General features: G+C 52.9%; 54 protein-coding genes and 4 pseudogenes (2 of these 58 running past the window's edge). 21 read left to right on the forward strand and 37 right to left on the reverse strand.

All coding sequences use genetic code 11. The features are described 5' to 3' along the window. Positions 1–664, forward strand: the 3' portion of a protein-coding gene (gene xylH, locus MFP24_RS18200; protein WP_249231793.1) for a xylose ABC transporter permease XylH. It extends 512 nt beyond the left edge of the window; only the last 664 of its 1,176 coding nucleotides appear in the window; the start codon falls outside the window, past its left edge; its stop codon occupies positions 662–664. Positions 665–781: 117 nt separating this feature from the next. Beyond that, the gene (gene xylR / locus MFP24_RS18205) at positions 782–1,972 is read left to right on the forward strand and encodes a D-xylose utilization transcriptional activator XylR (protein WP_249231696.1); all 1,191 of its coding nucleotides are present in this window, start codon (positions 782–784) and stop codon (positions 1,970–1,972) included. A 41-nt stretch (positions 1,973–2,013) separates the two neighbouring features. Here xylR and MFP24_RS18210 read toward each other — a convergent pair whose 3' ends face one another. From MFP24_RS18210 to dcuC, 3 genes are all read right to left on the reverse strand, one after another. Further along, positions 2,014–2,589 carry a DJ-1/PfpI family protein gene (locus MFP24_RS18210; protein WP_249231697.1) on the reverse strand — a complete coding sequence of 192 codons (576 nt, stop codon included), beginning with the start codon at positions 2,587–2,589 and terminating at the stop codon, positions 2,014–2,016. Positions 2,590–2,804: 215 nt separating this feature from the next. Then, positions 2,805–4,073, reverse strand: a complete 1,269-nt coding sequence (locus tag MFP24_RS18215) for an amidohydrolase (RefSeq protein WP_249231698.1) — start codon at positions 4,071–4,073, stop codon at positions 2,805–2,807. Positions 4,074–4,102: 29 nt separating this feature from the next. Next, positions 4,103–5,383, reverse strand: coding sequence for a C4-dicarboxylate transporter DcuC (gene dcuC / locus MFP24_RS18220; protein ID WP_249231699.1), 1,281 nt, complete (start codon positions 5,381–5,383; stop codon positions 4,103–4,105). A 122-nt stretch (positions 5,384–5,505) separates the two neighbouring features. Between dcuC and MFP24_RS18225 the strand changes: the two genes are divergently transcribed. From MFP24_RS18225 to MFP24_RS18235, 3 genes and pseudogenes are all read left to right on the forward strand, one after another. After that, the gene (locus MFP24_RS18225; protein ID WP_249231700.1) at positions 5,506–6,438 is read left to right on the forward strand and encodes a LysR substrate-binding domain-containing protein; all 933 of its coding nucleotides are present in this window, start codon (positions 5,506–5,508) and stop codon (positions 6,436–6,438) included. A 241-nt stretch (positions 6,439–6,679) separates the two neighbouring features. After that, on the forward strand, positions 6,680–8,026 hold the full coding sequence (gene argG / locus MFP24_RS18230) for an argininosuccinate synthase (RefSeq protein ID WP_249231701.1): 1,347 nt from the start codon (positions 6,680–6,682) through the stop codon (positions 8,024–8,026). A gap of 310 nt (positions 8,027–8,336) precedes the next feature. Next, positions 8,337–9,256 (forward strand): annotated as a pseudogene (locus MFP24_RS18235) (Rpn family recombination-promoting nuclease/putative transposase). Here MFP24_RS18235 and MFP24_RS18240 read toward each other — a convergent pair. The 5 genes from MFP24_RS18240 to MFP24_RS18260 form a co-directional block, all read right to left on the reverse strand. Further along, a complete protein-coding gene (locus MFP24_RS18240) occupies positions 9,246–10,823 on the reverse strand; it encodes an amidase (RefSeq protein ID WP_249231702.1) in 1,578 nt (525 codons plus the stop codon). The pseudogene MFP24_RS18235 and the gene MFP24_RS18240 overlap by 11 nt on opposite strands. A 75-nt stretch (positions 10,824–10,898) precedes the next feature. After that, complete coding sequence (locus MFP24_RS18245; protein ID WP_249231703.1) at positions 10,899–12,536, reverse strand: dipeptide ABC transporter ATP-binding protein; 1,638 nt, start codon at positions 12,534–12,536, stop codon at positions 10,899–10,901. Between the two features lie 10 nt (positions 12,537–12,546). Continuing rightward, positions 12,547–13,419 carry an ABC transporter permease gene (locus tag MFP24_RS18250; RefSeq protein WP_249231704.1) on the reverse strand — a complete coding sequence of 291 codons (873 nt, stop codon included), beginning with the start codon at positions 13,417–13,419 and terminating at the stop codon, positions 12,547–12,549. Further along, positions 13,419–14,363, reverse strand: coding sequence for an ABC transporter permease (locus tag MFP24_RS18255; protein ID WP_249231705.1), 945 nt, complete (start codon positions 14,361–14,363; stop codon positions 13,419–13,421). Before MFP24_RS18255 ends, MFP24_RS18250 begins: the two co-directional genes overlap by 1 nt. Before the next feature lie 65 nt (positions 14,364–14,428). Then, entirely contained in the window at positions 14,429–16,051 is a 1,623-nt protein-coding gene (locus MFP24_RS18260) for an ABC transporter substrate-binding protein (RefSeq protein WP_249246721.1), read from the reverse strand. Between the two features lie 703 nt (positions 16,052–16,754). On the opposite strand from MFP24_RS18260, the gene MFP24_RS18265 reads away from it, so the two are divergent. Both MFP24_RS18265 and MFP24_RS18270 read left to right on the forward strand, forming a co-directional pair. Next, complete coding sequence (locus tag MFP24_RS18265) at positions 16,755–17,654, forward strand: LysR family transcriptional regulator (RefSeq protein WP_249231707.1); 900 nt, start codon at positions 16,755–16,757, stop codon at positions 17,652–17,654. 367 nt (positions 17,655–18,021) lie between these two features. Next, a complete protein-coding gene (locus MFP24_RS18270) occupies positions 18,022–18,621 on the forward strand; it encodes a hypothetical protein (protein ID WP_249231708.1) in 600 nt (199 codons plus the stop codon). Positions 18,622–18,773: 152 nt separating this feature from the next. Here the strand turns inward: MFP24_RS18270 and MFP24_RS18275 are convergent, their stop codons facing one another. Further along, on the reverse strand, positions 18,774–19,700 hold the full coding sequence (locus MFP24_RS18275) for an AEC family transporter (protein WP_249231709.1): 927 nt from the start codon (positions 19,698–19,700) through the stop codon (positions 18,774–18,776). Positions 19,701–19,724: 24 nt separating this feature from the next. Between MFP24_RS18275 and MFP24_RS18280 the strand changes: the two genes are divergently transcribed. The 3 genes and pseudogenes from MFP24_RS18280 to MFP24_RS18290 form a co-directional block, all read left to right on the forward strand. Next, positions 19,725–19,952 (forward strand): hypothetical protein, encoded by a 228-nt coding sequence (locus MFP24_RS18280; protein ID WP_249231710.1) that lies wholly within the window; start codon positions 19,725–19,727, stop codon positions 19,950–19,952. Between the two features lie 251 nt (positions 19,953–20,203). Continuing rightward, positions 20,204–20,644 carry a Crp/Fnr family transcriptional regulator gene (locus tag MFP24_RS18285; protein WP_249231711.1) on the forward strand — a complete coding sequence of 147 codons (441 nt, stop codon included), beginning with the start codon at positions 20,204–20,206 and terminating at the stop codon, positions 20,642–20,644. A 51-nt stretch (positions 20,645–20,695) separates the two neighbouring features. Then, positions 20,696–20,831: pseudogene (locus MFP24_RS18290) on the forward strand (adenine phosphoribosyltransferase); the annotation flags it as partial. 3 nt (positions 20,832–20,834) lie between these two features. Here the strand turns inward: MFP24_RS18290 and MFP24_RS18295 are convergent. The 8 genes and pseudogenes from MFP24_RS18295 to MFP24_RS18325 form a co-directional block, all read right to left on the reverse strand. Beyond that, positions 20,835–22,898 (reverse strand): alpha-amylase, encoded by a 2,064-nt coding sequence (locus tag MFP24_RS18295; protein WP_249231712.1) that lies wholly within the window; start codon positions 22,896–22,898, stop codon positions 20,835–20,837. Positions 22,899–23,206: 308 nt separating this feature from the next. After that, entirely contained in the window at positions 23,207–24,160 is a 954-nt protein-coding gene (locus MFP24_RS18300; protein ID WP_249231713.1) for an aldo/keto reductase, read from the reverse strand. A 495-nt stretch (positions 24,161–24,655) separates the two neighbouring features. Continuing rightward, complete coding sequence (locus MFP24_RS18305) at positions 24,656–24,952, reverse strand: DUF1493 family protein (protein WP_249231794.1); 297 nt, start codon at positions 24,950–24,952, stop codon at positions 24,656–24,658. Next, positions 24,946–25,265, reverse strand: a pseudogene (locus MFP24_RS24280) (STM2901 family protein); the annotation flags it as partial. The pseudogene MFP24_RS24280 and the gene MFP24_RS18305, both read right to left, overlap by 7 nt. A 248-nt stretch (positions 25,266–25,513) precedes the next feature. After that, a complete protein-coding gene (locus tag MFP24_RS18310) occupies positions 25,514–25,915 on the reverse strand; it encodes a hypothetical protein (protein ID WP_249231714.1) in 402 nt (133 codons plus the stop codon). Beyond that, positions 25,912–26,605: pseudogene (locus tag MFP24_RS18315) on the reverse strand (hypothetical protein). Before MFP24_RS18315 ends, MFP24_RS18310 begins: the two are co-directional and overlap by 4 nt. Positions 26,606–26,765: 160 nt before the next feature. Continuing rightward, a complete protein-coding gene (locus MFP24_RS18320) occupies positions 26,766–27,629 on the reverse strand; it encodes a YicC/YloC family endoribonuclease (RefSeq protein ID WP_249231715.1) in 864 nt (287 codons plus the stop codon). A gap of 101 nt (positions 27,630–27,730) precedes the next feature. Continuing rightward, on the reverse strand, positions 27,731–28,684 hold the full coding sequence (locus MFP24_RS18325; RefSeq protein WP_249231716.1) for an isoaspartyl peptidase/L-asparaginase family protein: 954 nt from the start codon (positions 28,682–28,684) through the stop codon (positions 27,731–27,733). 221 nt (positions 28,685–28,905) lie between these two features. Here MFP24_RS18325 and MFP24_RS18330 point away from each other — a divergent pair, with 221 nt between their 5' ends. The 3 genes from MFP24_RS18330 to pyrE all read left to right on the forward strand — a co-directional run bounded on the left by MFP24_RS18330 (position 28,906) and on the right by pyrE (position 31,060). Next, positions 28,906–29,334 carry a DUF3574 domain-containing protein gene (locus tag MFP24_RS18330; protein ID WP_249231717.1) on the forward strand — a complete coding sequence of 143 codons (429 nt, stop codon included), beginning with the start codon at positions 28,906–28,908 and terminating at the stop codon, positions 29,332–29,334. A gap of 131 nt (positions 29,335–29,465) precedes the next feature. Next, positions 29,466–30,182 (forward strand): ribonuclease PH, encoded by a 717-nt coding sequence (gene rph, locus MFP24_RS18335; RefSeq protein ID WP_249231718.1) that lies wholly within the window; start codon positions 29,466–29,468, stop codon positions 30,180–30,182. 236 nt (positions 30,183–30,418) lie between these two features. Continuing rightward, the gene (gene pyrE / locus MFP24_RS18340; RefSeq protein WP_249231719.1) at positions 30,419–31,060 is read left to right on the forward strand and encodes an orotate phosphoribosyltransferase; all 642 of its coding nucleotides are present in this window, start codon (positions 30,419–30,421) and stop codon (positions 31,058–31,060) included. Between the two features lie 58 nt (positions 31,061–31,118). Here the strand turns inward: pyrE and slmA are convergent, their stop codons facing one another. From slmA to coaBC, 3 genes are all read right to left on the reverse strand, one after another. Beyond that, the gene (gene slmA, locus MFP24_RS18345; protein ID WP_249231720.1) at positions 31,119–31,715 is read right to left on the reverse strand and encodes a nucleoid occlusion factor SlmA; all 597 of its coding nucleotides are present in this window, start codon (positions 31,713–31,715) and stop codon (positions 31,119–31,121) included. A 113-nt stretch (positions 31,716–31,828) separates the two neighbouring features. After that, positions 31,829–32,287 carry a dUTP diphosphatase gene (gene dut / locus MFP24_RS18350; RefSeq protein WP_249231721.1) on the reverse strand — a complete coding sequence of 153 codons (459 nt, stop codon included), beginning with the start codon at positions 32,285–32,287 and terminating at the stop codon, positions 31,829–31,831. Next, positions 32,256–33,512 carry a bifunctional phosphopantothenoylcysteine decarboxylase/phosphopantothenate--cysteine ligase CoaBC gene (gene coaBC / locus MFP24_RS18355; RefSeq protein ID WP_249231722.1) on the reverse strand — a complete coding sequence of 419 codons (1,257 nt, stop codon included), beginning with the start codon at positions 33,510–33,512 and terminating at the stop codon, positions 32,256–32,258. The genes dut and coaBC overlap by 32 nt, the downstream gene beginning before the upstream one ends. Positions 33,513–33,699: 187 nt before the next feature. Here coaBC and radC point away from each other — a divergent pair, with 187 nt between their 5' ends. The 5 genes from radC to MFP24_RS18380 all read left to right on the forward strand — a co-directional run bounded on the left by radC (position 33,700) and on the right by MFP24_RS18380 (position 37,086). Next, positions 33,700–34,365: a RadC family protein gene (gene radC, locus MFP24_RS18360; RefSeq protein WP_249231723.1), complete on the forward strand. Its 666-nt coding sequence runs from the start codon at positions 33,700–33,702 to the stop codon at positions 34,363–34,365. 237 nt (positions 34,366–34,602) lie between these two features. Continuing rightward, positions 34,603–34,839 (forward strand): 50S ribosomal protein L28, encoded by a 237-nt coding sequence (rpmB, locus tag MFP24_RS18365; protein WP_249231724.1) that lies wholly within the window; start codon positions 34,603–34,605, stop codon positions 34,837–34,839. Positions 34,840–34,850: 11 nt separating this feature from the next. Beyond that, positions 34,851–35,018 carry a 50S ribosomal protein L33 gene (gene rpmG / locus MFP24_RS18370; protein WP_004392084.1) on the forward strand — a complete coding sequence of 56 codons (168 nt, stop codon included), beginning with the start codon at positions 34,851–34,853 and terminating at the stop codon, positions 35,016–35,018. 126 nt (positions 35,019–35,144) lie between these two features. Then, positions 35,145–35,954 (forward strand): bifunctional DNA-formamidopyrimidine glycosylase/DNA-(apurinic or apyrimidinic site) lyase, encoded by an 810-nt coding sequence (gene mutM / locus MFP24_RS18375; protein ID WP_249231725.1) that lies wholly within the window; start codon positions 35,145–35,147, stop codon positions 35,952–35,954. 145 nt (positions 35,955–36,099) lie between these two features. Beyond that, positions 36,100–37,086: a glycosyltransferase family 9 protein gene (locus MFP24_RS18380; RefSeq protein ID WP_249231795.1), complete on the forward strand. Its 987-nt coding sequence runs from the start codon at positions 36,100–36,102 to the stop codon at positions 37,084–37,086. 26 nt (positions 37,087–37,112) lie between these two features. Here the strand turns inward: MFP24_RS18380 and coaD are convergent, their stop codons facing one another. Further along, positions 37,113–37,592: a pantetheine-phosphate adenylyltransferase gene (gene coaD / locus MFP24_RS18385; RefSeq protein ID WP_249231726.1), complete on the reverse strand. Its 480-nt coding sequence runs from the start codon at positions 37,590–37,592 to the stop codon at positions 37,113–37,115. Between the two features lie 35 nt (positions 37,593–37,627). Next, positions 37,628–38,905 carry a lipid IV(A) 3-deoxy-D-manno-octulosonic acid transferase gene (waaA, locus tag MFP24_RS18390; RefSeq protein ID WP_249231727.1) on the reverse strand — a complete coding sequence of 426 codons (1,278 nt, stop codon included), beginning with the start codon at positions 38,903–38,905 and terminating at the stop codon, positions 37,628–37,630. A gap of 260 nt (positions 38,906–39,165) precedes the next feature. Between waaA and MFP24_RS18395 the strand changes: the two genes are divergently transcribed. Both MFP24_RS18395 and MFP24_RS18400 read left to right on the forward strand, forming a co-directional pair. After that, positions 39,166–39,477 carry a helix-turn-helix domain-containing protein gene (locus tag MFP24_RS18395; RefSeq protein ID WP_249231728.1) on the forward strand — a complete coding sequence of 104 codons (312 nt, stop codon included), beginning with the start codon at positions 39,166–39,168 and terminating at the stop codon, positions 39,475–39,477. 615 nt (positions 39,478–40,092) lie between these two features. Further along, positions 40,093–41,232 carry a hypothetical protein gene (locus tag MFP24_RS18400; RefSeq protein ID WP_249231729.1) on the forward strand — a complete coding sequence of 380 codons (1,140 nt, stop codon included), beginning with the start codon at positions 40,093–40,095 and terminating at the stop codon, positions 41,230–41,232. A 68-nt stretch (positions 41,233–41,300) separates the two neighbouring features. On the opposite strand, the gene MFP24_RS18405 is transcribed toward MFP24_RS18400, so the two are convergent. The 4 genes from MFP24_RS18405 to aldA form a co-directional block, all read right to left on the reverse strand. After that, positions 41,301–41,759, reverse strand: a complete 459-nt coding sequence (locus MFP24_RS18405) for a helix-turn-helix domain-containing protein (RefSeq protein ID WP_249231730.1) — start codon at positions 41,757–41,759, stop codon at positions 41,301–41,303. After that, positions 41,756–42,067 carry a type II toxin-antitoxin system HigB family toxin gene (locus MFP24_RS18410; protein ID WP_249231731.1) on the reverse strand — a complete coding sequence of 104 codons (312 nt, stop codon included), beginning with the start codon at positions 42,065–42,067 and terminating at the stop codon, positions 41,756–41,758. The genes MFP24_RS18405 and MFP24_RS18410 overlap by 4 nt, the downstream gene beginning before the upstream one ends. 183 nt (positions 42,068–42,250) lie before the next feature. Continuing rightward, positions 42,251–43,405, reverse strand: a complete 1,155-nt coding sequence (lldD, locus tag MFP24_RS18415) for an FMN-dependent L-lactate dehydrogenase LldD (protein WP_249231732.1) — start codon at positions 43,403–43,405, stop codon at positions 42,251–42,253. Between the two features lie 43 nt (positions 43,406–43,448). Next, positions 43,449–44,888 carry an aldehyde dehydrogenase gene (gene aldA, locus MFP24_RS18420; protein ID WP_249231733.1) on the reverse strand — a complete coding sequence of 480 codons (1,440 nt, stop codon included), beginning with the start codon at positions 44,886–44,888 and terminating at the stop codon, positions 43,449–43,451. Between the two features lie 371 nt (positions 44,889–45,259). On the opposite strand from aldA, the gene MFP24_RS18425 reads away from it, so the two are divergent. Continuing rightward, positions 45,260–45,613, forward strand: coding sequence for a type II toxin-antitoxin system PrlF family antitoxin (locus tag MFP24_RS18425; RefSeq protein ID WP_136164760.1), 354 nt, complete (start codon positions 45,260–45,262; stop codon positions 45,611–45,613). A gap of 148 nt (positions 45,614–45,761) precedes the next feature. Here the strand turns inward: MFP24_RS18425 and MFP24_RS18430 are convergent, their stop codons facing one another. The 11 genes from MFP24_RS18430 to rfaF form a co-directional block, all read right to left on the reverse strand. Next, entirely contained in the window at positions 45,762–46,682 is a 921-nt protein-coding gene (locus MFP24_RS18430) for a glycosyltransferase family protein (RefSeq protein ID WP_249231734.1), read from the reverse strand. A gap of 115 nt (positions 46,683–46,797) precedes the next feature. Beyond that, entirely contained in the window at positions 46,798–47,733 is a 936-nt protein-coding gene (locus MFP24_RS18435) for a hypothetical protein (RefSeq protein WP_249231735.1), read from the reverse strand. Positions 47,734–47,773: 40 nt separating this feature from the next. Continuing rightward, entirely contained in the window at positions 47,774–48,760 is a 987-nt protein-coding gene (locus tag MFP24_RS18440) for a glycosyltransferase family 8 protein (RefSeq protein WP_249231736.1), read from the reverse strand. Between the two features lie 16 nt (positions 48,761–48,776). Then, positions 48,777–49,799 (reverse strand): lipopolysaccharide 3-alpha-galactosyltransferase, encoded by a 1,023-nt coding sequence (gene waaO, locus MFP24_RS18445; protein ID WP_249231737.1) that lies wholly within the window; start codon positions 49,797–49,799, stop codon positions 48,777–48,779. An 18-nt stretch (positions 49,800–49,817) separates the two neighbouring features. Beyond that, on the reverse strand, positions 49,818–50,912 hold the full coding sequence (gene waaB / locus MFP24_RS18450) for a lipopolysaccharide 1,6-galactosyltransferase (protein ID WP_249231738.1): 1,095 nt from the start codon (positions 50,910–50,912) through the stop codon (positions 49,818–49,820). A 24-nt stretch (positions 50,913–50,936) separates the two neighbouring features. Continuing rightward, positions 50,937–51,734 carry a lipopolysaccharide core heptose(I) kinase RfaP gene (rfaP, locus tag MFP24_RS18455; protein ID WP_249231739.1) on the reverse strand — a complete coding sequence of 266 codons (798 nt, stop codon included), beginning with the start codon at positions 51,732–51,734 and terminating at the stop codon, positions 50,937–50,939. Positions 51,735–51,743: 9 nt separating this feature from the next. Continuing rightward, on the reverse strand, positions 51,744–52,865 hold the full coding sequence (locus MFP24_RS18460) for a glycosyltransferase family 4 protein (protein WP_249231740.1): 1,122 nt from the start codon (positions 52,863–52,865) through the stop codon (positions 51,744–51,746). Then, positions 52,862–53,944 carry a lipopolysaccharide core heptosyltransferase RfaQ gene (gene rfaQ, locus MFP24_RS18465; protein ID WP_249231741.1) on the reverse strand — a complete coding sequence of 361 codons (1,083 nt, stop codon included), beginning with the start codon at positions 53,942–53,944 and terminating at the stop codon, positions 52,862–52,864. The genes MFP24_RS18460 and rfaQ overlap by 4 nt, the downstream gene beginning before the upstream one ends. A 220-nt stretch (positions 53,945–54,164) precedes the next feature. After that, positions 54,165–55,418 carry an O-antigen ligase family protein gene (locus MFP24_RS18470; RefSeq protein ID WP_249231742.1) on the reverse strand — a complete coding sequence of 418 codons (1,254 nt, stop codon included), beginning with the start codon at positions 55,416–55,418 and terminating at the stop codon, positions 54,165–54,167. Positions 55,419–55,446: 28 nt separating this feature from the next. Then, complete coding sequence (rfaC, locus tag MFP24_RS18475; protein WP_249231743.1) at positions 55,447–56,430, reverse strand: lipopolysaccharide heptosyltransferase RfaC; 984 nt, start codon at positions 56,428–56,430, stop codon at positions 55,447–55,449. Then, a protein-coding gene (gene rfaF / locus MFP24_RS18480; protein ID WP_249231744.1) for an ADP-heptose--LPS heptosyltransferase RfaF crosses the window boundary here: on the reverse strand, positions 56,427–56,683 show its final stretch. It continues 796 nt past the right edge of the window; the window shows 257 of its 1,053 coding nt (coding positions 797–1,053); its start codon lies off the right edge, out of view; the stop codon is at positions 56,427–56,429. The genes rfaC and rfaF overlap by 4 nt, the downstream gene beginning before the upstream one ends.

Genomic DNA, 56,683 nt, shown 5'->3' on the forward strand with positions numbered 1-56,683 from the left:
TCAAAGCTACCTGCCTTCCGGCGTGGGTTTTATCTGCGGGGCGCTGGGGCTGATGGCGTTTATCCTGTGGCAATGGCGGCGACGCGGCAACCGGGCCCGGCTGGGGCTGCCCGTCAGCCCGCCGGCCGGCGATATCGGCCGTCAGGCGTTTACCGCGGTGATCGTGCTTGGCGCGATCTATCTGCTGAATGACTATCGCGGCGTACCGACGCCGGTGCTGGTTCTTACGCTGTTGATGCTGGGCGGTATTTTCCTGGCGACGCGCACGGCGTTTGGCCGCCGTATCTATGCCGTTGGCGGCAATATCGAGGCGGCCCGCCTGTCGGGGGTCAATGTGGAACGCACCAAGCTTATCGTTTTTGCGATGAACGGGCTGATGGTGGCGGTGGCGGGGCTGATCCTCAGTTCGCGCCTGGGCGCGGGCTCGCCGTCAGCGGGGAACATTGCCGAGCTGGATGCGATAGCGGCCTGCGTGATCGGCGGCACCAGCCTGGCCGGGGGCATCGGCAGCGTAGCCGGCGCGGTGATGGGGGCATTTATTATGGCCTCGCTGGATAACGGCATGAGTATGTTGGATGTGCCGACATTTTGGCAGTATGTCGTCAAGGGCGGCATTTTACTGCTGGCGGTGTGGATGGATACCGCAACCAAGCGAAGGGTATGACAGGGTACTGAGCAAGGGGCGGAAACCGGTGGTGGTTCGCAATAATAGGGAAATTATTTTGGCCTCCTGAATGGTTATGCTATTCAAAGGTATCGCCACGAACGGACGCTCATCGCCATGTTTGAAAAACGCTATCGCATTACGTTGCTGTTCAATGCCAACAAAGTGTATGACCGGCAGGTTGTCGAGGGCGTCGGCGAGTACCTGCAGGCCTCGCAGTGTGACTGGGATATTTTCATTGAAGAGGATTTTCGCTGCCGCATCGATAACATCAGAGACTGGCTGGGGGATGGCGTTATCGCCGATTTTGACGATCAGGAAATCATGCGGCTATTGCAGGACGTCGATGTTCCGCTGGTCGGCGTGGGCGGGTCTTACCATAATCCGGCTGATTATCCCCCCGTGCATTATATCGCCACCGATAACCATGCGCTGGTGGAGAGCGCGTTTATGCACCTTAAAAACAAGGGGCTGCATAGCTTTGCGTTTTATGGTCTGCCGGCGTCGGGGGGGAAAGGCTGGGCGCAGGAACGCGAACATGAATTTCGTCAGCTGGTCGCCGCGGGGCAATATCAGGGCGTGGTGTATCAGGGAATGGAAACGTCGCCGGATAACTGGCAGGACGCGCAAAATCGCCTGGCTGACTGGGTACGGGCATTACCGCCGCAGACCGGCATTATTGCCGTAACCGACTCCCGGGCGCGCCATCTGCTGCAGGTATGCGAACATTTGAACATCCCTGTGCCGGAAAAGCTGTGCGTTATCGGTATCGATAATGAAGAGTTGATCCGCTATCTTTCACGGGTGGCGCTGTCGTCCGTGGCGCAGGGAACCCGCCAGATGGGATATCGCGCCGCGAAACTGCTGCATCGGCTATTGCTGAACCGCGGCGATTTGCCCCTGCAGCGTATTCTGGTGCCGCCTATCCGGGTGGTGGAACGCCGTTCGACCGACTACCGCTCGGTGCACGATCCGGCGGTCATCCAGGCGATGCACTTTATCCGTTACCACGCCTGCAAGGGCATTAAAGTCGAACAGGTGCTGGATGCGGTAGGGATGTCGCGCTCAAATCTGGAAAAGCGCTTCAAAGATGAAATGGGACAGACCATCCACGGGGTTATTCACGCGGAGAAACTCGATCGCGCCCGCAATCTGCTGATTTCCACCTCGCTTTCGATCGGCGAAATTTCACTGATGTGCGGTTATCCCTCGCTGCCTTATTTTTATGCCGTATTTAAAAAGGGTTATGACATTACGCCCAAAGAGTATCGCGAGCGCTACGGTGAGGCGGGTTTTCTGAGGGGATGAGCCGTCAAGCGCGGCGGACGACGCCGCGCTGAAGACGTGGCTTACGCCGGTACGCGCCAGTAATCGTAATCGATATGTTCAACCTGAAAATTCGCGTCTTCCTTATCGCCCGTCAGGCGGCAGGCGATGGTAAAGGCGAAATCAAACGCCACGCCCAGTCCTTTACCGCTGATCAGGTTGCCGTCTTCGACCACTTTCTCGTTGACGTAGACGCCGTCGGTAACGTTGCGCCACAGCTCACCGGAGCAGACATAACGGCGGCCTTTCAGCAGGTTATTGCCGCCCAGCACGCGCGCGGCGGCGGAACAAAGCGGACAAATCAGCCTGTTGGCATCATCATGGCGGCGAATAAATTCAACAACCAACGGATTCGCCGCCAGATTGACCGTTCCCTGCGGCCCGCCGGGAACGATCACGGCATCAAACAGCTCATCCATGTTTTTTTCCAGTAAGGCATCGGCAAACATACGAATATTGTGATAACTGCTTAGCTCCAGCCTGTCGTGACACGACAGCATGGTGACATCTATTTTCATGCGGTGCAGTACGTCGATCACCATAATCGCTTCCGCTTCTTCAAACCCGGGGGCCAGCAGAATGGCGACTTTTTTAGACATAGCATCTCCAGCAACATGCAGAGGGGGTATGAAAGCATAGCAAAGAATATATATTAAAATGAAACGATGTTTTATTATTGTTACTGGCGTCGCGTAACCCGTTTTTAGCGCTTAGCGCGAGGGGGAAATCGCGTTATACTCGTACGCTTGGGCCGGAGAATGATCCGGCTAATTTGATTTCGGTATGACGTCGGGGCGTCGCCGGCAACATCGGGTTAAGCCTGGCATAAGCGTTGGATGCATCCGGCGAACAGTTCGACGCCGGTCAGCAGCGATTGCTCGTCAAAATCGAAGTCGGATTGGTGGTGCCCGGCGGCAAGATCCGCTCCCAGAATAAAATAGAGCGCCTTACCGCCGTGATCCTGCACTCGTCTGGCAAGGATTGTGGCGTCTTCGCTGCCGCCAAAGTGGCGTGATACCACCGTCAGCGATGGATGCTCGGCAATTACCTGCTTTAATACCTCAATTAATTCCGGGTCGTTATGTAAATCGACCGCCTCCCCGGTGATTTCTGTTTCCAGTCGTAAATCAAAACCATGTGCCGCACCTTCGGCAATGCGTATGGCCCGATCGGTCATGTAATCGTTGATTTCTTTGGTCGCGCCCCTGACTTCCACCAGCAACTCACCCTTGGCAGGGATCACATTGCGGCCTTCACCGGCGCGGATTACCCCAACGTTTACCTGTGACATACCGTCGCCATGTCGGGCTATTCCCAGCAGCTGGACGGCGCAATGGCAGGCCCCCGCCAAGGCGTTATGTCCTTTTTGCGGATCGGCGCCGGCGTGGGCGGGTACGCCATGGAAACGAAAATCAAGCTTGGTGGTGCAAAGAAAACCCTGCGGATCCACCAGAATTTCATTGCTTTTGGCCACCGTACCCAGATGCAGCGCCAGAAAATAATCCACATCGTCGACAATGCCGCTTTCAGCGATAGGCCTGGCCCCGCGCACGCCCTCTTCCGCCGGTTGAAAAATCAGTTTGAAGCGGCCAGGCAGGGTGTTTTTTTGTTGTATCAGCCATTGCGCGAGACCCAAACCGATGGCGGTATGTCCATCGTGACCGCAGGCATGCATCATCCCCGGGTTGGTTGACGCAAAATGCTCCTGATTGGGAACATGGTCGGCGGAAGAGGTTTCTTGCACCAGTACGCAGTCAATATCAAAGCGCAAGGCAATGGTCGGGCCGGGGCGAGCGGTATCCAACAGGGCCACGCACCCCGTCAACGCCTCCATTTCCTCCAGTAGCGCACTATCAATACCTTGCGTCCGGGCGGCGGCGAGTCCTTTTTTCACCACGTCAGCTTTTCTGCCCCGAACGAACGCTTCGTTGATGATTTTTTTACCAGCCAGCACCTCGAATCCCATTGCGCGCAGGCGGGTAATTATTTTGGCTGTGGTAACAAACTCCGTCCAGCCTTCCTCCGGAAACTGGTGAAACTCTCTGCGCCAGTGGATTAACTGTTGTAACGTGATGTTTTTCATGGCTGCTCCTTTGTGGCGGGAAAAGCGGATTACAGGAAGAAAAGCGCCACGGCGATGACCGCGATGATCATCCCCGGGGCGGTTCTTTTTACCATTTCTACCGGGTTAATACCGGCTAACCCCGCGCAGACGATAGCCGCGCCGGCCAGCGGGGACATATTGCGGCCGAGACAGGCCGCCAGCATGACGCCGACGCCCAGGTTGGGAATTTCATAGCCAAAAGCGTTGGCATGCGGGGTGACCGCCTCATTAAATGCAAAGGCCGTGGCGTCGCCGGTACCGGTGATCAATCCCATCATAAACGGGCCAAGGGTGCCGCCCCAGCGGGCAAACTCAGGGTATTGCGTTAACAGAGTGATGAAACTGCTGATAATTCCACAGGCTTGTAAGCCTTCAATAAATACGGCGGCGGCGATGATAATGCCGAGAATATTTGCATAGGCGGAACCCATACCGTTGAAAAACTCCCTGGTTAACTCGCTGGCGCTGGAACGGGTAATGAATAAGGCATAAATCGAGCCGATCAGCATTGCCGCAGGGACGTTCATCGCGGTTTTACCCAACCACCCCGCGCTTGAAGCAACCAATAATAGCACCGGAATAAAAGGCGCTATCGCATGGAGATAATGAGGTTTTTCAGCGGGTGTGTTTTCAGTATCGCGGGGTGTGGTTTTTGCCGACGGCCCTGGCTCTGCCTGATAATTCAACTCCTTGCGAACCATCGCGACGGTCATCAGACTTACCGCGCAAATTATCCCGCAGGCGATACTGATGGGTGCATGGTAGAACACCAGATCCATGACTTTCATGTTGGCTATATTGGCGATAAAGGCATTATGCGCGACTCCGGGATTGAGTACCGCGCCCAGCGTACCGGATAAAACGGCTCCGCCGGCAATCGCCGGGTGCACCTTGGCGGCAATCAGCAATGGGATCAGCGTTGCCCCTACGGCGGCAGAAACCCCAGCCGCCGAGGGGATGGCAATACTGATGATAAAGGTGACCATGACGGCCACTGGCACCAGGAAGATCCCCAGTCGGCTGAGTCCCTTGGTTAAAATCCGCACCAGGCTGACATCACATCGGGTATATTTCATGACATAGGCAAACCCCATGCTGGCACAGATTGCCTCAATCAAACCGGCGGTTGTCATCCTTTTACTGAACGCGGCAAAGGCATCCATTGGCGAAAATGAAACCAGGCAAAGCAGCAGGCCGGATCCGATGAGTACGGTGCGCGTGTCATGGCGTTTTATTAGCAGCCAGAGTGTCGCGAGCAAAATCAGGATACCTAAAATGAGCTGTAGCATGGAGTAAGCACCATCGTAACGAGTCAAAATGACAGGATGAAATACTATCTAACATAACCATGCCGGCTGTGTGGAGATGATGATAAGTTGCAGGTGATGCCAAAAGTTGATAGAGGGAATAGATGAAGTATTTACCCAAATTGCAGCAGCTCAGAATTTTTCACGAGGTCATTCGCTGCGGCAGTATTCGTGCGGCGGCGCGGGCGCTGAATCAATCGCAACCCGCACTGACCCGCGCATTGCGGGAGTTAGAGCAAACGCTGGGGGCGACCCTGCTGGTAAGAAGTAACAATGGTATTACGCTGACGGAATCAGGCCGGGCTTTCGCGGTACGAATGCGTTTGATTTTGGAGGAGTTAGGGCGGGCAGCCAATGAAATTGAACAGATTAATCAGAGCTCTCAGGGGAGCGTGGCGTTTGGGATTTCATCACTGTTGGCCGTGACGATATTATCCTCGGTTCTTAATGACTTTAAAAAAGATCTTCCTCAAGCCGGCATCGCGATAAAAGAGGCTCAGCTGTCAACGCTATTGTCGGCATTACGCGAAGGGCAGCTTGATTTTGCGATAGGAACAATTGCGCCGACGGTGCCAGTCGCCGAGTTTGTCATCGAACCCCTGTTTGTGGCGCCATTCGGTGTGGTCGCCCGTATCGGGCATCCCTTGGCGCATTGTCGTTCGCTGGTTCAGTTGAAAGAGGCCCGCTGGTTTATGCCGGAGACGGATATGGGATACTATCAGCAGATAGAACAGCAGATTTTGTGTGGCGTTTCTGATATGTCCCAGGCGCCGGTGCGCTCGGACTCCTGTATTTGCGGGTTACAGCTGGTGCTACATGAAGACTACCTGACGGTGCTGTCGCTGGCACGGGTGGCATCGGACGATTTTAATCAGCGATTAGGGATTATTCCGGTGCAGGATAGGTTGCCGGATGCGGTTTATAGCTTGATTTACGCGCGCTCGCGCCCATTGACCCATACGGCACAAAAAATGGCTGATTTGGTATGTCATCATGTGCAGCGTTATAATTGGCATCCGGCGCCCCGTTACTGTTGAGGGCGAATTTTTTTGCATAAAATACCACTCTACTCTTCCCGTCCCAGTAAAAAGATGTTTAAATTATCACTCACTTATTTTGCATAAATATGCATTTATTGAGAGTGTCGGTTTTGACGATAAACCCCGTCCGGGCCATCCCCTATCCGGCGAAGGCATCACCTCTCATCAATGTATGGCGTAACATAATGGCGTAGCTGCTAAGCTGCTACCCATCGATCTTCGAGCAGGGATTTTATTTATGACAACGATTCTCAAACACCTTCCGGTCGGCCAGCGTATTGGTATTGCCTTTTCCGGTGGTCTGGATACCAGCGCCGCGCTGCTTTGGATGCGTCAAAAAGGCGCGGTTCCTTATGCCTACACCGCGAATCTTGGTCAGCCGGATGAGGATGATTACGATGAGATCCCCCGCCGCGCGCTGGAATACGGCGCTGAAAATGCCCGCCTGATCGATTGCCGTAAGCAACTGGTGGCGGAAGGTATTGCGGCGATCCAGTGCGGCGCTTTCCATAACACCACCGCCGGCGTCACCTATTTTAATACCACTCCGCTGGGGCGGGCGGTAACCGGCACCATGCTGGTGGCGGCGATGAAGGAAGACGGCGTCAATATCTGGGGTGACGGCAGTACCTATAAAGGTAACGATATCGAGCGTTTTTATCGTTACGGTTTGCTGACCAATGCCGAACTGAAAATCTATAAACCTTGGCTGGATACCGACTTTATCGATGAGTTGGGCGGCCGTCAGGAGATGTCCGAGTTTATGGCGCAGGCGGGTTTCGGCTACAAGATGTCCGCAGAGAAAGCCTATTCCACCGACTCCAACATTCTGGGTGCGACCCATGAAGCCAAAGATCTGGAATATCTGAACTCCAGCATCAAAATCGTTAACCCGATTATGGGCGTCAAGTTCTGGGATGAAAACGTCAAAGTCGCGGCGGAGGAAGTCACCATCCGTTTTGATCGCGGCTACCCGGTGGCGCTGAACGGCCAAACCTTCTCGGACGACGTGGAACTGATGCTGGAAGCCAACCGTATCGGCGGACGCCACGGTCTGGGCATGAGCGATCAGATCGAGAACCGCATCATTGAAGCGAAAAGCCGCGGTATCTACGAAGCGCCGGGAATGGCGTTGCTGCATATTGCTTATGAACGTCTGCTGACCGGCATCCATAACGAAGATACCATCGAACAGTATCATGCCAACGGCCGTCAGCTGGGGCGCTTCCTGTATCAGGGACGCTGGTTCGACTCGCAGGCGCTGATGCTGCGCGACTCCTCCCAGCGTTGGATCGCCAGCGCCATCACCGGCGAAGTCACGCTGGAGCTGCGCCGTGGCAACGACTATTCCATCATGAATACCGTTTCCGATAATCTGACCTACAAGCCGGAGCGCCTGACGATGGAAAAAGGCGATTCCGTATTCTCGCCGGACGACCGTATCGGTCAGCTGACCATGCGTAACCTGGATATCACCGACACCCGTGAAAAATTGTTCAACTATGTTGAAACCGGGCTGCTGTCCTCGTCCGCCAACGCCGGGCTGCCGCAGGTAGAGCAGTTACAGGATAAAACCAAAAAGTAATTCACAGCGACTCGACGGTTAGCTGGTATGGAAGCCCGGCGGCGTTTTCGTCGCCGGGTTTTTTATGGCGGGCAGGGATTGCCCGCCCCCCTCCGGGCCGTCGCAAGGCGACGTTAAAAATTTCTCCCGGAAATTTTTTATGGCGGGCTGTCCCTGCCCGCCATCCTTCGGGTCGTCGCAGGCGACGTTAAAAATTGCTCCTGGCAATTTTTTCTTGCGAGCGTGTTTGCAGGGTGGGGCGTATTATCTTTACCCGCAAGCGGCAGGCGTTATCGTGAGTTCTTAGGGAACGCCATTCGCCAGGGACGACATGCAATCACATGATAAGGTATTCAAACTTTTTCTCAGCGATATTGATGTGGCGCGGGATTTTCTGTCCATCCATCTGCCGCCGGATATTGGTGAACGCTGCGATTTCAACACGCTGCAACTGGAGTCGGCCTCGTTCGTAGATGAAGCGCTGCGCGCCCGGCTATCGATATGCTCTATTCGCTGCAAACCACCGCCGGAACCGGCTATATCTATTGTTTGATTGAGCATCAGAGCAAACCGGAAAACATGATGGCATTCCGCATGATTCGTTACTGTCTGGCGGCGATGCAGCAACATCTTGAACAGGGCCATAAGCAGTTGCCGCTGGTGGTGCCGTTGCTGTTCTATCAGGGAGAACGCAGCCCGTATCCGTACAGCCTGCGCTGGCTGGATGCCTTTGATGACCCCGAATTGGCGGCGAAAATTTACGGCAATGCTTTTACGCTGATCGACCTTACCGTTATTCCCGATGAAGAGATTAAAACCCATCGGCGGGCGGCGTTGCTGGAGCTGGTGCAAAAGCATATCCGTACGCGGGATATGCTGGAACTGGCGCGAGATATCGGGTTATTATTTGAACGCTGGCAGGTGCCGCTGAGGCAGAAACGGGCATTGCTGTATTACATCGCGCAAACCGGCAATACATCCAGACCAGCCGATTTTATCGAAATGGTGGCGGAGCCGTTGTCAACGGATCGGGAGGAGATAATGACGATTGCACAGCAGCTGAAACAAATTGGATTTGAAGAGGGGTTGCAGGCCGGAGTAATACAGGGAAGAGAGCAAGGCATGAAAACCAGCGCGCGGCAGATTGCGCGCCAGTTACTGCTGACCGGCATGGCGCGCGAGCAGGTCCAGCAAATTACCCGGCTTTCCGACGAGGAGATGGCGCAGTTGGCGCTCTCCGCTAACATTTAAGATGATTTATCATTATTTTCTGGGATTCCCCAGGCTCCCGGCGATTTTTTATGGCGGGCAATCCCTGCCCGGCGATTTTTGCTGCCAGCGGCGCGTGGGTCACATGTACGCCGGGCCTTCTGCCGCCGTTCCACTTACCGTCGATGGCGCGTTCAATCTGCGCGGCAAGCTGTAGCAGCAGGCCGTCGTCGCCCTGGCGCGTTTGCGCCTGAATGCCGAACGGCAGCCCGTTCTCCTGCGCGGCCAGCGGCAGGGAGATCGCCGGAATGCCGCACAGATTGGATAACGGCGTATAGGCGAAATTTTCCCATAAGTGAGCGAACCAGTCCGTCACCGATGGGTTATCGCTCAGCGTCAGGTACTTCATGGTGCCGATCTTCGGCGTCGGCAGCGCGGTGATGGGGGTGAGGATAATATCCCAGGACTGGAAGAAAGCGCCAAAGGCGCGCGATGTGTTGTTGAATACGGTCTGCATCGCCGCGCGTTCGCTGAAGGAAATATCTTTGCCGGCCTGCCAGATGCGAATATTGATGGGTTCGATCCGATCCGACGGCGGCGCGTCCAGCCGCAGATTTTTGAGCATGGCGGAAATCGTCTGCGCAAAGTTGCTGATATAACAGGTGGTTTGCGCCGCAAAGGCGGCGCGAAAATCCACCTGCGGCGTCACCCATTCCACATGGTGGCCCAGATCGGCCAGAAAACGGCCTGTTTTCTCCAATTCGGCGACAAAATGCGGCGTGGCCCGATAGTCGCCCCATTCGTGGGAAAGCGCGATGCGCAGCGGCGCGGGGTCGCGCGCAATCAGCTCGCGGTAGCTTTCCGCCGCCGTCCAGTAGGGCATGAACTCTCCCGGCGCGCCGCCGCGACAGTGGTCGACAAAGGCGGCGGTGTCGCGCACCGTGCGGGTATGACACCCTTGAATCGACACCAGACCGGTAAGATCGGAGGCGTAAGGCGCGATGGAGAACACCCCGCGCGAGGGTTTCAGGCCGATATTGCCGTTAAATCCGGCGGGAATGCGGATCGAGCCGCCGCCGTCGGTCGCATGGGACATCGGTACGATGCCGGCCGCCACCGAGGCCGCAGTACCGGCGGAGGAACCGCAGGTGGTGTAGTCCGGATCCCAGGGGTTTCGGGTGATATAGAGCGCCGGATTTTCCGCCGAACTGCATACGCCGAATTCCGGCGTGGTGGTGCGGCCGATGAGATTCAGCCCGGCCTGACGCATTTTGCCGACCAGAAAGCTGTCGCTCTGCGAGCGGTTGCCCTGCATCAGCAGCGATCCCATCTCTTGCAAACGGCCTTTCAGGGTCGGCCCCAGATCTTTCATCAGAAAAGGCACGCCGGCGAAGGCGCCCTGCGGGTTCATGCCGTCTTTCAGCGGATCGGCGACCACATCGTCGAATACCTCAACCACCGCGCTTAACGTGGGATTCAGCAGGGCAATGGCCTGCGCGGCCTGTGCGGCCAGCTCTGCCGCGCTGACGTCGCCCTTACGTATCAATTCCGCCAGTCCCACCGCGTCATAGGCCGACCATTCATCCCAGTCCATCACTTGTGACTTCATATACCACTCCAGGTTGCAACATTAAGGGCAGCGTCCGCTATGAAAATGACGTGATATGCCCGAAAAATAAGCCGGTTATTTCATCAACGCCAAACGCGGCGCCGCAGCCAGCAGACGACGCGTGTAATCATGCCGGGGCTGGCCGAATAGCTGGGCGGTGATGCCTCGTTCAACCACTTCTCCCTGATGCATCACGATGACGCGATCGCAAAGCTGGGCCGCGACGCGCAGATCGTGGGTGATGAACAGCAGCCCCAGCCCCAAATCCCGCTGTAATTCGCGCAGTAGATCGAGGATTTGCGCCTGCACCGACACATCCAGCGCGGAGACGGCTTCATCCGCCACCAGCACCTGAGGATCGCAGGCGATGGCGCGGGCGATGGCCAGCCGTTGCCGTTGCCCGCCGGAAAACTGATGCGGATAGCGATCGAGCGACGCGCGCGGCAGGTTGATGCGATCCATCAACGCTTCGGCGGTGTGGCGGGCCTGCTGCCGGCTCTGACCAAAATTCATCGCGCCTTCCATGATCGAGGATCCGATGGTGCGGCGCGGATTCAGCGATCGGTTCGGATCCTGAAAAACCACCTGAACGCGCGAACGCAATGTCCGCACCTGGGATTCGGGCAAGGTTTGTACTTCGCGGTCTCCCCACAGGATCTTGCCCGAACTGGGCGCGATCATGCGGATCATGCAGCGTGCGAAGGTGGATTTCCCCGAGCCGGATTCCCCCACGATGCCGACGGTTTCGCCGCGGTGAACCGCGACGCTGGCCTGCCGCAGGGCGTCGAAGCGTTTGCTGCGCCCCAGCCAGTCGCGGCTGACATAGGTTTTGCCGACCGACTGGCCCACCAGCAGCGGCGGGAGGCGATTGCCGGGCGGCTGGCGCGGCGGCGGCGGCGTAATATCGGGCACCGCCGCCAGCAGTGAGCGGGTATAGTCGGTGGCGGGATGTCGCAGCACCTGTTCGCAGGCGCCCTGTTCCACCGTCTCGCCGCGATACATCACCAGGATGTGGTCGGCGATTTCCGAGACCACGCCCATATCGTGGGTAATGAAAAGCACCGCGCTGCCCTGTTCCGCCTGGAGTTCGCGGATCAGCTTAAGGATTTCCGCCTGTGTGGTGACGTCCAGCGCGGTGGTGGGTTCATCGCAAATCAGCAACTGAGGTTTGAGGACGATCGCCATCGCGATAACGATGCGCTGGCGCTGGCCGCCCGAGAGCTGGTGCGGATAGCTTTTGTAGATACGCGCCGGGTCGGGCAGACGCACCCGCTCGAACATCTCCAATATTCTGGCCTTGCGTTCGGCGGCGGACCAGTGGGTATGCGCGCGCAGCAGCTCGTCAACCTGTTCTCCGCAGCTATGAACCGGATTCAACGCGGTCATCGGCTCCTGAAAAACCATCCCCATACTGGTGGCGCGCAGCTGGCGCATCCGCCGATTGCTGGCGTAATGGCCTGAATCCAGCAGCGTATTGCCCGCCAGCCTGATCGTGCCGCTGTTGATGCGCAGCTCTTTGGCCATCAATCCCATGATGGTGGTGGCCAGAACCGATTTTCCCGAACCTGATTCGCCGACTACGCACAGCGTTTTTCCTGCCTCGATCGCCAGATCGAGCCGTTGAATGGCGTACGGACGGTCGGCATCCGCCGGCAGAGCGACCTGTAGGTCGACGATTTGCAACACCGGGGCGTTATGTTCAAGCTTGTTCATCAGATTTCCCCTACAGCCGTTTTGAGAATTTGGGATCGAGGACATCACGCAGGCCATCGCCGAGCAGATTGATGGCCAGCACCGAGGGAACCAGGAATAGCGCGGGGAACAGCACATCCCCCGGACGTTGCGAGAACATCACGCGGCCTTCGGCCATGATGTTGCCCCAGGTGGGAATGTCGGCGGGGAGCCCTAAGCCGAGAAAGCTGAGGATCGCTTCCGTCAGCACCGCCGACGCCGCGACAAAGGTGCCTTGTACAATCAGGGGCGCCATGGCGTTGGGTAAAATATCGCGCCACAGGATCATCATATTGCTGGTCGCCAGCGCGCGCGCCGCTTCAACAAAGGCTTCCTGGCGCAGACTGAGCACCAGCGAGCGCACCAGCCGCGTGACCCGCGGCACTTCGGGTACTGCGATGGCGATGATGACCGTGGTCAGATTGCCGCCGAATATGGCGACCAGCGTTATGGCCACCAGTACCGAGGGGATCGCCATCAGGCCGTCCATCACGCGCATCAGCAGCATATCCAGCGTGCGGAAATAGCCCGCCAGCATGCCGAGCAGGCAGCCGGCCAGAATGGCGGTCAGCGCGGTCATCAGGCCGACGGTCAGCGAGATGCGCGCGCCATAAAGCACGCGGCTCCAGATATCGCGTCCCAGACTGTCGCTGCCCATCCAGAAGGTATGCGGGATTTGCGTGCCGTCCAGCAGGGTTACCAGGCCGTGGGTGCCGGCGTTGACGGAAATGAAATTCATGTCCATCACGCCGGGGTCGAAAGTCCCGAGCCAGGGCGCGCCGATCCCCATCATGGCTAACGCCGTCAGGGTCAGCACGCCGATTTTTACCGAAGTATTACGCCAGAGTCGTTTAGCTGTATTCATTATTCATCCCGGATGCGCGGATCCAGCCACAGATAGCTCAGATCTATCAGGAAATTCAGCAGGATATAGGTCACGGCGAAGAACAGAACCACGCCTTGCAAGACCGGAAAATCCCGGTTGAGTACGGCGTCCACCGTGAGCTGTCCCAGGCCGGGAATGGCAAACACCGTTTCCGTCACCACCACGCCGCCAAGCAGCAGGGCGGCGCTGACGCCGATTACCGTCGCCACCGGCACCGCCGCCACCCTGAGCGCGTGATGCCTGAGCACCTGTAGTTCGGTGATGCCTTTGGCGCGCGCGGTGCGAATGAAATCTTCGGTCAAGGCTTCGCTGACCGCCGCGCGCGTTACCCTGGCGAGCAGCGCCACATAGGTCACCGACAGCGTGAGACAGGGGAGAATCAGGTTGTTCAACCAGGGGAGAAAGCCCTTTGACAGCGGGTTATAGCCCTGCACCGGCAGCCATTGCAGCTTGAGCGCCAGCACATAGATCAGCAGGTAGCCAATCACAAACACCGGTATGGAGAAGCCGACCACGGAACAGGACATCACGCAGCGATCCAGCCAGCCGCCCATGCGCCAGGCCGCCAGCGCGCCCAGCGGCAGCGCGATCAGCACGGTGAACAGCAGCGTGCCGAACGTCAGCGACAGGGTGGGTTCCATGCGCTGCATCAGCAGCGAGGTCACCGGCTGATTCATGAAAAATGAGTAGCCGAAATCGCCGTGCAGCACGCCCTGCGCCCAGATGACGAACTGCTTCCACAGCGGCAGGGTCAGGCCCAGTTGCTCGCGGATGCGGTCGATATCCTCGTTGGTGGCGCTGTTGCCGCCGATAACCGCGGCGGGATCGCCGGGAATCAGCCGGACGATCATAAAAATGGCGACCGCCACCACCAGCAGAACAGGGAGTGTCGCCAGCAGGCGTTTGCCGGTAAATGTCAACATGCTCGTTCCTCGTTCCTCGTTGCGACTAGCCAACTGGTCGACAGGCGCCTGCGCGCCCGTCGGGATCACTGCTTGCGGATATTCCAGTACACCTGAGCGCCGGAAGACACCAGCCCGGTTACGTTGGACCGGACGGCCGCCCGCAGTTCGTACTGGCCCAGCGGCACATGGGTGACGGTTTCAAAGGCGCGTAGCTGAATTTGCGTGGCGAGTTTTTTCTTCTCTCCTTCGTCCATGGTGCGGGCGAAGCGGGCTTTCAGCGCTTCCAGTTCAGGATCGTCCTGCCAACCGAACCAGCCTTTTTCGCCGCGCGCGTTCATCATCGCCATGGTTAGCGGGTTGAGGACGTCCTCCGCCGCCCAGGCGGTCATAAACGCATTCCAGCCGCCGGCTGAAGGCGCGTCTTTTTTGGCGCGCCGGGCCACCAGGGTCTGCCAGTCCATATTCTGCAAATCGACCTTGAAGCCGGCTTGCTCAAGCTGCTGTTTGGCGACCAGCGGCAGTTTGGCGATGGTCGGGGAGTCGGTGGGGCGCATCAACACAACCGGCTGGCCCTGGTAGCCGGCCTCTTGCAGCAGCGCCTTGGCTTTTTGCGGATTGGCTACGCCGGTGAACTCGCCGGTCTCGTCCGAGGCGAAAGTAGTGCCGCAGGGATACATGCTTTTACAGAATTTTTGCAGTTCCGGCACGCCGATTTGCACGCGCAGCATTTGCTGTTCGCCCAGAGCCAGCATGGCGGCGCGACGAATACGCGCATCGTTGAACGGCGGTTGCAGGAAATTAAAGCGGATGATTTGCAACATGCCGATCGGCTGCGCCTTGACCAGATTGATATTGGGGGTTTTACCTAATGCGGGGATTTGTTCGAACGCCGGCTGTTCCAGAATATCGGCTTCACCGTTGATCAACGCGTTAAACTGCGTTTGCGGATCGCGGATGATCAGCCACTCCACGCGGTCAATGTAGACTTTTTTCCCGCCCGTGGTGCCGGAAGGCGGCTCATCGCGCGGCACGTAGTAAGGGTTTTTCACGTAGACCACCCGTTCGCCGGATTTGAACTCGTCGCTCTTGAACATATAGGGGCCGGAACCGAGGGTGCTGCGGATCTGCACGTCGCCGGATGTCTGGGCGACCGCCTTCGGCATGATAAACGGCACGTTGGAAGAGGGTTTGCCCAACGCCTCCAGCATCATGCCGAAGGGCTCTTTCAGGGTGAGGGTAAAGGTTTTCGCATCCACCGCCTGATAGCGCTCGACGAACGACGCCAGTACGCTGCCAAAGCTGTCGCGCGTGGACCAGCGTTGCAGGGAAGGGATCACGTCATCGCTGGTCACCGGCGTACCGTCGCTGAATTTCAGCCCGTCGCGCAGGACGAATGTCCAGGTCAGGTTATCATCAGATACCTTCCAGCTCTCTACCATCTGCGGCTTGATGTTGCCGTCGATATCGGTGCCGAACAGTGTGTCGTAAATCATATAGCCATGATTACGGGTCACGTTGGCGGTCGTCCATATGGGATCGAGCGAGACCAGGTTGCTGCTGGGGATGATTTTCAATACGTCGGCAGGGGTTTCGGCAAAAGACGACAGGCTGAAAAACGTTGTCAGCAGGCCGCAAATAATTCGATGCGAGGTTATTTTTGTGGCTATTTTATCGATAAATGCATTTTTAACCGTTATTAATTTCATAATATCCCCGATGATATCAATACCCGTCATGTTTTAAGTCGCCTGCGGCCGTTCTGTTACTTAAAATTTATTGGGTATAACAGGTTAAGTGGAATGGAAAGCAAAAAGCATTACTGGCATGGCGCGCCGCTAATAAAATAAAACGATCTCCTCCTGCTGCTAAAAACACTACAAAAGTCTGATTCACGAGACTATCACAACATCAGCGACTCAGTGTTGATAAAAAGTAGACGCCTGGCTGCGTTCATCAAACAGGGAATTAAAATCATTATCTTTATTTATCAGTTTATTATTGTTTTTGTCTGCGATTCTGTGCAGGCAAAAGGTAGCCAATAAGACGCATAATGGCGGCGGTGCCGCATCGTAGTGCAGTGTGAAAAGAGATATTATTATTAGTTATGAATAGGAATTTCATAGTAAATGGATGTTTTTAATTAATAATTGATAAACGCAGGCGCCGTCGTTCATTGTTTTATTCTTTATCCTGGCGTGATGCACTGATTTCCTATGCTAAGTTGCACTGACATAGTGCAATTTGGCTGTTTTTTTAGCCATAAGAAAATAGACTGTATTAAATGGGGTTTCGTTTTTTTACCTAAAGCGAGCAATGAAAAGGTCTGAGCCGGAATAAAACAAGATAAACGGAGAATGGCATATTTATTGCTGAAGCAGTGGAATAGAACCGTTATTTGCAGGAGTCGTCATGCAACTCAGGGCATTACGATATTTTAATGAAGTGGCGCAATGCGTGTCGTTACGTAAAGCGGCCACCCGACTCTATGTGACGCCCAGTGCGGTAAGCCGCCAGATTGAACAACTGGAGCATTTTTATGGCGCTTCGCTGATTGAACGGAATCCGCGCGGCATCCGTTTAACACGAGAAGGCGAGTTTCTTGCGCAGGCGGTCAGCGCCACGTTGCGCGAACTGGATCATGTGAAGGAACATATTGCCAACAGTCAGGGGGTGGTGGCGGGCACTATTCGGATGTTCGTCAGCGAGAGTTTAATCGCCAGCATGCTGGCGCCGGTGCTGGCGAAATTTTCCCAACGGTACCCCAAAGTGCAGTTTCAAATCGAAACCGGCAGCGCGCCCCGTATTGCGGATGCGTTTCGCGCCGGAGAAGCGGATATCGGGCTGACCTTCTACATGCCGCCCTGCGCCGAAATTGAAGTGACCCACCATTGCGATGTATGGCATCGGGTTCTGGTGCCGAAAGGACATGCGTTCACCGAACGCCACTCCATCACCATACGGGATCTTGCCGGCCAGCCGCTGGCGATACCCAATTCCACCTTCTCCACCCGGCAAATCATCGAAGCCGCGGCACGAAAAGAGGGCGTTCAGCTTAATGTCGCCTACACCACCAGTTCGGTGGAAGTACAAAAATCCCTGGCTCGGGCCGGTATCGCCTTGCTGGTGCTGCCGCAGGCCGCGCGCCAGAATCGGGATCTGGGGGATGGCCTGGTCGCCGTCCCGTTGCTGGATCCGCTGATTGAGCGCGTACGGGTCGATTTGTGTCTGCCCCGGCAGAGGACGTCATCCATCGCCATCAAAACCTGCCAGAGTATGCTGGCGCAAATTATGGCGGATTGCTCGATTTAATCGGATCACGGGGAGCGACGACGTCTTGTTCCGGGACATTAATCGTTAATTGATGAGGTTGGGGTTTTAAAACAATCGCTTATCGCCGAAATCGTCGCCTGAACGCGCCGCGCCGACCAGACGTCCGGATTGACCGCCAGCTGGATGTCGGCAGATTTTTTTATGCGCGGACTATTCATTGGAGTCCAGTTATCGCCCTATCCTTATTCTTTTTTGATATTAATGAAAAAATAAAATTGCCGATAATTTTTACTGAACAGTCTCTTTTTAATGCTGGCATCAACTGTCTTTATCATGTGGTGGAACTCGCAATATTATATCTTATAGAACAGAATCTGGTATTACATGAAATATAAAAAGGAGCGGCATGGTGGATATAGCAGGTATCGAAATACAGAGTCAAAATATAAAGCCTTTTTATCCTGTTGTATCCATTAGCACCCAGGGTAATACAGATTCATCAACGGCTGGTACGGAAAGTGATTCGCTGGAGAAGAATAGTCTGCCGGGCGTCAGTACTCAGGTCACGCTATCGACGGATGGAAAAAGGCAATCCGGTATAGCGCAGTCCGGCGACAGCCAGACGGATATTGAAAAGCGGCAGGCCGCCCGCGAAGCGCAGCAGGCTAAAGAGGAACGGGAGCAGCGGCAGACGGCGTCTGCGGAACGTTCTCTGCAAATGATCAACGGTATTCCTCTGTACGGCGGCACGCTGGTATCCATGATTAATTACCCAGACGGCAGTTGGGAAGCCTTTGATGCATTTTCCGGTAAGCCGGTGACGGCCGAAGAGAGCATACGGATAGGGCGGGAGACTGACGGCGATAATACGGATGCGTTCAGCTTTTATAGCAAGGGAATATATAACGGTCTGTCCGCGGCTGAAATTTACGAAAAGATACAGCAGATGATGGGGATAGAATCGGCCGATCTGGATTGGCAGGTGATTGGCACCAACGATATTTGAACGCCGAAAAACTAATGCCGACGCTATTATAAACTTGCCGCGAATAATAGAATGGTGGAGAAATAGGGATTCGTTATTTTCGCCATTATTATATTCGCCAATTACCCTACGTTCCCGATACAAATAGCTATACAAAACGGATAAGACGTGTCTCAGCCTGAATATAACTGGGTGAGCATCAGCATCAAAGGAATGGTGATGGCGGCAAGCAGGGTCTGGATGGTGATAATGCCGGCGGATAATTGATGGTCGCCGCCAAGCAGTTTCGCCATGATGTAAGCGGAAGGAGTGCAGGGGAGCGCGTTGAATAGAACCACCGTCGCCAGTACGGGTCCCGATATGCCGAGAAAGGTCCCGATAAGTAATGTTATGCCGGGAACCAGCAGCAGTTTGACGAAAGAGGATTGCAGGACCGTCCATTGCGCCGAGCGGGCAGCCTGAATATTCAGGCCGGCGCCAACGGCAAGCAGCCCCAACGGCAGGGAAGCGCCGCCAAGAATCTTCAATATATTGTCGGCCGTTTGCGGCAACGGCAATCCACTGTAGTTAAACAGTAATCCCGCCAGTATGGACACAATCACCGGATTTTTAACCAGCGCTTTGACAATCGGCAACCATCCGGGCCTGCTGCCTTGCCCGTAATGCATCAGAATAACGATGGAAGCGACATTCAGCAGCGGTATGGCGACCGCAATACTGATGGAGGTCACGGTTAATCCGGTATGTCCGTAGGTTGCCGCCGCCGTGGCCACCCCGATATAGGTATTGGGACGCAAAGCGCCCTGGATCACGGAAGAGAAGGTCGGACCGGGCTGTTTTAACCACAGTCGCCACAGCCAGAGTATTCCCCCGCCGATAAAAACGGCGCCAAGAATAGACCATGCGATAGGTTGAACCGCGAACTGGCTGAGATCGGCTTTGCCGACCTGGGCGAACATCAGGGCGGGGAAAAGGTAAAAATAGTTCAGTTTTTCACAAGGCAACCAAAAGCCGACGTCAATCAGGTTCCTGCTGCGTAGCAGGAGGCCCATGGCGATAAGGAACATTATCGGCAGCAGCGACAACAGCGTGGTTATCATAAGACTCTGGCAGGTACGGCATTGATGGCCGCCGTGACGCGTTTTTTCACCATTTTCAACAACATCAATGAATTAGGTTTTTTTATTAATGACATTTTGATGACAAGGAGGGAAATGCGTTTAGTGGCAAAGCAAAGGAAAAAAAATCATAAGAGAGTGTGGGCGGTGCGGCGACGATTTGAAAAACGCGGAACGCTTATTGGCGTGGTTAAAAACAAGTGGTTTGTTCTATTAATGGAGCATAACTTCTAATTATGCCCCATTAATAGAACGGTCATATGGGAGAAACAACCCTTAGCGATGCTGTTCAGCCCCGCTTTTTACCCGCGCCGGAATCTGCGGTTTGCCCGCAGGCGGCGGGATGGAAATCTGAATCTGTTGTTCCCGTACTGCTAAATTACCCATTGGGGTATGCCGGGCGTCATGATTGAAACCGAATGTGGTCTGGTGGGCTATGGATATACCGGAACACACGCCGACATTACGATAAAGGCGAAATCGGCATGATCGATAAGTCGGTGCGCACCCATGACGCCAGGGTTATCAGCAAAACGCTGCTGCTTACCCTGGCGCCCAGAGACGTGGAGTACCTGCTGAAGACCTATCCGATTTTTTATCAGTTTCTCGCCATCCTGCTGTGCAAAGTGATCCGCAACGCTTTCACGATGTTGCACGACAGTACGCTGCTGTCGGTGTCCGCGCGGCTGGTCAAACGGCTGATTAGCCTTGCGGAGGGGTACGGCGAACCCCATGGAAAAGGCGTTCTGATCAATTTGTATTTAACACAGGACGATCTGGCCACAATTATCAACACCACCCGACAGACCATTAACAAACGGCTGGTCGCCTGGGAAAAATTGGGATGGATCGACGCCAAATACGGGAAAATCCTGATCGTTAATACGGCGGCGTTGAAACAGCTGTATGAGGATGGGGATGAGTAAGAACCAAAATCCGCGCGACCTCGCTAAAACGGTATCTTTTGTCCGCCGCCAAAAGTGGTCGGCGCCAAAACACGCGGTTTCCTGTTTGGCACACCGGTTGCGTTGATTCCGGGCGTGTGTTTGTTCCGCGCGCAAACCAGGCAAATTACCACGTAAAACCATCAGCGAAACCTACGATGTGGAATTTCTTCTATTTCCCTGATTCTCCTGCCCAGACTACCATCACTTTATCGTCGCCTTTCTGACGGCTAAATGCATAATACTCCTGTGTGTGCTGCGTTGTCTGAATTCCTGCACCCACTGCAACATGTTGCTCTCTGAATTTTCCCAACTTTTGCCAGTGTGCCAGCAAAAATTGCTTCGCACCGGTCAGCTCATTCCAGTTCATGTCCGAGCGTGTTCCTTGTAAAGGATCCGAGCCCGTCGGGCCAAACTGACGTCCACTTTCATCGCCGTAGTATATCTGTACCGCACCTGGCGCCAGCAGTAACAAATCTGCCGCCCGCTGTTGCAAAGGCAGCGCGCCTTTGGCGTCAACGTCGAAAAACAGTCGCGTATCGTGCGAAGAGAGATAACTCAGTACGTTGAAATCCTGCATTTTCTCCGCCATTTGCTGATAAGTCGCATCGATATTGGCAAAACAGCTCAGTGCGGCGGCGGCCTGATCCTGAAAATCAAAGTTGATCATCGCATCGAAACCGTTCTGGTAATAATCGCTTTTCATCACGCCGTGGCCCCATGCTTCGCCGGTCATCCAGAACAGTGCATTGTCCAGAGCCTGCGAAGGATTAGCCGCTTTCCACTGTTTCAACGCGTCGACAGCGCGCGTTTTCAGCAGCGCCAGCGTCGTTTTTTCAACGTGCTTGGCGGTATCCACGCGGAAACCATCAATGCCGTAATCCCGAACCCACTGGCTGAGCCAGGTCACCAGATATTCACGCGGTGTCGCACCGGGGAGTTCTTTGGCGGCCGTGTCAGGTTTATACCGGTAAAAAACCGGCAAACCACTGGCTTCTGTCGATTCGGTTTTGATGTCTGGCAGGAATGCCAGCGACAGGGTCAGATCGTCATAACCGGGTGAATCGTAATCGCTGATATCGGTGCGGATCCATTTTTTACCCCACCATGTGCTCCAGCCGTCTTTGTCGCCGAAATTAATATAATCATTAAAACTGTGCCAGTTCTGGCCAGGACCTGGTTTCCAGTCGGTCCAGTTATTACCGAACGTTTTTTCGATTTCATCGCCTTTAAGATATAACGATCCAAAATGGAAAGTCTGCATATCGGCCAGCGTTGCGTAGCCGGTGTGATTGACCACCACGTCAAACAGAATACGGATCCCACGCCTGTGCGCCTCACTGACCAGTTTATGTAAGTCCTCACCGGTGCCCATATTGGCGTCAAGTTTTGTCCAGTCGAGCGTATAATAGCCATGATAAGCATAATGCGGGAAATCGCCCTTGGTACCGCCGCCGACCCAGCCGTGGATCTGCTCTAGCGGCGAGCTGATCCACAGCGCGTTAACTCCCAGCCGTTGCAGATAATCCAGCTTCTCCGTCAGTCCGATTAGATCGCCACCGTGGAAAGTGCCGATTTCCTGCATCCCGTCGCTGCGACGGCCATAGCCGTGATCGTTGGAAGGATTACCATTCTTGAAGCGATCGGTGAGCACGAAATATACCGTGGCGTTTTGCCAGCTAAAAGCGGCGGGTATTTTAAGATCGGCAGATTCAAGTAACAGTAATCCGCCACTGAAAGGATCGGGCATTATCTTAACGTGTCCCTCTGTTACCGTGGCGGTCTGGCCGGAATAAAAGTCGTGGATTTTTTCACCCTCGGCAAATGTCCCGGTTACATCTACCGAAAGCGGTTTGCCATTCCAGCGCGGGCAGGTTTTCGATGCAGCGGCGACGGCTTCCTGTTGCATTTTCAGACTGAGCTGAAGGGTCGGTGTCCCGCTGCGGGTGTCGATCCGCACCTGGTAATCCCCTGCGCGAAACTGGCGCCAGTTAACCGGCGCTTTGTTTTCACAGGGGCGCAACGACAGCATGACGTTAAGCTTTACGTCGCCAGCCGGTTGCCAGCATTGGTGATCCTGATAAAGTTCCAGCGTGCGCTGGCCTTTTGGCAAAGTGGCGCTGCTGGTCAGTATTCCGCTGGAATGCTCAGAAAAGTCGGGAAAACCTTGCAGCGTCCAGTTGGCCTGTGCGGCAGGTGAAGCTAACAATAACAGAGGCAGTGTCAGACGTTTCATGGCTCTCCTTACGCGAGGCAGGAAGCATTATTTTGGCTGGGATGAATGTAGTGTAATCAGCGCGAAAAATATCCCCTCATCCTTGCGGACTAAATCTCAGGAGGAGGACTAAGGAGGAGGTATTACAATTTATCCGCTGTGGAGGATTTTATGAATATAACGTCCTCCTGTAAGTCGCTGCCTTTACGCCCGACCCCGATATATTGGAGGCGGGCAGGGTATCGCTAAATCATTCGGGTTACAGGAAAGCCAGCGCGCCTGCAACCCGAAGTATGACGGTATATATTACCTTGGAGTTTCCCGTCAGTTCAGGCGCTTGCCGCATCAAGCTCCGCAATATCCGCGTGGGAAAGCGTCAGCGAGACCGCTCTGGCAAAACTTTCGACCTGGGCCGTGCTTGTGGCGCTGGCGATAGGCGCGGTAACGCCTTCGCGCTGTATCAGCCATGCCAGCGCCACTTCCGCCGGACGGACGTTCTGACGGGCGGATACCGTATCAAGCGTATCAAGGATCGCGCTCCCCCGTTCAGTCAGGTATTTTGCCACGCTCTCGCCGCGCTGGGACTGCGGCAAATCGTCCTTCGAGCGATACTTACCGGAAAGAAAACCCGAGGCCAGACTGTAGTAGGTGACCACGCCAAGTCCTTCTTTGATGCACAGGTCGCGCAACGCGCCGTCATAGGCGCCGCGATCGTAAAGATTATATTCAGGCTGAAGCACCTGATAGCTGGGCAGCCCCGCGTTTCTGGCCGCCTGGAGCGCATCGGACAACTGGCTGGCATTGAGGTTGGACGCGCCGATCGCTTTCACCTTTCCGGCTTTCAATAGTTTTTCATACGCTCCCAGCGTTTCCTCATAAGGCGTTTCCGCGTCGGGCCAGTGCGAGAAATAGAGGTCAATGGCGTCAATGCCCAGCCGTTTCAGGGAGTCTTCAACGGCCTGGGCGATCCAGCGTGCCGACAGCCCCTTCTGATCGGGTTGTCCTAAATCGGCGCCCACTTTGGTAAATAGCGTCACCTTTTCGCGCGCGCCCGGTCTTGCTTTCAGCCATTTGCCAATAATGGTTTCCGACTCTCCGCCTTTGTTGCCTGGCACCCAGGCTGAATAGACATCGGCGGTATCAATCGCGTTAAAACCGTGATCGACGAAAGCGTCCAGCACGTCAAAGCTGGTCTTTTCATCGATTGTCCACCCAAACACATTACCGCCGAATACCAGTGGTGCGATGGTGAGACCGGTATTACCCAGTTTTCGTTTTTCCATTCGAATTCCCCTTTATGAAATGGTATCAGGCAACGGGCCAGGATAAATCGCCGCTGCCCATTTTTGATCGCAGAACAGAACGCTTTCATTCACTTCTAGGTATAGCAGCCCGGCGGCCTGGCCGTACGCCCTCCTGTGGCGGAGCGAACGTTATTTCCTGACGCGGGAGTTCTCCTCGGCATAAGCCTTATAGGCCTTATTCCTGGTATCATCAGGCCAGCCCTTACGCCACAGCGCTTTCCGGCGCGACCTGTCATCTGCCGCATATTTTCTGCGCCAATTCTTATCAACACCTCAACTGCTGCCGCTCCGGGGCGCAGGTATTGTTCAGTGCGGCATGGTTCCCCGAGCCGTAAATCGCCGTGCGCCGGAGAACAGAGGTTACTGAAGTGGGGGATAACATATATCACGCTTAAGCCGGGGAATGCTGACACTTGCTCGCCAGGCCGACGGCAGTGATAAAACGTTTCACGATCAATTCGGACGTTTACTCTTTCAGTATAGCCAATGACCGGCTCGCGCTGATTCGATCAACATGCTGATTGTTAGAGGTTGATGCGGTGTGCTCAGATTGGGTGGAAAAAACTTATCGAAATTAATTTCTTTTGGATTGATAGAGAATTTTTCGGCATAGTTTTCCAGTAGTTCGGCAGCATCTTCCGGCGCCATCCTGAAATCCGCATTCAGATCGGTTTCCTTTTTCAGTGGGTAGCGTTTACGTAACCAAAACCAGTAGCCGTTATACTCTTCGACAAGGTCAAAGACGGCTTTTTCAATATCATTGCTCACCAGATTTTGTCCTCCTTGCTGGCTATCAGGTTATAACGATTTGTCACTTTCCATGTAATCTGCGATATATCAGCAACACCATCCAGCCGACAATCGGTATTGTGCGGCCAACAAACGTTCCCAGTTTGTGCGTCATGATGACTTTCATCTTGAAAGGGTTACCAATGATCGTTGGTAACGGAAATGGTAACTTATATTTTTGCAATCGCTGCCGGGCCAATTTTGATGCCCAAGATGTCCCGGGCGTGGCTATGGCAAACTTCCCGGATACCGCAATACTGTTCCTTCCCGCGTAGATTGCTGCTGCGGCCAAGTAGGTAGCAGTGTCAAAAAAGTGATATGCCTCCTGTGCGCGGTATCGGAAAGGCGATATTTCATACAAACATGGTAAAAACAGGACAAAGAACACCTATCCAACTGCCATCTTCGATTTTGCGAACTCTTAAAAACCCATGACCTAACAGGATTTGCTCAATTACATCGTCGCTATTGCCTTCAAATGCTGCTCTTATTGAAGTGGAATGACAGTACTCCACTGACACATAGGTAATCAATACAAAAAAATTAATCTGTGAAGGTCAGTTTCACCGCGTTTTCAGTTTTGGTTATGTATGCGCTTTTGTTTGAGTCTTCTTTCGCCCACCGCATACCAAACACAGGATCCTCAACCTGGCTGTACCCTAAAGAATTGAGGTAATCGGCCAACATAGTCTCATCTGTGTCTTTGCTGTACTCGATCTCATCAATCTGAGGCGCATTTCCATCAGTCGCTCTGAAATGGATGATTGTATCGTCAGTTAAAAGCGGGGCACCCTTAATCTCGTCTGGGGCGATCAGTTTATACGTTAACCAGTCAGAACGTGAGTAATCTGCGCTGTCGGTAAGAGCGATGGATGCAGTTTTGTAAGAACCGAATATCAGTGCAGCAATGACTACAACTGAAGCAATTTTAACAATTTTAGTCATCGGTAATCCTTCATTGGTTCCACAGCAATATTCATATGGATGCCTTCGTTGGTGATGACATTAACCGTACCGTCACTAAAGTTGTTATACGGTGTAATAGCTTTCATGAACTGAGGTAGTTCTCCGTATGTCGGTCTTGCCGATTTATTTTTTTCCGGATCTGGGAAGAGCATCGGGCGGAATAATTTGTTTTTGTAATTACCGATCGGGCCGTAGTGATCCCAGCGCTTTAGAGCGTTTTGTTTGCTGATTAAACGGAGTTGTGCGAAATAGTTCATTGGACGGACTACACGATAAAAACCTAAGAGGTCAGACACTAAATCTTCTGAGCTAAAACCGCTATCTGTAGTCCAGCTAAACGGAATAGATGCCTGTAGATTCTCAAATCGTAGTGCCGTGCGCATCATCATAGCGAGAGCTATGCTATGCCTAGTTGCTAGATCTCTGCCTTTCTTCACATTCCAACGTGCGTGAACACCTATGCCCAAATTTGTACATTGATTGTGAATACACGATTTTGTAGTAGGATTCAGATCGCTTTTCGCCAGCATCCATTTGGTCGAGAATAATGCGGATGTCATTGCCGGCTGCATGGCCAAGGTCGATCCATCCTAAAATTTCAGAGTAAACAAGCCCGTATGTAGCCGTCAATACATCTGAAAGCTCTATCAAATCCCCTCTTTTGCTCATTAATCTTCCCTCTGCATAATCTAAAATCGCGTCATTGTACGATTGAATAGTGCTGATGAAAAGATAGGCGATTTCGCGGGAACCCTAGAATAATCCAAAGGTTAAGGCACCTTCCGGTGCCTTTGAGACTGGGTGAGACAATGCGAGATCGTGTGAAACGTTACTCGATATTCTGGATCTGCTCCCGCATCTGCTCAATCAGTACCTTGAGTTCGATGGCGGATGCGGTGACGTCGGCGTTAATGGATTTAGACGCCAGCGTGTTGGATTCGCGGTTGAACTCCTGCATCATAAAGTCCAGACGGCGGCCTACGGCTTCTTCTTTCTTCAGGATTTTATAGGTTTCCGCCACGTGAGCTTCCAGACGATCGAGTTCTTCCGCGACGTCGACGCGCTGCGCCATGATGACCAGCTCTTGCTCCAGCCGGTTATTTTCCAACTGTACCTGCGCGTCTTCCAGTTTGCTGAGCAGCCGTTCACGCTGCCATTGCAGAATATTCGGCATCTGCGCGCGCACTTTGGCGACTTCGCCGCTGACGCCCGCCAGACGCTGTTCTATCAGTCCTTTTAGGGCATTGCCTTCGCTTTCCCGCGCGCTGATAAAGTCATCCAGCGTGCGGTCCAACGCCTGCAGCAGCTCGGCGCTGATGGCGTCCAGATCCTGCTCTTCCGCGGCCATTACGCCGGGCCAGCGCAGAATATCGACCGGGTTGATTTCCCCTTCGTCGCTCTGCATTTTTACCCAGTTGGCGGCGCTGACCAGCTGTTTTGCCAGATTTTCATTCAGAATCAGCGAGCTTTGCGCGCGCGGGTCGAGATCAAAACGCAGGTTGCATTCAATTTTACCGCGGGTCAGACGGGAGCGGATGCGATCGCGAATAACAGGCTCCAGACTGCGGAACTGTTCCGGTAAACGGATGTAGGTTTCCAGATAGCGCTGGTTAACGGAACGCAGTTCCCAGGCTGCGCTGCCCCAGTCGCCCTTGACTTCCTGCCGGGCGTAAGCGGTCATACTGCGAATCATCGGTGCATACCTGTAAAGCAAATGATGCAGGGATTATAGCGTCGTGTCTGCGGGCAGGGTAGGACAAAATCGTCCGGCTGTTCCGGCGGTTTATAAACCCGTTAGCGGTAAATCCTCGTCTGCGGGGCCTCTTCGACATAACCGTAACCGCGATACATCCCTTCGCTGTTAAACGGCAGCGCGATATTGCCGTGGCGATCGACGGCGATCAGCCCGCCGCTGCCCTCCAGGCGCGCCAGCTTTTCCATCACCACCCGATCCGTGGCCTGCTGTAGGGAAAGCCCGGCATATTCCATCAGCGCGGAGACATCATAGGCGGCAACGGTGCGCATAAAGATTTCGCCAGTGCCGGTGCAGGAAACCGCCACGCTATGGTTATTGGCGTAGCAGCCCGCGCCAACGATCGGGCTGTCGCCGACCCGACCGGCCTGTTTATTGGTCATGCCGCCGGTGGAGGTGGCCGCGGCAAGGTTTCCGGCGCTGTCCAGCGCTACCGCGCCAACGGTGCCGAACTTACGGTCGGGGTCAATGGGGCCGCCGTCATCCTGACCGTCATGATCCAGCACAACTTTTCCTTCCCTGGCCTGTGCATTATGCAGTTGTCGGCGACGTTCCTCGGTAGAGAAAAACGCCGGTTCGACCATTTCAAGGCCGTGCAGGCGGGCGAAGGCTTCCGCGCCTTCAGCGGTAAACATCACATGCTGGCTCTGTTCCAGTATGCTCCTGGCCGCCAGCACCGGGTTACGGATATGGCTGACGCAACTGACGGCGCCCGCATTCAGCGTGCGCCCATCCATAATGCTGGCATCCAGTTCGTGGGTTTCATCATGGGTAAACACCGAACCCCGTCCGGCATTAAACAGCGGGCACTCTTCCAGCAGCCGGACGGCTTCGGTCACGGTGTCCAGCGCGCTGCCGTGGCGCGCCAGAATCTGCTGCCCGCAGGCGATAACGTCGGCCAGCGCGGCCAGATAGCGCTGCTCTTTTTCGCTACTCATGGCGGATCGGGTCAGGGCGCCGGCCCCGCCGTGGATCACGATCACGGGTTTTGTCATGGAATAAATTCTCTTCTCGATAATCGGCACGCCGGAACGCTGAACTAATATGATAAGCAGCCTGAATGCGTGATGCGACGCTTTTATGCGATGCGTCAAGCGCTCGTCGACGTTAAGCGCTGAAATATCATCACTATGGCACTGCCTGAGGTTATGCCCCGGCGCGGCATAAATTTTGTTATTTTACGTTCTGAATATGATGATTAAGGCAAGGAATGACAATGAAAACAGGCAGCAGACTTTCCGCGTTGGCATTGGCTTTGGTACTGGCGGGTTGCGTTTCGCCGGGTAAACCCGCGGAGTCGGCCGCGGCCCGGTGCGTAACCGGCGAGAGCATGACGCAAACCACCCTCTATTTCGGCCTCAACCGTCCCGACGGCCCGGCGATTAGCGCCAGCGAATGGCAATCCTTCCTCGATCGTGAGGTGACGCCGCGCTTTCAAGAGGGGTTATCGGTATTTGACGCCAAAGGGCAATGGCTGGGCGACGATGGCGTGCTGGCGCGGGAAAACAGCAAGGCGTTGCTGTTGATCCACGCGGCGGATGCGGCGAACGAAACGAAAATCGAGGCGCTGCGTTCAGGGTATAAACAGCGCTTTAAGCAGGATTCGGTGATGCGGGTTGATGCGCCGGTCTGCGTCGCGTTTTGATTATCGCTCCGGCGCAGATGTTTTACGTTCGAACCAGGCGGGAAAATATAAGCCGCCGCCGGCCGGTAGGCATTGCGCCGCTAAGGCCGTATAATGCGCGCCAGTTAACATTTTCCCGCCGGAGATAAGTCATGCGCCCTACAGGCCGAAGTGCACAGCAAGTACGCCCCCTGAAATTAACCCGTCATTACACAAAACATGCCGAAGGGTCCGTTTTGGTTGAGTTCGGCGATACCAAGGTTTTATGTAATGCCACGGTTGAAGAGGGCGTGCCGCGCTTTCTGAAAGGGCAGGGCCAGGGCTGGGTCACCGCCGAATATGGCATGTTGCCGCGCGCCACGCACAGCCGTAACGCGCGTGAAGCGGCAAAAGGCAAGCAGGGCGGGCGCACGCTGGAGATTCAGCGTCTGATCGCCCGTTCGCTGCGGGCGGCCATCGACCTTAAAGCGCTGGGCGAGTACACCATTACGCTGGATTGCGACGTATTGCAGGCGGACGGCGGCACGCGTACCGCGTCGATTACCGGTGCCTGCGTGGCGCTGGCCGATGCGTTGAACAGCTTGGTCGCCAAGGGGAAGTTGAAGAAAAATCCGCTGAAAGGCATGGTGGCGGCGGTTTCCGTCGGCATCGTCAACGGCGAGGCGGTGTGCGACCTGGAATATGTGGAGGATTCCGCCGCGGAAACCGATATGAACGTGGTGATGACCGAAGACGGCCGCATGATTGAAGTGCAGGGCACGGCGGAAGGCGAGCCCTTCACCCATGAAGAACTGCTGTCGCTGCTGGCATTGGCGCGCGCGGGGATTGAGAATATTATCCGCGCGCAGAAGGCCGCGCTGGAGGATTGATTTTTTAAAGCTACAGTCCTACTTTTTCCATCGTCATTCCCGCACAAAAAAACAGGAATGTTTTTGAACGTCGTTTGCGGCGGCCCGCAGGGCGAGCCCCTGGGATGGGGCGAGTCACCGGGAATCTTATAAGAACGAATCGCCGGCAGGTGCCGGTCCCTGCCTACGCAGGGACGACGGAGAGTATGTGCAGACCTGCCGCGATCAATTCACCCACGAGCTCAGGAGACGCAGTAATGAAGGCCTATCAGCGCCAGTTTATTGAGTTTGCGCTTAGCAAACAGGTATTGAAGTTCGGTGAATTCACGCTGAAATCAGGACGTGTCAGCCCTTATTTCTTTAACGCCGGATTATTTAATACCGGGCGAGACCTGGCGTTGCTGGGGCGTTTTTATGCCGAAGCGCTGGTGGATTCAGGCATTGAATTCGATCTGCTGTTCGGTCCGGCTTACAAGGGCATTCCCATTGCCACCACCACGGCGGTGGCGCTGGCGGAACATCACCAACGCGACCTCCCTTACTGTTTTAACCGTAAGGAAGCCAAAGATCACGGCGAAGGCGGCAGCCTGGTGGGAAGTCCGCTCCAGGGACGGGTCATGCTGGTTGACGACGTTATCACCGCCGGTACGGCGATCCGCGAATCAATGGAAATCATTGCGGCTCACGGCGCCACCTTGGCCGGGATCATGATTGCGCTGGATCGTCAGGAGCGCGGGCGCGGCGAGATTTCGGCGATTCAGGAAGTAGAACGTGATTATCAGTGTAAGGTGATTTCCATCATTACGCTGCGGGATCTGGTCGCCTATCTGGCGGAAAAACCGGAAATGGCCGCATACCTGACGGCGGTGCAGGAATATCGTCGGCAATACGGTATTTAAGCCATCGCCCGCTCCCGCCGGAAAGGCGTCTGGCGGGAGAGGACGATGGGAAGGAACGTCAGTGCAACTGTGCGGCCAGCAGAGGCCAGCGGGTATCAAATTCCTGCGTGGGGCGATAGCGGAATTCCGAACGGATAAAGCGCGAGAGCATGCCTTCGCAAAATGCCAGCAGCTGGCTGGCGAGCAGCGTTTCATCGTGCTGAAAACCTTTGCCGTCACGTAATTTCTGCTCGCGCAATACCTGACGCAGCTGCGATTCGATACGTTCAAATAACTGATTGATACGGCCCTGCAAACGGTCCTGTTCAAACATCAGCGCATGCCCGGTGAGGATGCGGGTCAAACCTGCGTTACGTTCCGCAAACCCCAGAATAAGCAATAAAATCAGGCGCAGACGGTTAAACGTCTCTTTTTCATCCTGCAGAATCAGATTAATGCGGGTAGTCAGACTATCCTCGATAAACTCGATCAGGCTGTCGAACATCTTTGTTTTGCTGGGGAAGTGCCGATAAAGCGCGGCTTCAGATACCCCAACGTTCGCGGCCAGTTTTGCTGTGGTAATGCGTTGGCTGCCGTCGCTGGATTCCAGCATTTGCGCCAGCGCCTGCAAAATTTCCTCGCGACGATTCCGTTTCGTATTTCCTTTTTCTGCCATGTCTGAAAAGACCCTTGCTAAAAATTTGACCGACAAGCACCCGGCAGCGCCACAGTCACTATAAGTTGCTGTGGCTTATATGAATTTTGATAATACCGGATGGCAGGGGCGTGTTAGTTACGGCCCGAATGGCCGAAACCGCCTTCTCCACGTTCGCTGCTGACGAAATCTTCGACCAGATTAAACTCGGCCTGAACGACGGGAACGAAAATCATCTGGGCGATGCGCTCGCCCGGTTCAATGGTGAATGTCTGCCGACCGCGATTCCAGACGGAAACCATTAATTGCCCCTGATAGTCGGAGTCGATCAGCCCGACCAGATTACCTAACACCACGCCGTGCTTGTGGCCCAGTCCGGAACGCGGCAGAACCATGGCCGCCAGGCCGGTATCGGCGATATGAATCGCCAGCCCCGTCGGTATCAGCGTGGTTTCCCCGGCTTGCAGTTCCACCGCCTGATCCAGGCAGGCGCGCAGATCCAGCCCGGCGGAACCCGGCGTGGCGTAGGTGGGTAATGGGAATTGTTGACCAATACGCGGGTCAACAATCTTTACGTCGATTTTTTTCATCATAACGGCTGACAATCTCGTCGATTAAATGTTGGCCAAGAAGACGTTTGTCGCATTGCGGCAACTGCTTGTCCCCGTGGTGCCAGAAAAGATGTAATGCATTGGTTTCACTGTTAAAACCATGCCCGGAAAGGGAGACGTCGTTAGCGCAGATTAAATCCAGATTTTTACGCGCCAGCTTTTGCCGCGCGTATTCTTCCACATTCTGGGTTTCGGCGGCAAATCCGACGACATAAGGCCGGTTTTCACCCATGGCGGCGACATCCGCGATGATATCCGGATTTTTGATCAGGGTGACAGTCATTTCATCGCCGCGCTTTTTGATTTTTTCATCTGCGACCAGCTTGGCGCGGTAGTCGGCAACCGCGGCGCAGCCGATAACAATATGCTGCCGCGCGGCTTCGGCCATCACCGCCTGCCGCATATCCAGCGCGCTGTTGACGTCGATACGCTTAACGTCAGGCGGCGTCGCCAGGGCTACCGGCCCGGTAATCAGCGTAACGTTCGCGCCTCTGGCGGCGGCGGCCTGAGCAATGGCGAAGCCCATTTTCCCCGAACTGTGATTGCTGATGAAGCGCACCGGGTCAAGCGCTTCGCGCGTCGGGCCGGCGGTAATCATGATATTCAGATGTTGCAGGTCGCGAGTCTGCGTGAAGTGGCGCTGCGCCAGTTCGACAATCTCCAGCGGGTCAATCATCCGGCCGGGGCCGATATCGCCGCACGCCTGGCTGCCGCTGTCCGGCCCCCATAGCAGCAAACCGCGGGCCGCCAGGGTACGCAGGTTGTCCTGCGTCGGCGCCGCGCGGTACATCTGCTGGTTCATGGCGGGAACAACGGCGATGGGGGCGGGCGTCGCCAGACACAAGGTGGTCAGCAGATCGTTGGCCATCCCGGCGGCCAGACGCGCGATCAGATCGGCGGTGGCCGGCGCCAGAATCACCAAATCCGCCCATTTCCCCAGCTCGATATGGCCCATCGAGGCTTCGGCCGCCGGGTCGAGCAGGTCGTCCGACACCGGATGGCCGGACACGGCCTGCAAGGTCAGCGGAGTGATAAAGGCTTTGGCGGCCGATGTCATGACAACCCGGACTTCCGCACCGCTGTCGCGCAGTCGCCTTACCAGCTCAGGGCATTTGTAAGCGGCGATGCCCCCGCTGATACCGAGCACGATGCGTTTGCCAGCAATACGTTTAGCGGAAAGCCCGTTCAGGCTGGAAAGTTCCGTCATCATCATTGTCCGACTAAAAACTGAAAGAGGCGTTATTTTACCATAACCTTGAGTTGAGAGAGGAGTGTTAAGCCTGCATACCGATTGGCGGACGAAAATTGCGAAGCGCTTCGCAGCCTGTTGCGGCTGACGTCGTCCCGTTGTCCTGGCCGTGTAATGATGACGTTCAGTCAGTGGAGGAGGTTCGATGGGCTGGGGAAATGAGCAGACGCCGCGGGAGAAATTAGTGAGTTTAGGCGCAGAGGCGCTGACGGATGCCGAACTGCTGGCGATTTTTTTACGCACCGGGTCGCCCGGTATGCATGTTATGCAACTGGCGGAGAGTTTGCTGCTGGAGTTTGGCTCGCTGTATCAATTGATGTCCGCCGACCGGGACGCGTTTTGTCAGACGAAAGGCGTCGGCATTTCAAAATACGCGCAGCTAAAAGCGGTGGCGGAATTGTCCCGTCGGCTGTTTTCGTCCCGCCTGGCGAAGGAAAATGCGATGCTGAGCCCGGAGATCACCGGGCAGTATCTGCAATTATTGCTGTCCCGCCAGGAACGGGAGGTGTTTTTAGTCATGTTTCTGGATAATCAGCATCGGGTGATTCGTCATCAGGAGATGTTTGCTGGTACCATTGACTGCGTCGAAGTACACCCGAGGGAAATTGTGCGCGAAGCGTTGAAAAGCAACGCCGCCGCGCTGATTCTGGCGCACAATCACCCGTCGGGGAAAGCGGAGCCCAGTCAGGCCGACCGTGCGATAACCGAACAAATCATCAAAGCTTGCCTGCTGTTGGAGATTCGCGTGCTTGATCACCTGGTTATCGGACACGGCGAGTACGTCTCTTTTGCCGAGCGCGGGTGGATTTAACCGATTTTTCCGCGATCCTGAGGGATCTTTAGCTGTTCGGGACTTGAGCGCTCACGCTTCAGAGCGTATACTACGCCACCTTTGAGAATCTTGGGTGTGGCGTTAAGAGCCTATCTCAGCAGGTTTACCCTGATGACGGAGTCTTTTCAGTGAAGTTGCTGAGATGGGCTCTAGAGCCTGACGAGGCGGCGACACCCTATACGAAGCTCGAGCTGATTTGATTTTTGGAGAATAGACATGTCCCGAGTCTGCCAAGTTACTGGCAAGCGTCCGGTGACCGGTAATAACCGTTCCCACGCACTGAATGCGACCAAACGCCGTTTTCTGCCGAACCTGCACGCACACCGTTTCTGGGTTGAAGGTGAAAAGCGCTTTGTAACGCTGCGCGTATCTGCTAAAGGTATGCGTGTTATTGATAAGAAGGGTATTGAGACGGTTCTGGCCGATCTGCGTGCCCGTGGTGAAAAGTATTAAGGAACTGAATCATGGCTAAGGGTGTTCGCGAGAAGATCAAGCTGGTTTCTTCTGCTGGTACTGGTCACTTCTATACCACCACGAAGAACAAGCGCACGAAGCCGGAAAAACTGGAACTGAAGAAATTCGATCCGGTTGTCCGTCAACACGTGATCTACAAAGAAGCTAAAATTAAATAATTTTAGTGGATTATTGAAAAACCCGGCCTTGGCCGGGTTTTTTTACGTTGGTCTGTTCAGCCCTGTCTTGGGGGCCGCTGGCGGTGCGCTTTTATACCAGGCACCAGAATTTCCAGGAGATAACGCATGCCTGAATTGCCTGAGGTTGAAACCAGTCGGCGGGGAATTTCGCCCTATCTGGTGGGCCATACGATCCTTTATGCCGAAGTGCGCAACGCCCGTTTGCGCTGGCCGGTTTCCAGCGAGATTTTATCCCTTAGCGATCGGGTCGTTCTGGGGGTGCATCGGCGCGCCAAATATCTGCTGATTGAATTAACCGGCGGGTGGATCATTGTTCATCTGGGCATGTCCGGCAGCCTGCGTATCCTGCCCGAGTACATCGAACCGGGTAAACACGATCACGTTGATTTGGTGATGGATAGCGGCAAGGTGCTGCGCTATACCGATCCCCGCCGTTTCGGCGCCTGGCTATGGACAAACACCCTGCAGGAGAGCACGGTGCTGGCTCATTTGGGGCCGGAGCCGCTGAGTGATGATTTTTCCCCTGACTATCTGTACCAGAAATCACGCGGCAGGAAGACGCGGGTTAAGTTGTGGATTATGGATAATAAAGTGGTGGTTGGCGTGGGGAACATCTATGCCAGCGAATCCCTGTTCGCGGCGGGCATCGACCCGGACCGAGCGGCCGGCTCCCTAAGCGAGGCCGAGACGGCGCGACTGGCGGAAACCATCAAGCAGGTGCTGCAGCGCTCCATTGAGCAGGGCGGGACAACGCTGCGTGATTTTCTGCAATCAGACGGCAAGCCGGGATATTTTGCCCAGGAGCTGCAGGTTTACGGCCGTACCGGCGAGCCTTGCCGGGTTTGCGGCGCGCCGATACAAATAGCCAAACACGGTCAGCGCAGCACGTTTTTTTGCCGGGTCTGTCAGCGATGATTGACGTTGTACCGTCATATTTCAGGCTGCGGAGATGCCGGTATTTTTCACGCTATTGCGTATAGATTAATTAAGTATTTTATTTATTATTGCCAGCTTAGGGATTGATATGTTTTTTTTCAAAAAGGTAAGACATAAAAAAGAGATTAATCGCATATTAGTTATTCGTATAGATTTTCTTGGTGATATGGTATGTACAACATCGTTATTGCGTGACTTGAAAAAACGCTGGCCCGATTCGGAACTCCATGTACTGGCTAACAAATATAATGCGCCCATTCTGGATGATAATCCGGACGTCGCTAAGATACATTATTATGTCTATTCAAAAAAGTATGAAAAAAATATCAATCCCGGATTTTTAAATGCCATGCTTGATAAGGTAAAGTTGATTTTTACCTTAAGAAAAATAAATTTTGATTTGCTGGTTATTCCCAATGGCGGAGTGAATAAAAACTCAGTTCAGTTCGCCAATTTACTGAATGTCAGAGATGCGCGCTGGCATAATGAAAAAACCGGATTTGACGATCGGAATCAGTCGCATATTGCCACCAGGCCGATGAAGCACGAGGTGCTTTCAGGCTATGAACTCGTGCCAGAGCTGGGTAAAGTCGATATTGATCAGCTGAATTTATATGTTTATCCGAATGAACTGCTTATCAAAAAGTGGGGAGAGCGGTTAGGCGACAAGATTAGCCCGCGAATCGGATTCTTTATTTCCAATAAAAGTCCGGCGCGAAAACTCTCATGGGATAAGTGGAGTGAGCTGATTGGGAAATTAGGGAATGATACGGAAATTATTATTTTCCATGCTCCTAACGACCGGCCCGCGCAGGAACAGCTGTCCGGTAAGCGCGCTCGCTGCGTATCAACTGATACGGTAGCCGATTTAGTCTCGGTGATGAGCTATCTGGATATCGTTGTCTCGGCTGATAGCGCTCCGGTGCATCTTGCCTCTGCATTGAAAATACCCGTTGTGGCGTTATTTGAGTCCCGGCCTGAGAAGTATTTACGCTGGTATCCCATCGGCGTGGATAATATCCTTCTTCATGAAGGAAAAATTGTCGATGATATTTCCGTTGCCTCGATAGAACGGGCGATAGTTACGCTGTTAAATAAATCGCAGCAATAAAACGTACCGGTATGCGAACTGTTTCGCTACCGCAGTTTATCGTTTAATGCGTCGGCAATCGGCCCGGGCAGGAAAGGGGAAACATCGCCGCCGTGACGGGCCACTTCCTTGACCAGAGAAGAGGAAATAAACGACCACTCTTCGGAAGGCATCAGGAATACGCTTTCCAGCGTCGGCATCAGGTGGTGATTCATTTTCGCCAGCTGAAGTTCGTACTCGAAATCGGCAACGGCGCGCAATCCCCGCACCAGAATGGTGGCTTGTTGGCTTTGCGCGAAATGCGCCATCAGCTCGCTAAAGCCGACGACTTCCACGTTCGGCAGGTGCCGGGTGACTTCCTGCGCCAGCGCCACGCGCTCGTCAAGGGTAAATAAGGTCTTTTTGCTCGGGCTGGCGGCCACCGCCAGCACCAGATGGTCGAACAGGCGCGATGCGCGGGTCAGTAAATCCAGGTGACCGTTGGTTAGCGGATCGAAAGTGCCGGGGTAAATCGCTTTGGTCGTCATGCTTCCTTCGCTCCTGTGCTCAAAACCGCTGCCAGTTAGTGGATGCGGGGTGGCAGATAAGGCGCCAGCAACGAGAGCAACTTCTGCAGGGCTCCCTGATTCTGATGCAACACCTCGACGGCATGCCTGCCATAATAGCGGCGGTAGTCCTCATCGGCGAGCAGATTCCCCACTTCCTTGGTCAGCGAGGCCGTATCGGTAACGGTAATCAGACCATCCGCCTGCTCAAGTTTGTTGCAGATATCTTTAAAGTTGAAGGTATGCGGCCCCATCAGAACGGGGATGGCATGCGCCGCGGCTTCGAGCGGGTTGTGTCCGCCTCGTTCAACCAGGCTGCCGCCGACAAATGCCAGATCGGCAATGCCGTATAGCAACATCAATTCGCCCATGGTATCGCCGATAACAACCTGCGTCTTGGCCGAGGGTTGCTCGCCGCTGCTGCGCAGGGTGTAGGTGAAACCTGAACTTTGCGTCAGCGCCTGGGTGGCCGCGAATCGTTCCGGGTGCCGGGGCACCAGGATAAGCAGCAAATCCGGGTAGGTCGCCAATAGCTGCCGATGCGCGGCTAACACGATGGCTTCCTCGCCTTCGTGGGTGCTGGTGGCGATCCATACCGGGCGGTGCGGCGCCCACTGACGCCGCAGCGTCACCGCGCGGGCCGCCAGCTCCGGGGTAACGGAAATATCGAACTTGAGGCTGCCGGTAACCGTCAGACTCGATCGTTTCAAGCCGAGATCGATAAAACGTTCCCCGTCTTCCTGATTTTGCGCGGCAACCAGGGTGATGCGCTGTAGAATGCGGCGCGTCAGACTGCCTATTTTTTTATAGCCGGCCGCTGAGCGCGCGGAGAGGCGCGCGTTGGCGATCACCAGGGGAATGTTGCGTTTATGCAGCTCGGCGATCAGGTTGGGCCACAGTTCGGTTTCCATGATGATCACCACTTTGGGACGCACCTGATTAAAAAAACGTCGCAGAGCAAAGGGCAAATCGTAAGGCAGATAGACGTGGTAGACCGAATCGCCGAAAGCGGAACGCACGCGCTCCGAACCGGTTGGCGTCATGGTGGTGACGGTTATCGGCAGATTAGGGTAACGATGACGCAGCGCCCTGACCAGCGGAATGGCCGCCAGCGTTTCTCCCACAGACACGGAATGCAGCATGATGCCATCCGGCCGCACTTTCTCGGCGCAAAATCCATAGCGCTCGCTCCAGCGCCTGCGGTAAGCCGGCGCTTTGCGACCGCGAATCCACAGTCGGATCCATATCAGTGGCTGGATAAGGTACAGAAGAACGGTGTAAAGGGCTTGTAACATTGGTCTTGGCTATTATTGGTTATCGCTGGAGGGGGATTTTATCGGGTTAAGCAGGATAAGGCTAATTGTAAAACAGAGGACCGGTATTTCTCGCGCTGATGCCGGGTATTCAATATCTTCCTTAAGAGGTGAAAACTACAATATGGCACTTATGGTTACCATAATGGCGTTAAAATGATAAATACAGGTTTCATATTGATTGTTTACAGAAAAATAGGTGAGCACTATACTTATCAAAATACGCCAATTTGGTAACAATAATGACCACAGAAAAAAACCATCAAAAGCGCAGTGCAGTCGTCTTTCCCAAGAATCAAAAAATTCTTTCTCAACTGGGAGAAAACATAAAGCTCGCCTGTAAACGACGGAAATATACGCAAGTCATGATCTCGGAAAGGACGGGTCTCAGCCGTCTTACCATTCGCAAAATCGAGCAGGGTGATCCAAAGGTGTCAATGGGTCACTATGTTGCTGTACTCAGCGTACTAGGGTTGGTGGAGGATTTGACCAGAGTGGCCAGTGACGATGAGTTGGGTCGTAAGCTTCAAGACATTGAACTTCTGAATAAATAGAAAGGAAAACAACAATGAATACCGAAGTCTATGTTTTTGCTGACTGGCAGGATTTTACCGAACCTATGCGGATAGGCAAACTGCGATCGGACATGATAAAAGGCAGAGAGCATTTTAGCTTCAGCTATGATGTCGTATGGCTCCATTCCCCCTTATGTACAAAAAATTGATCCGGACTTGGAGTTATATACCGGGGACCAACATAGCCAAGCTTTGGGCGCGGTAGAGTTAGCGTCAACGGTTCCCTACGTCGGCTATTTCGTGTGGCCTAAAACGATTCCTTTATCCTGTTTATGCAACTTTAACGTTGCCATGTTTATAAAAACAATGAATGAGTTGTACTATGATTTTTTACAACTATTATGTTGTTTGTGAATAAAAAAACAATGAATATATTATTTAAGGTGCGGGATGAAAAAGGCGAGAACGCTATGGCCCGAGCAATTAACGACTCTGCCCATGTTAGACGAACATAAAATCGCACTGCAAATACATTGGCAACATCTGCATAACGATTTCCGTATTAAATGTTGAGACATCAAGTGAAAGCACATGCCAAAGGTATACAAGGCTTCTCTCATCAATAAAAACCAAATGGATGATGACGAGTGAATAATGGGTGAATATCAATACTATCGATTTGAGCGTCAGGATGGCGTTTTGTCTCCCGAGCAACGACGTCAGCTACGGACTTTCTCAAGCCGAGCCGAGATCGACTCGAGCGCCTTTACGGTTTATTACCATTATGGCGACTTAAAAGCAGACCCCGGTAAACTGATGATGAAGTATTTTGATATCGGTTTTTATTACGCCAATTGGGGGCAGGTGATTGCCTATCTGAAATTACCCTTTGGCACGCTGCCACAGGAATTTATGGCGATAGACGATGACGTCATGGTTTCCATTACAGAAGATAAAGACTATCAGCTACTCACGTTTTCTCTGGATGAAGATGAACGCTATCGACAGGATGAAGACGCGGAGGCATTTCTTTCACATTTAAGTGCATTGCGCGCCGAATTGCTGGCGGGGGATTATCGCGTCTTATATTTACCTTGGTTGAGTCGAGCTTATGACGGTGAGGATCTGGATAAACTACCGTTAATCGCGTTCGACTTTAACAAATTAACCGAGGCGCAATTGGCATTCGCTGAACTTTTCAATATCCCGTTAGAAGCGGTCAGAGCCTTGAGCATGCTGTTGAAATCCTCACCGCTGATCGTTGTTGATACGAAAGCGCTTTCCCCTGAACAGCAGGTGGCAGAGCTATCTCCCGCCGATAAAGACCGATTGTTGTGTCTGCTTTTTGAACAAGGTCGGTTAGCACTGCCCCAGGTACGCGCTTTGCTCCGAAACCCACGGGAAAAGCAGGATTACCAATATTGGCTGAATACCTTATCGTTACAGGAATATTGGCAGTTAGCCAGTGATGAAATAAATCAGGAACAGCTCGCGGCTGAAGAAAAACGCCAGGCTCAAGAGCAGCTTGAAAGACGTATACGGCTGAATGCGGTTTTTGCGGCACGGACAGCATACTGGGACGATGTGATAACGCATACGCAGCAAGGATATGCCAGTGGGTATGACCAGGCTGCTTCTATTCTGCGAGAGTTATTTGATGCTTATCAGATTAATGAAGCCTTGGCGGAATTTATTTCCCCCTACCTAAGTTTTATCGAGCAGCATAAAAAACGAAAGGCGTTGCTCAGACGGCTGGAGTCGCTGAGTCAAAAAGTTGTGGCGGGCAAGCTTTAACCCTGAGCTTATTCCTGGTTCGATATAACGCCATTAACAAATGGATATTGAAAGCATAATAAAAAGAATTAAATAAACGCATCCGCCGGCACGTTAAAACGCAAAGAGAGAGCTTTGATGTGCTGAACGGTTAATGCGCGGCGCCCGCTGAGAATATTGCTCACGTTGGATTTGGAACCTAGTTCCGCAGCCAGGTCGGCCGCTTTCAAGCCGTACTGATCCATAATAGTACGTACAACCGCAACGCCATTCTGAATATTATCTAACCGCAGGTTCATTGCAGCGAACTCCGGCGCGGTGCTTTCATACTCGGCAATCTTGGCGGCGAGAGGCTCAAAAAGCGGATTTTCGAGGTCGTCCCGGTCGATCATGTATTCGATTAGTGCGAGCGCGTTTTTGTATTCGCTTTCGCTATACACGCCGTTCAGCAGGGGAATGTTTTTTACCGCCTGAGCGAATGCATTGATCATGCTTTCGGCACTTGCCGCATTGCTTTTATCATCATGAGTGAACGTGATATGGGTCATTCTTTGTGCTCTCTGTAGCTTTTCGTCAGTTTGTCGTATTCGGCATGGGTGACGATGTGCTTGACGAAAACTTTCTGCAATCTGTAATCAATGAAAGCCATGAGTCGCAGCGTATTGCCTGAAACATCAATAACCCACCATTTGTTCCGGTACTTGAAGTTATCCAGTGATGGGAACTGCTTCCTCATTTCATCCGGGCTGGTAAACGTCTGTTTTTCCAAAATGCTCAGCAAGTCAAAAAGTGCTGTGGCGCTGTTTGGATATTTCAATGCTGCCTCGTTGAATGGCAGCCTGCTAATTACATGCAATTTGGCGCTTCCCTGCCGTTATTTTCATCTTGAAAACAGTATGCGCCCAATGTTTAATCTTTTCAAGATGAAAACAAAACGCATCGACTCGCACTTGGTTAACCTTTTGGGAGCCAACAACCTCGACGCTGACCGAATGGTAGCGCTCACAGCAAGAAAAGGCGCCGGCGCGCCCAACTCCGTTTAGCGAACGCCCGGTGATGCGCCGTACGCCAGCGAGTCCGCGCCGATTTCGGCGATGGATTTGGCCCCGGTCAGCGTCATCGCCACGCGCATCTCTTTTTCGATCAGACTCAGCAGGTTGACCACGCCCGCCTCTCCCGCGGCCGCCAGCGCATAGACAAAGGCGCGTCCCAGCAGCACGCCGTCCGCGCCCAGCGCAATCATGCGCACCACGTCCAGCCCGGTGCGAATGCCGGAATCCGCCAGAATGGTGATGTCGCCTTTCACCGCGTCGGCGATCGCCGGCAAGGCGTGCGCCGTCGACAGCACGCCGTCGAGCTGGCGGCCGCCATGGTTGGAAACCACAATGCCATCCGCCCCGAATTTCACCGCCTCTCTGGCGTCCTCCGGGTCGAGAATGCCTTTGATGATCATCGGGCCGGTCCAGAATTCACGGATCCACGCCAAATCTTGCCACGAAATGGAGGGATCGAAGTTCGCGCCCAGCCAGCCGATATAATTCTCCAGCGTGGTCGGTTTCCCGCGATAGACGGAGACGTTGCCGAGATCGTGCGGTTTGCCGTTCAGGCCGACGTCCCACGCCCACCGCGGATGCGTCACCGCCTGCCATAAACGGCGGGCCGATGCATTCGGGCCGCTCATCCCGGAGTGCGCATCGCGATAACGCGCTCCCGGCACCGGCATATCCACGGTAAAGACCAGCGTCTTCACGCCCGCCGCCTGCGCGCGCTCCAGCGCGTTGCGCATAAAACCACGATCTTTCAATACGTAAAGCTGAAACCACATGGGCCGGTCGATGGCGGGCGCCACTTCCTCGATGGGGCAGACCGAGACGGTGGACAAGGTAAACGGAATGCCTTTTTGCGCCGCCGCGCGCGCGGCCTGCACTTCGCCGCGTCGGGCGTACATGCCGGTCAGTCCCACGGGGGCCAGAACCACCGGCATCGCCAGCTTCTCGCCGAATAACTGCGTCTCCAGACTTAGCTCGGACATGTTTTTCAGTATGCGCTGGCGCAGCGCGATATCGGCCAGATCGGCGGTATTGCGTCTGAGGGTATGCTCGTTATACGCGCCGCCGTCAATGTAGTGAAACAGAAACGGCGGCAGCCTGCGCTGCGCCGCCGCGCGGTAGTCCGTTGAAGCGGAAATGATCATCGTGGTTTCTCGTTATCTTTTTCTTGGGTTAACGGCATGACCTTTAATGGAATTGCAGATAAGCCACGTGCGTTTGCAGATATTCCTGCAGGCCGTGTTTACCGTCGGCGCCGCCGACGCCCGATTTACGCCACCCCGCATGGAAACCCTGCATCGCCTCGAAATTCTCGCGATTGATATAGGTTTCGCCGAATTTCAGCTGCTTCAGCGCCTGCATCGCGGTGTTGATATTTTGCGTATAGATCGACGACGTCAGGCCGTATTCGCTATCGTTGGCCATGGCGATCGCCTCTTCCAGCGTGGCGAATGTCGCCACCGGGAGCACCGGGCCGAACACCTCTTCATGCATAATCGGCATCTCCTGTTTAACGTCCACCAGCAGCGTCGGCGGGTAAAAATAACCAATGCCGCCTGCGCGCTGGCCGCCGAGCAACACTTTCGCCCCCTGCGACACGGCTTTCGCCACTTTGTCCTCCACCCGCTGCAACGCCGCCTCGCTGATCAACGGCCCCATATCCAGCTCTTTTTGCTGCGCGGTATCGCCAAAGGTCACTTGCTTCATCGCCTCGCTAAGGCGGGAGATAAATTCGGGGTACACCTCTTGCTGCACGTAAACGCGCTCCGCGCAGTTGCACACCTGCCCGCTGTTGATGACGCGGGAGCTGACAATGGCCTTCACCGCCAGATCCAGATCGGCGTCATTCATCACGATAGCCGGCGCTTTGCCGCCCAGTTCCAGCGACACTTTGGTGACGTTCTGCGCCGCGGCGGTCATGGTGGCGATGCCCGCGGCGACGCTGCCGGTCAGACTGACCATGCCGACCTTCGGGTTAGCGGCCAGCTCTTGTCCCACGGTGGGGCCGAAGCCGGTGACGATGTTCAGTACGCCCTTGGGCAGACCGATGTTATGAACGATCTCGGCGAAGATTATCGCGTTGTTGGGCGTAATTTCACTGGGCTTGATAACGATGGTATTGCCGGTGATCAGCGCCGGCGCGGCCTTGCGGGCGATCAGGAAGAACGGAAAATTCCACGGCAGAATACCGGTGGTGACGCCGATGGCTTTGCGGAACACAAAAATGTTCTCGTTCGGGCGGTCGCTCTGGATGATTTCCCCTTCGTAACGACGCGCCCATTCCGCCATATAATCCAGATAATCGGCGGTGAACAACACTTCGGTCTGCGCCAGCGCGTGGGTTTTTCCGCCTTCGGCGATAATGGTGTCCGTCAGTTCGGCGGCACGCCTGCGGATGCCGTCGGCGATTTTATGCAGCCAGACGCCGCGCTCTACCGCCGGCAGCGCTTCCCAGCCGGGCTGGGCGATTTCTGCCGCGTCAATGGCTCTTTTGGCATCGTCCGTCGTGCCTTCCGGGATCTGCGAAATCACCTGCTCGGTCGCCGGATTCACCACGTCAATCCACTTCCCGCTGCGGTTTTCGACAAATTCACCGTTGATGTACATATGCTTCTGAATGGTGGTCATGTAAACAGTCTCCAAAGTCAGGATGGCGTTGATGAACGGAATGTTAATAAGTTGGTTCTTTTTTGTAATATTTTAGCATCCTGCTCTCTCCGGCAGACTTTTACCTTTGCGTGACTGCCATTTAACGTCGGGAAATGGCAAAAATTTCATGGTCGCCCCGTTTGATGTAACATTTTTGCAAATTTTCGCGGCAGGGAGCGGTGTGAGGGACACTTATCGGCAGCCCATTCCTGATGGCAATATCATCGGGTTAGCAATGAATAAGTTCCCTATTTTTCGTGGGATATAGTCTGTGCGGTGGGAGATAATGCATTTGCATTGGTAATGAAGATGCATTACTTTAAACGGCAGATAGCGGAGGAGCCAATATTATGGCTGCACTAACTGAACTTAAACCGGTGGATATCTGCGAATCAAAAATCACGGAACGTGGGCAGACCACCATTCCGGCCACGATCCTGCGTACCCTGAATTTAAAAAAAGGCGTGGATCGTATTCAGTACCGCGTATTGCCGAACGGCGATGTATTGATTCCCCGTAAAAACGATGACGAGGCCGACCCCGTTATTGGTCGTTTTCTTGAATTCCTGGCTCGTGATATCGCGGCCAATCCGGCCACATCGCTTCAGCCGTTATCTGCTGAACTGGTGGATCGCATCGGTGGGCTTGTCGCCGGTGTGGAATGGGGAGATCTGGATTCACCATTATCGGATGATGAGGATTGATAATGTATGGACGGGAAAACATATAATATCAACGGATGGTATGTTCTGGCGCACCCGCTGTTTATTCGGCAGTTGGAGGAATTGAGGAAGGAGGTTGAAAAATTAAAGGCGGAAAGCCCGGATGGCTATAAAGTTATTGCAGGTTTTTTTATTTACGATAGTAAAAGTGGGTTGGTTTTATATTATTATTTATTTTAAATTTTGATCTTGGATGTTTTTTATATAGTGCGCATTGAATAATGCTTAACATGTTTTTTATCGAGCATTTCGCTTTTAAAGCGTACTTAATCGCATAAATAATGTTTCTTATAACATTTGATTTATTGCCATTGTTTATTCTTCGTAATATCTTCCCATATCCATGTTCCAATTTTGCTGATTCTTTCATAGAGTGAAATTCAATGCCTGCACCAGACATATCATGGTATATCTTTCCTATGCACTTCCCTTTTACAAAATCAAAATCTTTTAATCTTTCTAAAAAATCATGATCGATCCAATAAAATGCATATTGTTCATTAAATATAAATCCATGCTTTTCTAGTATCTGATGAATTAACTTGGAGGAAAATGATAAACCTGATGAACAAGTAAAAATGGCATTAGCATTAAAATCACCAAGTTGAACAAAATCAGTATTAACCCTTGCTGTGTTATAAACGGGACTGCTTTTTATATTGTTTTTATTTGATAAATATATTTCTGGACAAATAAGGTCAAAGTCTTCGTTTTTTATTATATTTTGGAAGAAGCATTTATTTATACGTGTATCCTGATCAAATATCGATATAAATTCGTAATCTGATTTTTTAATGAAATAGTTATATATTTTGCTTAATGAAATGTTTCTCGTATCTTGATAAATTTCCGATGTGATTCCTTTTTGTGCGCAACTGTTAATATAATTATCTATGTCATTGTTATCTAACAGGTATTTACCATTATTCCATATTAATAATTTTAATTCCGCACCAGAAAGATCTGACTTAAAGATCGAATTTATAGTCAGTGAGTCCTCGAGTTTAGAGTTATATAAAACTACAACCGCATTTAATTTTATAGGATTCATAATCTTTGTCTGATAGCGTTGGCTTTAATGCTTCATAATTCACACTTTGAGTGAGCGGTATATAATGCCTTGGTGTATTTAAGACGTTGTATTTATTTTATTAATATATTGATTTTCATATATTGATAATATCGTCACCATTTTTATTTTGAATCTCATGTGTGAGTGCGGTTTTTTTATCTATTTCGATTTTTGAACGCGGATGAATATTATTCATAGTAAAAATAAGTAAGTTTTTCATCCTGTGAAAATCTATTTTCCCTCTCAAAAAATCTCTTAGATAAATGTATATAGTGCTTGCTTTTGATTTTTTTTGATATTCGTTTCTGATAAACGATTTAAGATAAAAAATTTCCATTAGGCGGAAGCTATTTTTTTTGTTTTCCGGGCTAAACATGGCAAAGGAGTGGCCAATAGAATTAGCACAATATATATCCAGTGGTTTATTATTCTCAGTCATTATATTGATTATTCTGAATAGATCACTATCAATACCATAAAATGCCAGTTTTTCCTCGAAAACATAGCCCCTGAACGCCATTATCTTATCAATACCCTGTTTAGATAAAGCAAGACCTGACATCACCGAGTCTATTTTCATCCCGACCTTACCTTCATCGATCATAAGATTGATATCACCATAAAGATGAGGATCGGTTTGTACGCTAATCCCATTCTTTTCCGCGATGATTTTGGGTGTAACAATATCAGCACCATGATGGGTTGCTATTTTCGTATAATAATCGATTGGTAAATGAGAATCTTGATCCAGAATGGTAATGAAATCAAATTTTTCATTGTTAATGAAAAAATTATAAATTTTCGATAAGGATAAGTTTCTGATATCCTGATATATTTTTACATTAAAGCCGTTTTCTGTACATCTTGATAAGAAGTCTGAGATATCATTTTCCTGCAACAATGAAGGACCATTATTCCAAACGCAAATATTTAGCTTTATATTTTCAAGTTTACATTTTAAGAGACTTTTCAGCGTATCAGAATCTTTTAGCGCTGAATTATAAATTATTACAACAGATGTTATATTCATATTATGGTTGCCGGAAATTTCACTTTGGGATTATTCTTTATTACTTTACTCTAATGTATTTTATTCTACTGACTATCCCGTTTATAAGTTTCCCTTTTCTAAATTCATGTTTTGATTTTTTCTTCCACTGGATAGGCGTTACCGCTTTGGTAAGTGGAATATCTCGCCAGGTTGATTGTTCATAAGCTTGTCCAAAGAAAACGGTTGAGGGATATTGCCCCCACTCGTTCCACGGTTTTGTGGTGCCTACATAGTGAATAAAAACGCTTTCATCATTGATGATTTTTTTATAAGCCTGATGCGTCTTGTCTTTTAGTTCACTTTTAATACTGTAGATGCAGTTGAATTTTCTAGGGAGAATAATGGTCTTCCCGTATAGAAGTATGTTAAGCGCATCTTGATCTGGGTATCTAAGCGCCGTGTTTTCTTTGATAAATGAGATTGTCTTTTGTGTTAATTGATTAAGTTCCCAGTTTTTTAAATTAGTAAACATAACGCCTGAATTGAAGTAATGCTCTTTTATTTCTGGTTTTCCTAATCGAATAGCGCACTGCTCTTGCGTTGCAGTAATATCAGGCACAATTGCACAGATAGAAGAGTTAAATTCAAGCTTTGATAATTCTTCAATACTGCCCTTGCACATCACATCGGCATCTAAATATAACAAAGAATCAATAGTGCTGCTTAAATAATCAAAAGCGATAAGTCTGAAGTAGGCAGAACATGGCCATCTATTTTGAGGAAGGTCATCTAACTGTTTGGTATTTACTTTGTATATATGAATGTTGATATGAAATTTATCAGCCATAGACTTGAATCTATGAGTGACATCATCATTGATGTAGTCAGTGAAAAAGTGAAAGGATAAAGGTATATCATTATTAATGACAATCGATGTTGCAGAAATCGCCGCGCCAAAAATAAAGTTCTTATCTATGCCGTAGGCAACGTTAAAAAAAGCATCATCGGTATTATTACCTATGATTTCTATAGTTTTTTCGATGATGATTTCTTTATTGAAATACATTTTTTTCTCTTGAATATTATCGTGTAAATAGCTTCTTCTTGAAGTATTTAAGGTAAGTAATAAACGATGAAAGCACCTTTTTTTTATGGAAGTAATGCTTGGCGCAATATCTGAGTTGATTTGCAGAGGTTGCCTTTTCCAAAGGCACATCTTTCCATGGAGAATGCTCTTTAGCGGTATAAAAATAACGAGAGCTGGCGTATTCCGCCCATTCATTCCAAGGCTTTGTTGGTCCAATATAGTGAATAAAAATGGTGTTATCGTTTATAGGATGAGGATAATTTTCATCACTTTTACATTTTAATTCATAGTTGATGCTGAACTGTGTATTATATTTTTTATCAAGAAAAAGAACATGCTCATGCAGCAGGATATTAAGAATATCCTGGTCAGGAAAGGATACCCTTTTGGCAGTATCTTTATCTGTCAGCATCGTCATCGTTTTTGTGGTGATACTGTTTTTGTGCCAGTTATTCAGATTAATCAACAAAACGCCAGAGTTGAAATAACCATTTTTAATCTCGGGAGTCTTCAGGCTACGGGCACGTTTTTCCCACCACGGACCTCCACCTTCAGCAACGGCAGCGACAATATAAGTGCTGATATCCAGATCGGCCAGCTCCTGAAGCGAACCGTTACAAACAATATCCGAATCAAGGTAGATTATTTTATCCAGCCGGTTATAAAAATAATCAGTGGCGATAAAACGGAAATAAATGGCATATGACCAATTCTTGGTGCTCGGGAGACTTTTCAACCAGTCACAGTTGACGATATATAGGGTAATCGACGTACTATATTGTTCTGCCAGTGCGTTGAATCTATCCTGGTTTTCTTGATCGAGCGTGTCAGTAAATACATGAAAAGAGAGCGGCCGCTCGCTATTCTTCAGCAGAATCGAAGCAATTGAAACTGCACAACCAAATAAGAAGTTTTTATCCGTGCCAAAAGAAATATTCAGGGCTTCTTTATCAGAATCGGAGGGTAAAAATGAGAAGCTGACAGTTTTCGTAATCACATCATCTTTTTTAAAATACATAATGAGTCCATTTTATGATTATCGGATAATCTGACGGTGAATAACTGCATTAATGATTTTTTTCATCGCCCGGTAGTAAGTATCACTATAAAAGTGGCGAATGGAGGACTTTATCTGCTCCGCTGTCGGCATAGGCTCCCGGTTTATGATGGCCTGTAATATATCGCGCAGAGAAGCCGTTGAACCGGGTGGATAGAGTTGTCCGTTAACGCCGTTTCTGATGATATCTCCTGGCCCGGAAGGGCAGTCGCTGCTGATACAGTAAATACCATAAGACATGGCTTCAAGTAGCGTCATGGGTAACCCTTCGAAAGCGGAGCTCATGACGAAGGCGGAGACGCATTTGATATTTTTTTGAATATAATCCCAGGGATCAGACTGCCACCCGTGCCAGTATACACGCTCGCCAATCCCTTGTTTTTGCGCATAGTCTTTACAAACCGCCGCATCAGAACCATCGCCGATAAAATGACATTCCCAATTGCCCGTCAGACCGGAAAGTGCGTCAAGCATATCTTTAAGGCGTTTCTGGCCTTCAAATTTAAGGCGGCCGACGTAGATAAAGATGGCATTATCGCTACTGGCAGGGCGAGGAATTACCGTCGTCTGGGGTATGACGGGGTTAAAAATCACCGAGATACGTTCGGCCGGCACGCCACGATTTATTAACTGTTGTTTGATACCAGAACTGATCGCAAGATGATGGTCAGCGGCGAGCACGCGCCCGGCGTGCTTTTTGTGATCGAGTGAATAATGGACCCATGAGATAAGCGGGATCGTTTTCTGGCTACGCTGAATGGCCTGCGAAGCGATACGACAGGAAGGCGCGTCAAAAGCGATAACGATCTCGGGGGTATTTTTCTCAATGTAACGGCGGAGCGCGTAAATATACTGCAGCCGTCTTACAAACGAGATTTTAATAGTTGAATATGCATAAACGGCGTTTTTACCCGCCAGCCAGCCTTTGTCCATTCTGTCGTCGCGACAGAGGAAATAGAGCATGTAATCGTTTTTTGTTTCCGTATCATCGCTTAGAAAACCGGTAACCTTTTGTATTACGGTTTCAATACCGCCAAAACCGGATACGGCCTCGCCAACAAACAGTACTTTCATAGTCGTGATGTTATCTTGGGTGAATTAAAGCGACTTGCGCTCGGTTCTACGTTTTATCTTCTCTGCTTTAATTTTTGCTTCGCCGAGCAGGGCTTTTTCACTTTCCAATATCTTGTTTAGCGGTTGATTAAAATAAACTTTTAGGAAATAAAAAATATCCGTTTGCGTCAACCCGATATCAAGCGACGAAAAATACAGTCCGATCAGGTCTTTATTTCGCCAGCGGGCAGGGACTTTTTTTCTTATCTGCGCGCGGTGCAAATCAATAACCGATATTTTCAGCTCGTCGCTGCCCCGCGTATAGGGCAGGTGGAGTAAAAAGTGGCAGATATAGCAATCGCGATGATTGACGCCGGCGGCGTGCATCTTGCGCACCATTTCCGCCACCCGGCGGATAATCGCTCTTTTTTCCCGCAACAGCGGGCGGCGGCGCGGCCACTCGGCGCAGTAGTCTTCCAGGCTGATCGACGGGTTAAGATCTTCCGTGATGATAAAAGAGTGGCGATGCAACGGATTTAATCCGCGCTGACCAAAACCCACGCCGCGCATGGTATCCACGCCCGCTTCAGACAGGCGGTGGATGGCATGCCACTCGCGGTCGGCGCCCAATACCGGCAGCCTGAGCGAAACCAGGTTTTTAAGCGCCTCTTTCAGCGTGGTGCCGCGGTGTATTTTGATAAAATACGACTGGTCGCCCAGGGTGAAACGCAAGGTTCGCCGGCTTTCAAGCGCCCGAAATATATCGCCGTCGAGTTTGTCGACTTCTTTAAAGGGATCTCTGTTTTTCCATAAAGAAGCGAAAGGTGGTTTTAATTCAATCATGCTGCTCATTTACTCATCGTCGCCTGAAATCAGCATGGCTGCTTTCTGCGGCAAACTGTATAAATCTTCGCTATCGGCGAAATGGCGGGCATTGTGCGCCCAGTTACGTAAGCTGTCCGGCGCGCTCAGCGCGTCCCGCAGGGCGTCGTTCAGGGCGTCCTGACGGTAGGGCGAAGGGATGACGCGCCCCGCCTGCGCCTTGTCGATATAGAAAGCATAGCCGCACACCTCGGTAACCATCACCGGTAATCCGGCGGTAATCGCTTCCAGCAGTACGATGCCGGCGGCTTCCTGATAAGCCGGGTGCAGCAGCAGGTCGGCGGCGGCCATAAAGTCGGCAATATCATCGCGCCCGGAGAAAAAGCGTACATTTTCCCCAATGCCCGACTGGGCGGCCAGCGACCGGTAGCGCTCGGGTTTATCCTGTCCGACAACCAGGAACACCACGCGCCGGCGGAGTTCCTCCGGCAGGCTGGCGATGGCCCGAATGCTGCGCTCCACGCCTTTGCGCTTGAAATCGGAACCGACCTGAAGCAGGACGACGGCGTTTTCATCAATGCCTTGCGCGCGGCGGAATGTCTGGCGGCTATCGGGCGCCCGGCGATCGTATTTGCGGTCGAGCGCGATGCCCGGCGGCAGAATAAAGAAGCGTTCGTCCTGCGTGGCGTAATGCTTTTTAAAATCCGCAATCTGGCGCTGGGTCAGCATCAGCATTTTGGTGTGGCCGGCGCGTTCGAATACCGCTTTCTCAAACGCGGCGTAATGGCGGTAGCGCGGCGTCAGGCGGTAGAGCCACCCCTTTTCCTGCGCCACCTTTTCCGCGTAGCACACGTCGGCCGCATAGTAGAAATCCAGCCCCGGCATTTTATTAAAGCCCACCACGCGATCGACCGGGTGCTGCTGCAAATGGCGCCGCACCCACTCGGCATAGCGGCGGTTGCGGGTATGGTTGCTGATGCCGGATGCGGGCACCAGAATAATCTCCAGGTTATCCGGTTTTTCGCCTTGCCACGACAGCACATAAACGCGGACGCGGTGCCCCTGCGTGACGCAGGCCTGGGCAATACTGTAAAAGTCACGCTGTAGTCCGCCGAAAGGAAAATACTTATACAGGCAGATGGCAATATTCATGGCGATTCCTTATTGCCCGCCGGCGAGGGGCGGGCGGCAACCAGGCTTTCCGCCGCCTGGATCACGTCCTGAGCGGGGATGCAGGAGAGGTACTTGCGGCTTCGGTCGAGATGCCGCCGCTCCGGCATGGCCTGATAATCTCCCGCCCAGATAACGATGCTGTTATCCGACCAGGGCCGCCATTTCTTATGGTCGGTAGGACCAAACAGGCATACGGCGGGGGTGTTCAACGCCGCAGCCATATGCATCGGCGCCGAATCCACGCCGATATAAAGCACCGCTTTGTCGATTAACGCGGCCAGTTCCAGGAAGCTGGTTTTGCCGGCGAGGGTGATATCCGGCTTATGCCTGCACTGGGCGTAAATGTCGCGGACCACGTCGAGATCGTCCGACGACGGGCCGCAGGTCAGTACGACTTCCCATCCCTTTTGTTTCAGATGATCAATAACCTGGGCAAACTTATCGTTATCCCAGCATTTGAACAGCTGCCTGGCCGTCGGCTGAATCACCACGTAGGGCTGCGCCAGCAGCTGCGGATGCGCAGCGAAAATGCGTGCCGCCTCTTCAGCGCCGTAAGCAAGGGTCATGCGCTCTTTCCGCTGTGCCGCCGGCAGGTCCAACGGCGCCAGCATCGAGCGATTTTGCTCGATAATATGCTCGCCCTGCGGGCGCACGCATTCACTGAACAGCGAACGCCACCATTTCCCTTTCAGGCTAACGCCGCGATCTATGGCGATGCTGCGGCTCGCCAGCGATTTGATTAACAGCGCGACGGGCCATTGGTCGGCCAGATTGACGATCAGATCGTAATGATTGCGCTTAAGCGTTTTTCGTATCGCAATGAACTCTTTTATTTTTTCCGGCAGGCTCGCCGTTTTTCTTTTTAAGCCGTAGAGATGGTGGATATGCGGATTTTTCGACAGGATGGGGCGAGTGTCTTCGTACAGCAGCACATCGATCTTGGCAGCGGGATAATGGGCTTTCAGCGTGCCGATAAGCGGCGTGGTAAGCAGCATATCGCCGTGAAAGCGCAGTTTCACAACCAGAATCCGATGATAGGGAAGGGCTTTTTGACTCACTCGCTTTCCTTACTTTCCTTAAATAACAGAACGCTACCGCCCCTGGCTCAACAGCTACCACTGGACTGCGGGTTATGCTCCGGATTATCACAAGGTTATTCGGGCACGAGATCGACGTGCCATTTTAGCCGTTATGGTACTAAAAGCCGCTATGCTCTCACAGCGATAATTAAGATTATACCCATCATCCTGAACGGGTTCCGCCCGCAGATTTCCGCCGTTAGCGTTGCAGCCATCTGCCGGTCAACGTGGTGCCGAGGCAGAAGGCCATAAGCCAGGCCATCAGCATATCGCGCGAATAGAGGATCACGTCGCTGAGCCCGTACATTATCAGGGCAAACAGGAGCGCGGCCGAGAGGTGGCTGCGTAGAATGAAAAACGAGAAATAGAGCAGCGCCGCGTATAACACCACCAGGATCAGCGCGCCGGGCAATCCTTTGAGTGAGAAGGCGTCGATCGCTTCGTTGTGCAGGTGGACGTTCAGGAAGATTACCGCGCCGCTTAGCTGAGGCTTCTGCTCCGCCAGCGCGGTAATACGCGCTGAACGCTGCTCGGCGGATTGCCCAAGCAGGGCCTCTTCCCCCGTCTCGATACCGGATTGGTACATGGCGATGCGCGCGCCCACCGAGGTTTTGCTGTTATTCATGCTGTAACTGCGTATGTCGTTCAGCAGGTCATTGGTTCGTTTGTTAATCGTGTCGTGAAATAGCACTGAACACAGCAGAATTGTCATCACCGAACCCAGAAAGGCTTTGATAAACAGTTTCTTATCATGGCGAACTTCGGAAAGCAGGATCATGGCGCCGACGATCGGATAGACAAAAATGGCCGCCCGCGTTTCGGTCAGAATGATCGCAATGGTCACCAGCAGGAAATGCGCCAGATAGAGATAATATTTATAGCGCGAATTAAGCGTCAACAGCGCCTGCGCGCTCAGCGCGCCGATAAAGGTGATGAAATAGGCGGCGCTGGTCGCCGGACCGAAAATCAGGCTTACCCGGTGTATGCCGCTGAAGGCCGACTGATAAAAGGCATAGCCCAGCGTCAGGGCGCAGATCGCCATAATGCAGGGGAACTGAAATCTTTGCTTCTCCCGGGCGATATGCAGCGTGGTCAGCAGGATAAACGCCCCCAGAATGCAGGCGTGGGCGGAGGTTTGATAAGCGTCGTAAACCGCGGGAAAGGCGGTATCCGGCTGATAGTATTGCTGGTGCCAGACCAGGTTGCTCAGGCCGAGAACCAGTAAACACAGCGGGATCGCCAGCAGCCGTTTGGCCGCCAGGATGGTTTTCAGGTGCGTCATGACGTAAAAAACCGCCAGCGATCCCGTCAGGTAGAATACCCAGCCGGCGACGATGGTGCTGAACGGCATAATGGCTAACGTCAGTAAACAGCCGGGGAAAATAACGTTGGGGGCGAGGGCCGCGCTTATGCCGGAAGATCTGGTCAGATCATAGTCTACATTATTGATCATCTATTTATTCAACAAGGGGAGAGCGGGATTACTCGCCTGATGGGGTTAAGTCTATCATTTGATCCAGTTTTTGCCGGACTTCCCCGGCGGTAATCGCCGCCATTTGCCGATTTTCAGACAGTTCCGCCACCTGATTCAATCCATACCCGCCAATCAGCCCCGGATCGGTGGGGCCATACAGGGTGATATTGGGGCGGTCCAGCGCCGCGGTCAGGTGGCTTAACCCGGTATCGACGGAAACCATCGCTCGCGCGCCGGCCAGTACCTCCGCCACCTGCTGTAGCGTTAAACGCGGCAACACCTCGACGTGGGAAAACCCAGCCGCCAGACGCAAAGCGCGCTGATGTTCATGCTCCGCGCCCCAGGGCAGTTTGATGCGCAGCCCACTGGGTTCGAGCTGAGAAATCAGCTCGCGCCAGCGTGATTCCGGCCAGTGCTTTTCATCGCGGGTGGTGGCGTGCAGAAAAACCAGGTACTGGTTGGCATCCGCGGGCAACTGGTCGAGAAAGCGCGCGGCAATCGCGTAGTCGCCGCGTTCGGCCGGCTTTTTATAGTGCAGGCTGGCCGCGAAGAGTTCCCGTACCCGTTCAACCGCGTGTTGCCGGCGGCCGACGTGGTGGCGGTAGTTATAGAACCAGCTCGCCAGCGGCTCGCGGGCGCTGCGGTAATCCAGCCCGTGCTTTTTCCCGCGCGCCAGACGGGTGACCAGCGCGGCGCTTTTTATCAACCCCTGCGCGTCGATCACCGCGTCATAGCGGTATTTGCGCAGCTGCTGCTTGAAATGGGCGCGTTCCCGGCGCGTTTTGGCGCTGAACCAGCTTTTTCTCCAGCGGCGGATAGCCACCGGAAGCACCCGCGACACCGCCGGGTGCCAGCCGGGGATCTGGGCAAAACCCTCTTCCACCACCCAGTCGAACTCAATGCCGGGCAGGGCGAGCATGGCGTCCGTCAGCGCCGGCAATGTGTGCAGCACGTCGCCCATTGAGGACGTTTTGATAATCAGCACCCTCATGGGGTTTCTCCCGCGGCCGGCAGGTATTTTTCCAGCGCGCTGAGAACGCTTTCGGGCTGAATATCGATCAGGCTTTGGTGGTATCCCTGCTCCGCATCGCCTTTGCGCACCCGGTGATAACCGCTAATCAGGCGAATCACCTGCGCCTGATGGGACAAGGGAGGGGTAAAGTCCGGGCTGCTGGGGCCGTAAAGGGCGACCAGCGGACGATCGAGCGCGGCGGCGACGTGCATTAATCCCGAGTCATTGCTGA

The organism is Brenneria tiliae (assembly GCF_023347575.1).
Taxonomy (GTDB): domain Bacteria; phylum Pseudomonadota; class Gammaproteobacteria; order Enterobacterales; family Enterobacteriaceae; genus Brenneria; species Brenneria corticis.

Excerpts from the sequence above, each read along its gene's own strand:
- xylR (WP_249231696.1), top strand. The coding sequence starts at position 782 with ATGTTTGAAAAACGCTATCGCATTACGTTGCTGTTCAATGCCAACAAA.
- MFP24_RS18210 (WP_249231697.1), bottom strand. The coding sequence starts at position 2,589 with ATGTCTAAAAAAGTCGCCATTCTGCTGGCCCCCGGGTTTGAAGAAGCG.
- MFP24_RS18215 (WP_249231698.1), bottom strand. The coding sequence starts at position 4,073 with ATGAAAAACATCACGTTACAACAGTTAATCCACTGGCGCAGAGAGTTT.
- dcuC (WP_249231699.1), bottom strand. The coding sequence starts at position 5,383 with ATGCTACAGCTCATTTTAGGTATCCTGATTTTGCTCGCGACACTCTGG.
- MFP24_RS18225 (WP_249231700.1), top strand. The coding sequence starts at position 5,506 with ATGAAGTATTTACCCAAATTGCAGCAGCTCAGAATTTTTCACGAGGTC.
- argG (WP_249231701.1), top strand. The coding sequence starts at position 6,680 with ATGACAACGATTCTCAAACACCTTCCGGTCGGCCAGCGTATTGGTATT.
- MFP24_RS18240 (WP_249231702.1), bottom strand. The coding sequence starts at position 10,823 with ATGAAGTCACAAGTGATGGACTGGGATGAATGGTCGGCCTATGACGCG.
- MFP24_RS18245 (WP_249231703.1), bottom strand. The coding sequence starts at position 12,536 with ATGAACAAGCTTGAACATAACGCCCCGGTGTTGCAAATCGTCGACCTA.
- MFP24_RS18250 (WP_249231704.1), bottom strand. The coding sequence starts at position 13,419 with ATGAATACAGCTAAACGACTCTGGCGTAATACTTCGGTAAAAATCGGC.
- MFP24_RS18255 (WP_249231705.1), bottom strand. The coding sequence starts at position 14,363 with ATGTTGACATTTACCGGCAAACGCCTGCTGGCGACACTCCCTGTTCTG.
- MFP24_RS18260 (WP_249246721.1), bottom strand. The coding sequence starts at position 16,051 with ATGAAATTAATAACGGTTAAAAATGCATTTATCGATAAAATAGCCACA.
- MFP24_RS18265 (WP_249231707.1), top strand. The coding sequence starts at position 16,755 with ATGCAACTCAGGGCATTACGATATTTTAATGAAGTGGCGCAATGCGTG.
- MFP24_RS18270 (WP_249231708.1), top strand. The coding sequence starts at position 18,022 with ATGGTGGATATAGCAGGTATCGAAATACAGAGTCAAAATATAAAGCCT.
- MFP24_RS18275 (WP_249231709.1), bottom strand. The coding sequence starts at position 19,700 with ATGATAACCACGCTGTTGTCGCTGCTGCCGATAATGTTCCTTATCGCC.
- MFP24_RS18280 (WP_249231710.1), top strand. The coding sequence starts at position 19,725 with ATGGCCGCCGTGACGCGTTTTTTCACCATTTTCAACAACATCAATGAA.
- MFP24_RS18285 (WP_249231711.1), top strand. The coding sequence starts at position 20,204 with ATGATCGATAAGTCGGTGCGCACCCATGACGCCAGGGTTATCAGCAAA.
- MFP24_RS18295 (WP_249231712.1), bottom strand. The coding sequence starts at position 22,898 with ATGAAACGTCTGACACTGCCTCTGTTATTGTTAGCTTCACCTGCCGCA.
- MFP24_RS18300 (WP_249231713.1), bottom strand. The coding sequence starts at position 24,160 with ATGGAAAAACGAAAACTGGGTAATACCGGTCTCACCATCGCACCACTG.
- MFP24_RS18310 (WP_249231714.1), bottom strand. The coding sequence starts at position 25,915 with ATGACTAAAATTGTTAAAATTGCTTCAGTTGTAGTCATTGCTGCACTG.
- MFP24_RS18320 (WP_249231715.1), bottom strand. The coding sequence starts at position 27,629 with ATGATTCGCAGTATGACCGCTTACGCCCGGCAGGAAGTCAAGGGCGAC.
- MFP24_RS18325 (WP_249231716.1), bottom strand. The coding sequence starts at position 28,684 with ATGACAAAACCCGTGATCGTGATCCACGGCGGGGCCGGCGCCCTGACC.
- MFP24_RS18330 (WP_249231717.1), top strand. The coding sequence starts at position 28,906 with ATGAAAACAGGCAGCAGACTTTCCGCGTTGGCATTGGCTTTGGTACTG.
- rph (WP_249231718.1), top strand. The coding sequence starts at position 29,466 with ATGCGCCCTACAGGCCGAAGTGCACAGCAAGTACGCCCCCTGAAATTA.
- pyrE (WP_249231719.1), top strand. The coding sequence starts at position 30,419 with ATGAAGGCCTATCAGCGCCAGTTTATTGAGTTTGCGCTTAGCAAACAG.
- slmA (WP_249231720.1), bottom strand. The coding sequence starts at position 31,715 with ATGGCAGAAAAAGGAAATACGAAACGGAATCGTCGCGAGGAAATTTTG.
- dut (WP_249231721.1), bottom strand. The coding sequence starts at position 32,287 with ATGATGAAAAAAATCGACGTAAAGATTGTTGACCCGCGTATTGGTCAA.
- coaBC (WP_249231722.1), bottom strand. The coding sequence starts at position 33,512 with ATGACGGAACTTTCCAGCCTGAACGGGCTTTCCGCTAAACGTATTGCT.
- radC (WP_249231723.1), top strand. The coding sequence starts at position 33,700 with ATGGGCTGGGGAAATGAGCAGACGCCGCGGGAGAAATTAGTGAGTTTA.
- rpmB (WP_249231724.1), top strand. The coding sequence starts at position 34,603 with ATGTCCCGAGTCTGCCAAGTTACTGGCAAGCGTCCGGTGACCGGTAAT.
- rpmG (WP_004392084.1), top strand. The coding sequence starts at position 34,851 with ATGGCTAAGGGTGTTCGCGAGAAGATCAAGCTGGTTTCTTCTGCTGGT.
- mutM (WP_249231725.1), top strand. The coding sequence starts at position 35,145 with ATGCCTGAATTGCCTGAGGTTGAAACCAGTCGGCGGGGAATTTCGCCC.
- coaD (WP_249231726.1), bottom strand. The coding sequence starts at position 37,592 with ATGACGACCAAAGCGATTTACCCCGGCACTTTCGATCCGCTAACCAAC.
- waaA (WP_249231727.1), bottom strand. The coding sequence starts at position 38,905 with ATGTTACAAGCCCTTTACACCGTTCTTCTGTACCTTATCCAGCCACTG.
- MFP24_RS18395 (WP_249231728.1), top strand. The coding sequence starts at position 39,166 with ATGACCACAGAAAAAAACCATCAAAAGCGCAGTGCAGTCGTCTTTCCC.
- MFP24_RS18400 (WP_249231729.1), top strand. The coding sequence starts at position 40,093 with ATGGGTGAATATCAATACTATCGATTTGAGCGTCAGGATGGCGTTTTG.
- MFP24_RS18405 (WP_249231730.1), bottom strand. The coding sequence starts at position 41,759 with ATGACCCATATCACGTTCACTCATGATGATAAAAGCAATGCGGCAAGT.
- lldD (WP_249231732.1), bottom strand. The coding sequence starts at position 43,405 with ATGATCATTTCCGCTTCAACGGACTACCGCGCGGCGGCGCAGCGCAGG.
- aldA (WP_249231733.1), bottom strand. The coding sequence starts at position 44,888 with ATGACCACCATTCAGAAGCATATGTACATCAACGGTGAATTTGTCGAA.
- MFP24_RS18425 (WP_136164760.1), top strand. The coding sequence starts at position 45,260 with ATGGCTGCACTAACTGAACTTAAACCGGTGGATATCTGCGAATCAAAA.
- MFP24_RS18430 (WP_249231734.1), bottom strand. The coding sequence starts at position 46,682 with ATGAATCCTATAAAATTAAATGCGGTTGTAGTTTTATATAACTCTAAA.
- MFP24_RS18435 (WP_249231735.1), bottom strand. The coding sequence starts at position 47,733 with ATGAATATAACATCTGTTGTAATAATTTATAATTCAGCGCTAAAAGAT.
- MFP24_RS18440 (WP_249231736.1), bottom strand. The coding sequence starts at position 48,760 with ATGTATTTCAATAAAGAAATCATCATCGAAAAAACTATAGAAATCATA.
- waaO (WP_249231737.1), bottom strand. The coding sequence starts at position 49,799 with ATGTATTTTAAAAAAGATGATGTGATTACGAAAACTGTCAGCTTCTCA.
- waaB (WP_249231738.1), bottom strand. The coding sequence starts at position 50,912 with ATGAAAGTACTGTTTGTTGGCGAGGCCGTATCCGGTTTTGGCGGTATT.
- rfaP (WP_249231739.1), bottom strand. The coding sequence starts at position 51,734 with ATGATTGAATTAAAACCACCTTTCGCTTCTTTATGGAAAAACAGAGAT.
- MFP24_RS18460 (WP_249231740.1), bottom strand. The coding sequence starts at position 52,865 with ATGAATATTGCCATCTGCCTGTATAAGTATTTTCCTTTCGGCGGACTA.
- MFP24_RS18470 (WP_249231742.1), bottom strand. The coding sequence starts at position 55,418 with ATGATCAATAATGTAGACTATGATCTGACCAGATCTTCCGGCATAAGC.
- rfaC (WP_249231743.1), bottom strand. The coding sequence starts at position 56,430 with ATGAGGGTGCTGATTATCAAAACGTCCTCAATGGGCGACGTGCTGCAC.